The organism is Sphingomonas kyungheensis, from assembly GCF_037120395.1.
Lineage (GTDB): Bacteria > Pseudomonadota > Alphaproteobacteria > Sphingomonadales > Sphingomonadaceae > Sphingomonas > Sphingomonas kyungheensis.
Genome location: NZ_JBBBDM010000014.1, coordinates 1 through 55,561, shown reverse-complemented (window position 1 = coordinate 55,561; position 55,561 = coordinate 1). Strand labels below are relative to the sequence as shown.

Here is a 55,561-nt window from a genome sequence, read left to right as displayed (position 1 = left end):
CTCGACACCACCACCATGCCCATCTCGGACAGGATGCCGTGCCAGGCGAGCCCGGCGCGCGCGCCGGCGAACCGCCCGGCCGAGTAACTGACGATCGCCGCCGGCCGCCAATACCATTCCTCCAGGAAGTGGTCGGTGAGGTTCTTGAGGCCGGGCTGGACGCTCCAATTATATTCGCCGGCGACGAAGACGAAGGCGTCGGCCGCGCTGATCTTCGCGGCGAGCGTCTCCAGCGCGGGCGGCGCCTCGCCCTCGGGATATTCCTTGTACATGCGGTCGAGCATCGGGAGATCGAGCGCCTTGGCGTCGACCAGCTCGGCCGCTGCACCCCGCGCCGCGAAGGCGCCGACCAGCCATTCGGCAAGCGCGATGCCCTGCCGGTCGGAACGGTAGGAGCCATAGAAGATCAGTATCCGGTCGCCCATCGCGACGTCTCCCTGTGATGCCGGCCTGTGATGCCTGCCTGTCGTGCGAACGCACGGGGCGCGCAACCGCCCCGTGCGCCCTCGTCGGTCACCCCTGGATGAAGGCGAGCAGGTCGGCGGTGATCCGCTCGGCATGGGTCACCGGCATGCCGTGCGGCAGGCCGGGATAGGAGATGAGTCTTGCCCCCTTGATGAGTCCGGCGGACATCTTGCCGGTGGTGGCAAAGGGCACGACCTGATCGTCCTCGCCGTGCAGCACCAGCGTCGGCACGTCGATCGCCTTGAGGTCGTCGGTGAAGTCGGTTTCGGAAAAGGCCTTGATGCCGAGCATATGCGCGAGCGCCGAACCCATCATCCCCTGCCGCCACCAGTTGAGCCGCACCGCCTCCTTCACCGCCGCACCCTCGCGATTGTAGCCGAAGAAGGGGAGGGTGAAGTCATGGTAGAATTGCGCGCGGTTGGTGGCGGTCTGCTCGCGCACCATGTCGAACACCTCCATCGGCACGCCGTCCGGATTGGCGTCGGTCCGGACCATGATCGGCGCGACCGCGCTCACCAGCACCGCCTTGCCGACCCGGCCGGGCTTGGCGCGGGCGACATAGCGGGCGACCTCGCCACCGCCGGTCGAATGGCCGACATGGACCGCATCCCTGAGGTCGAGCGCGTCGGTCAGCGCGACGACGTCGGCGACATAGCTGTCCATGTCGTGACCGCCGGCGCTCTGCGTCGAGCGGCCGTGGCCACGCCGGTCATGGGCGATCACCCGATAGCCCTTCTGGACGAAGGCGATCATCTGCGCATCCCAATCGTCCGAACTGAGCGGCCAGCCATGATGGAACATGACGACGGGCGCGTCCTTGGCGCCCCAGTCCTTGTAGAAGATGTCGGTGGCGTCGGCGGTGGTGATGAACGGCATGACGGGTCTCCCTTGCAGCTGTGAGGATACGCGGTACGGATGGGGGATCAGGCGGCGTCGACGAGGACGATCTCGGCATCCTCGATCGCGGTGACGCGGAGCACGGCCTCCGCGGCGATGGCGGCACCGTCGCGCGCCTCCAGACGGGTGCCGTTGACCTCGATCGTGCCGGTCGCGGGGACGAGATAGCCGTGGCGATCCGCGCCGAGCGGGTAGTCGGCGCTCTCGCCCGCCTTGAGCGTGGCGGCGACGATCCGCGCGTCGGTGCGGATCGGCAGCGCGTCGGCATCGTCGGCGAAACCGCTGGCCAGCGTCACGAACTGCCCCGAACGCGCGCCCCGCGGGAAGGGCTTGGCGCCCCACGACGGCGCCTGACCCCGCGTCTTGGGCTCGATCCAGATCTGGAAGATGCGGGTGGTGCCGGCCTCCCTGTTGTATTCGGAGTGGCGGACGCCCGATCCCGCGCTCATCACCTGCACGTCGCCGGCCTCGGTACGGCCGATGTTGCCGAGCGAATCCTGGTGGGTGATCGCCCCTTCGCGGACATAGGTGATGATCTCCATGTCGGCGTGCGGATGCGGCGGGAAGCCGGTGCCGGGCGCGATCGTATCGTCGTTCCAGACGCGGATGTCGCCCCAGCCCATCCGGGCGGGATCATGATAGCCCGCGAACGAGAAATGATGCTTGGCGTCGAGCCAGCCGTGATTGGCGCCACCGAGGCTGCGGAAGGGACGACGGTCAATCATGGTTCGGTCTCCTGGCGGGAGCGTTGCTGCTCCGATGACCGCAAGATGCGCCTCGATCGCACTTGACGAAACGGCAAGCTTGGCATCTCATCCTTGCCGGAAATGGTGAAGCGTCTTCCCGACCTCGAAGCCTGGGCGATCTTCGCCAGGGTCGCCGAACACGGCTCCTTCTCGGGTGCGGCGCGCGCGATGGGCATGTCCGATCCCACCGTGTCGAAGGCGATCGCCCGGCTGGAGGCGCGGCTGGGCCTCACGCTGATCGCGCGCACGTCGCGCCGCATCGCGCTCACCGATGCGGGCCGCGCCGCGCTCGACCGCGCGACGCGCATCCTCAGCGAGGGCGAGGCGGTCGAGGACGAAGCCGGCGAGCAATCCAACGTGCCGCGCGGGCGCGTGCGGATCAGCGCGCCGCTGTCGTTCGGCATCGCCTATCTCGGCGCGACGCTGCCAGCGTTCCTCGACGCCTATCCCGAGATCACCGTCGATTTTGCGCTGAGCGATCGCAAGGTCGACCTGGTGGCGGAAGGCTTCGATGTCGCGCTGCGGATCGCCAGCCTCGACGATTCGTCGCTGCTGTCGCGCCGGCTCTGCCCGGTCCGGCTGCTGCTGGTGGCCTCGCCCGCCTATCTCGATCGCCACGGCATGCCGACGCATCCGGCCGAGCTCGGCCAGCATCGCGCGCTCGCCTATACGGGCGGTGCCTCCCGGATGTGGCGCTTCACGCACCCGACCTTCGGGGAAGAGGCGGTCGAACCGCCGGTGCGGGTCTGGACCGACAATGCCGATCTGCTCAACCCGGCGCTCGTCGCCGGGCAGGGCCTTGCGATCCAGCCCGAATTCCTGATCTGGCGCGAATTGCGCGACGGCCAGCTGGCGGTCGCGATGCCGGACTGGACGGTGACGCCGCTGGGCCTCCATCTCGTCATGCCGCCCAGTCCGTTGCGGCCGCTGCGGGTGCAGGCGCTCATCGACCATCTGGCCCGCGAGCTGGCGAACGCGCCTTGGGGTTGCGATGCAGTATAGGCGAAACGAACCGCCGCGCCATCGATCGGTGGCGCCTGACGGATGAGCGGAGCGACATCACGCCGCTGCGAAGCGGACGTTCCGCTTTCGCCCAAGCCCGGACAGCCCTGTCTTATCAGCCTCTTCGGGAGAGGCGGCGGTATCGGGCAAGGTCCGCCGCCGCTACCTGCCTTCCATTCCTGTTATCCATGAACCGATCATGCGCCGTGCGCTGTCAGCCTCGGGGTGAACGGATGGGTGAAGCTGGATAGTGCGCGGACTGCCGCGAACGACCCTTACCGCTCAACCAGAATCCGGGGGAGCCAGGCCGGCCACGACGAGCGACAGCGCGGCATGTTCGAGCCGAGCGTCTCCGGGCGGTAAGCCACCGTCGAGCGCGAGCGTCGCCATGCCGTGCACGGCTGACCAGCAGGCGAGCGTGGCGGCGTCCGGATCGGCCGGCGCGAGCTGTCGGACGCGCCGTACCATGACCCCATAGGCATTGTCCTCGACGGGGGGCGGGCCACAATCGTGCCCGGAGAACATCAGGCGGAACAGGGCCGGACGGGCGCGGGCGAAGGCGAGATAGGCTTCGCCTTGCGCGATCAGTGCGGCGCGCGCGTCGCGCTGCGCATCGGCCGCGAGCAGCGCGGTCTTGAGGTCGACAAAGCCCCGCATCGCCACCGCGGCCAACAGCGCCGCTTTGTCACGGAAATGTCGGTAGGGTGCCATCGCGGACACGCCGGCATCGCGCGCGACGGCGCGCAGGCCGATGTCTTCGCCCCGCTCAAGCGCGGACAATGCAGCCGCAACGAGACGCGCCGGTAGATCGACGGATTTCGGGTCGCCCATGTTTACATCGTACACCAACAGCCTATGTGTACGATGTACACGACAGGGAGCCCGACAATGCAAGCGTCGATCAACCGCCAATCGGTCGATCTTTCGGCCTATCCCGATCTCGTCATGATCCTGCTCGGCTTCCGGGTGAAGGGATGGCGCGGCCTGCGCGCGCTGCGCCGGATCGGACCGGGCCTGCATGCCATCGCCCGCAACCGGCCTGACGGTCTGCTGGCGCATGAAGGCATGATGTTCAGCCTGACCCACTTCGGCTTCCGCCAATATTGGCAGGATATGGATAGTCTGGAGCGCTTCACGCGCGGCGGGCCGCACGCCGACTGGTGGCGCGATGTCCGCGCACTGTCGGCAGGGGCAGGATTCTGGCACGAAACCTATCACGCCAGGGGCGGCGTGGAGGCGCTGTACGTCGCCATGCCGGAGCCCGTCGGTCTGCAGCACTTTGCGGCGGAGCGGCGCCCGGACGGCCCGTTCCTGTCGGCTCGATCCAGGATCCAGGGCGGCGCGGCTTCCGTCGGCTGAGGGTGGGATATGAGGGCCTGGCGGCGTTCGGCGCCTCTGTTCCCGTGACGCCAAGGCCGTGATGGTCATGCCATCCGTCCGCGGGCAGCGTCGGATGCGTCACTGTTCGCTAAGTTCGACGACCTCGAAATCGAAGCCTTTCCATCCGTGTCGTTTGGCCGCCTGCTGCGTCAGCGCTTCCTTGGCGGCGGCTTCCTTGATCGAGGTCGTGTGGCCCCAGAATACCTCCGTCTTGCCGTTATGCAGATGCGCGACGATCCGCCAGTAATGGGTGAATGGCGCGGCGGTGGGACCGATCGTCTTGACATAGCTGTCGGCCATCGTCGCGGTCAGGTAGCGCTTCTTTCTGGCCATCGCGCCATCCGTAGCGGATCGGCTACGGGCGCGGGAGGGGGGCGTGACCCCGATCGTTGCGCCCGGTGCTCTGCGGCGCCCGTCGGCGGAGTTCACGATAGCGCAGCAGCGCTTCGACGGCATCGGTCTGGATCAGGCGCACGCCCATAGCCGCGAGGCGCCCCCAGATTGCGGCGGGGTCCTGCCGGGCTTCGGGGTCGCCGCCCATGCCCGTCACGAAGCCCTTGAACAGCGTGTTGATCCAGACCGGCACGCCGAGTGCTTTCGCACGGCTCATGATCACGGGCAGCGTCGTCAGCGGCACGACCGGCAGTTCGGCCGCGATCGGCCTGATCCGCCCCTGCATCTGGCTGGCGATGATCTGCGGCACATCGCCCGCCGCCGGATCGGCGGTGATCGGGATGACGGCGAAGGGCACGCGGTCATAGGGCGGGATCGTCGCCAGCGGGACCGAGGCGACGCCGGCGAAGGTCTTGACGATCACCCGGTCCTGCGCGCCGGCGCGATGCACGGCATCGACGACCTCGCCGTAGATCATGTCCTTGACGTCGAGGTTGAGGACGATGCGGTCCTTCGCCAGCGCGAGCAGGTCGTCGAGGGTCGGGATCGTCTGGTCGGTGAGCGCCGCCGTCGCGCCGCCCTCGTCCTGACGCAGCCGTAGCGCCTGCAACTGCGCGAGGCTGAGGTCGGCGACCTTGCCGGTGCCGTTCGTGGTCCGGTCGACGCTGTCGTCGTGCAGGATGACGAGATGGCCGTCGCGGCTGCGACGCACGTCGGTTTCCATCACGTCGGCACCGAGCGCGACGCACTGGCGCAGCGCCGCGATCGAGTTTTCCGGCTTGCTCCCCAAAGCGTGGAGCGGCGCGGCTTCGTGGCAGCCGCGATGCGCGATGACGATCAGGCCGCCATCGGGGTCGGCGAGACGGCGCAGGGCATCGGCGGGGGCCGCTTGGACGGTGGAGGGCGCGAGCGCCGCAACGGCGAGAGCGAGAAGCGGACGATACATGGCAGGCTTTCACAGGAGACGGGGATGGGAGAAAGGGCCCGGTCGGCTACCCTCTCCGGCGCGATCACGGTCAGCGCGGGCTCACCAGGAGCGGCTGACGATCAGCCGCACGTTGCGGCCGAACAGGGGGCGACTGAAGATCGCGGTCGGCACGCCCTGGCCGAACCGGTCGCCCGCCGTATTGCCCTCGGTAAAGCCGTGCGCGTTGGTGATATTGTCGCCGACGACCTGCACCTGCCAGGCGCCATCCGAGACGATCCCGCCGAGGCCGAACGACCCATAGGCCGGCAGAGCGGTGGAATTGAAGAAGTCGGTGTAGCGGCGGCCGACATAATCGTAGCGACCGTAGAGGCTGACCTTGGTGGCGCCGAAAGCGACATCGGCGGTCGGGCGCACGTTGAGGAACAGCCTGGGCTCGCGGACGATCTGTTTGCCGTTGGCGCGGCTGCCGTCGAGGCCGGTGTTGCTGCTGAAGTTGAGGTAGCGCGGGTGCTGGACGGTCACCGACCCGGCGAGCGAGAAGGGGCCGGGCAGGCGCAGGCGACCATCGGCCTCCATCCCCTTGGTCTCGGCGGTGCCGATGAAGGTGGTGGTCACATCGGCGCGGCCGGTCGCCGGGTTGAAGCCGGCGAAGCTGGCGTTCAGCGGATCGAACTTGGTGTAGAAGCCGGTGACGTACAGATAGGATCCGCCCGCAGCGAGCTTGACGCCCGCCTCGTACAGCTTGGCCTTGGTCGGAACCACCGCGGGGGTGGGGTAGGTGAAGGCGATGGTGGTGTTCTGCGGCACGTCGAGCTGCGACGCGCGCAGATACATGCCGATATGGCGGCTGAGATCGTAATTGCCGCCGACCGTCCAGTTGGTCGCCTGCTGCTTGAGGCGCAGCGTGCCGATCGCGCCCGTGAAGCCGCGGGTATTGTTGTCGGCCAGCGTCGTCGGATCGCCGAGGTTATACGCCCCGGTCAGCCGGTCATAGCCGCTGTAGCTATACCATTCGTGGCGGAAGCCCGCGTCGAGGCGCAGCCGGTCGGTGATGTCCCAGCTGTCGGTGCCATAGAGCGCGATCAGCTGGCCATCGACGTTGCCGGCATTGAGCGACACCGCATCGTTGAGCGAGCCATGGTCGGTGACATAGCCCAGCACCGCGCCGCTCGCCGCATAGGCGGCGAGGTCGAGCACGCGGGGCTGCGACCTCACCTGGATCAGATAGTTCTGATAGGCGGTGAACATCGTCTGGCCCCACAGCGAACCATAGCTGCCGACCCGGATGTCGTGCGTGCCGAAGCCGGTATCGAGCTTGCGCGTCACCGACAGGTCGCCCTGCGTCGAATAGAAATCGGTCTGGATCGCGCGATATTGCGCCTGCATCACCAGCCCCGAATCGGCCGACGGATCATAGGCGCCAAGGCCGCCGCCGCCGCCGCCGCCGCCGCCGTGGCGACATGGTGGGGCGACCGATCAGGCAAGCGTCATCGCCACCACGCTGGCATGGCGTGACGGCAAGGTGGCGGGCAGGTCGACGACCAGACCCTCCGCGGTCTGACGATAGGAAAGCGCCCCCTTGTGGCCGAGCAGGCGCACGGCGCGGACGGTGTCGGACCGACCGTCCGCCCCGCTGCGCAGCGCCGTCACGACAAGGCGGGTCTTGGGCTCGGTCAGCGTGATGGCATAGAGGGTCTTGCCGCGCGTGGTGAAGCGGATGTCGCCATCCACATAATCGGCCTTTTCCGAAAAGGCGCCCTCGGTCCCCTGCGTCGGCCCTTCGCCGAACCGCGTCCAGGGCCGCGTGCCGTGGATCGCCTCGCCGTTGACCGTCATCCACGCGGCAAGATCATCCAGCAATTGCTCGGACTGCGGGGGAAGGCTGCCGTCGCCGAGCAACACGACGTTGAGCAGCAGATTGCCGTTCTTGCTGACGACATCGGCGAGCGTCGCGATCACCTGCGCCGCCGTCTTGTAGGTGTCGTCCTGCTTGTAGAACCAGTCGCCGTTCGAAGTGTCGGTCTGCCATGGCTTGGGGTTGATCCCGGTCAGCGCGCCGCGCTCGACGTCCTGCGTCGACCAGGCGTCGCTGAATTCTCCCGAGCCGAGATTCTTGCAGGTGTAGACGACGTCGACGGTGCCGCGCTTCGAGCCGCCGTTATAGTAATGCGCCAGCATCTGCCGCCCGATGTCGCCGAACGGCAACCCGCCGTCCGAATAGAGCAGATCGGGCTTGTAGCTGTCGATCAGATCGCGGATCCGCTTGAGCCAGTGCGCCTGATAGGCCGCGTTCCGGGTATACCAGGACGCCGGCGTGTTGATGAACGGTTCGTCGCGATTGTCGTGGTAGAGATCGGCGTAGCGGGGATCGGCGCCGTCGTAGCTGACCCCCAGTTTCGGCCAGAACTGATCGTACAGATGGTTGGGATACCACCAGGTGTAGCTCGCCCCCAGATGTTCCGACACGCCGAAGCGCAAGCCGTGACGCTTGGCCGCCGCCTGCAACTCGCCGACGATGTCGCGCTTCGGCCCCATCACCGTGGCATTCCAGCGATGATGCCGGGATCGCCACAGATCGAAATTGTCGTGATGCACGCCCATCGAGACGATGTAGCGCGCACCCGCGGCGCGATAGCGCGCAACCAGCGCCTCCGGGTCGAACTTGTCCGCCGTCCACAGCGGAATGATGTCCTTATAGCCCTTCTCCGAAGGGTGGCCGTAGGTCTTGACGTGATGGTCGTAATGCGGGTGGCCGGGCGTATACATGAAGCGGGCGTACCAGTCGCCCTGGCCGGGTACCGCCTGCGGCCCCCAATGCGCCCAGATGCCGAACTTGGCATCGCGGAACCAGGCGGGCGTATCATAGGCGCTGAGCGATGTCGTCGTCGGCTGGAACGGCCCCGGTGCGATGGCCGGCATCGCCTGGGCCACGGCACGGCCGGCGCCGGCAGCCGCCACCGTCGTCCCCACCACGCCCCCGAGCATTTCGCGCTTGCTGATCTTCACCTCGTCATCCTCCCTTGTCGGCTGCGAAGGCCGCTATCGATCCGCCGCGCACGCATGAGACGGTAGCCTATCCGGCCCGCCATTTCGCCTCGGCCATTCATGAGAATTGATTTTCATATGTGACCTCTGCTGTCATCGCAGGGCTTGGCCTTGGACGCAAGGGTCATCGGCGAGCCAGCGGCCATCTACAACCATATACGAATATCTATTTTCACATGTGAAGACTCGTGATACGCCGTCGGGCAACGATCCGCGTCATTCGGGCGACGGGAGAGGGCAACGAGGGGTAACGATCACATCATGGTGGCCAGTTCGGCGCTCGCGATCGCGGTGGCGCTGGCGGGGGCACCCGTCGCGGCGCAGGCGGCACAGGATAGGCCGGCCGGATCGACGACGCAGCCGGCCGATGCCGCCGTAGACCGAGGCGGTGCGCGACTTCGTCATCCTGCATTACAAGCAGACGCAGCGGGTCGACACGCCGACCTGGTGCCGCCGGGGGAGGCCCGCGCAGCGCTCCGCCGGATGCACGCGCTGATGCAGAGGGGAGCCGAGGCGATGCCGACCCATGCGGGCTTCCTGTCGGGGGAACGGACCGGCTGAGCGCACCGACGCCGTGACCGCACCGTCGCGGGCGATCGCAACCGGCGCGGTTTCAGACGGGGCGGTGACCGAGCGCGATCGACGTCGCTGCCGCCGCCTCCTTCAGCAGCGCGCGCGCCGCGATCAGCTCGGCCGCCTGCGATCCGCCGATCTGACCCAGGAACGGGATGGTGAGTGCCGCCGCCCCGAACCCGTCGCGGCCGCATATCGGAAAGCTGATATCGGTCACGCCGCCCGTGATCGCGCTCTTGCGCTGCTCGTACCCCCGCTTGCGCACCGCGGCCAGCCGGGCCACGTTCGACGCATAGGCCTCATAGCCGATCGCATGCAGCAGACTGGCGCGCTGGTCTTCCGTGGTGAAGGCCAGCAGCACCTGTCCCGAGCAACTCGTCATCAGATCGACCTCGGCGCCCAGCCGCAGCGAAAAGCCCCGCGTGCCCGGATTCTCCTCGCGGTGAATGACCAGACCCTTGGCGCCGTTCACGACGACGAGATGGCACGACTGGGCGGCCTCGCTCGCCAATTGCCGCATGAACGGACGCGCGGCCGCGACGACATCCTGCGCCGGCGTGGCGTGGAAGGCGAGGTCCAGCAATTTATACGAGACGGAATAGCGGTCGTCGGCACTGGATTTCTGCAGATAGCCCATCTTCTCCAGCACCACGACGATGCGGAACAACTCGCCGACCGAACGGCCGAGCAGCACCGCCATCTCGCTGACCAGCGCGCCGCCGGGTTGGCGGCGCAGCATCTCCAGTATCTCGAAGGCCTTTTCGACAGCCGGCGCGGCGTAGGACGCTTTCAGACCGTCGCGCATGCGCTCTCCCAATGCTGACCGGAGCGCGCCTTGCGATGCCCGTCCGGCAGTGTCAAATGCCGCCGGGCGCCAGGCTAGCGCATCAGCGCGACGCCATAGGGTTCGAGGTCGACCGTGCCGGTCGCGGTGCGACCGGTGAGGGCGTCGGTCCGGCGGCCATTGATGGTCACCTTTGCCAGCTTGGCCGTGGTGTTCACATAGAGCGTCCGGCCGTCCACGATCCGCGCGGAGACGCCGTCGGGCGTCACCGGCCCGGGCGTGATCCCGATCGAGGGGTAGAGCGAGCGGATCAACGGCTGGATGAATTCGGGCTGCGCCGCCGTGGCGAGATAGATCGCCCGCCCCTTGCCATAACGGTTGACGGTGATCGCCGGGGACGGATTGCCCGTGTTGGTGAAGCGGGCGAGCACCTGTGCGGTCGATGGTTCGAGCACCTCATAATAGGGGTCGCTGCCGGTCAGCGTCGCGGTGCCGAACTGCACCGTCAACGGCGTGTCGGCGCGGTAGAAGGCGTTGGTCCGCAGGCCGAAGACGTCGGTCAGCCCGCCGGGCAGGGGCGTGTCGAACCACTTGCCCGTCGCATCGACTTTCGCCGAATAGCCGGTCATCACGACGGTGCCGCCATTCTTGACATAGGCCCGGATCGCATCGGAGGTCGGCCGATCGACCAGATAGGCGGTCGGCATCACGATCAGCTTGTAGGTGTCGAGCCGATCATGGCCGACGTCGATCGTCGCCGCGTCGATATTGTCGCGGAAGAACGGGAAATAGGCGTTGCCGACCTGCTTGCGGTAATCGGCCTTGTAATATTCCTGCATGGTGTTGGGACCGGGCGGCGGATTGACCAGCCAATTGGTCTGATAGGAATAGGCGACCGCCACGTCCGGCCGGCCCGTGCGCGGGAACCCCAGCGTCTTCAGCGTCTTCATCTCGGCGGCGATGCGTGCGAACTCGCCCACCTTCCAGGACGGCCGATCGTCATGCTCGATCAGTCCGAACAGCGCCTGCTCCTCGCCGCCGAGATGCGAATTGAACGTCCAGGCGAGGAAGGCCTGGGAATAATAGAGCAGGCCGAAATAGGCCCACATGCGGGACCGGCCCGGCGTGCCGTAATAGCCGCCCCCGCCCGCGGTGAATTCGTTGAACCAGACCGGCGTCGTATGGCCGGCGCGGTTGAACATCACGTCGACCGCCGCATCGGCCGGATCGCCGGGATAGAAGCCGAGCGCGCCATAGGTCGAGATCTCGTCCCACGAACGCAGGAAGTCGAACCCCTTCTGGCCGGCATAAGGCCAGAGGTTGGACAGGACCGGGACATCAGGCGCGCGTTGCTTGCGCACCGCCTCCAGATCCTTGAGCGCACCCAAGGTGTCGTCCGACCAATAGCGGCGCAGGTCGAGATAGCGTTCGTTGGGCCCCGGCCCCCGCTCATAGGGGAGATCGACCTCCGACCAGTCGTTGATGCGCCGCGACCAGCGTTGCGTCGCCCACGCCTTGTTCAGCGCCGCGATCGTGCCGTAGCGCTGCTGCAGCCAGGCGACGAACCGATCGCGATCCGCGGCGGAATAGGACATGCGACCGTTGCCGATCTCATTGTCATAGCCGATCGCGATCACCGCCGGATGCTTGGCGTAGCGTTGCAGCATCCGGTCGGCGAGGCGTTTCGCCAGGCGGCGGTAATCCGGATCGCTGATATTGTCCCAGTACCGGGTGGCGGCGTCCAGCCGGGTGCCGTTCTGGTCGACGATGTCGACGCCGGGATAATGTTTGTGCAGCCAGGTCGGCGCCGGCTCGCCGGGAATGTCGAGCACGACGCGGATGCCCGCCGCCTGCATCTGATCGAGGATCGCGTCGAACCACTCGAAGGTGAACTGGCCTTCCTGCGGCTCGAACGCGTCCCACGACAGATCGCCCATCCGCACCACGTTGAAGCCCGCCTGCTTCATCACCGCAACGTCCTGCCGGATCTGTGCCGTCGAGCGGTCGACCGGCTGGTAGTTGGTGCCGACGAACAGGTCGCCCTTGCCGGGCCATTGCGGATGCCCCTGCGCGCTCTGCGCCAGGGAGGATGTCGCCATCGATCCTGCCGCCCCGAGGCACATGGCCACCGAAAGCGCCGCCTTGGTCAGGTTACGACCCTTCACCATCATGCAATCCCCTCATTGGCGTCGATACCGGCACGCATGGCCCGCGCTGCCCGACTGTTCCGAAGTATGTGCACCTATGCAAACAAGTTATCATCTGCGCAAGACGATCGTCGCGACGGGCAAGGCGCAGGCATCCGTCCTCGCCTGGCCGATGATCGGCGTGTCCGACCTGACCGGGGGATGTGCCAGCCGATATGTCCGCTCCTCCTATCCGGTCGACCATCCGCCCGCCGCGGCCACCGTCGACCGGCGGGGGCTTCTCCTGTCGTCCGGGGCGACGGCGTTCCAGCCGCCCCTGTCAGAGCGCAGCCTGGGCCATGAGGCGCGGGTCCGGCTGCTGTATCGTGGCGGCGACGGCTCGCCCCTTACCGGACGATGATCGCCATCGCGACGTTCGGCAGCGCGAGCGCCGTCAGGCCGGCATAGCGCACCGGCCGCCATCAGCGATCTGGCGCCACACGGCGCGCCTGAGACGATCGATGCAGGCATCCGTGCGCCCCCGCGACGCCGAGGCCTTGAATCTAAATTGCTGAAAAAGCCCGATACGGCCCTAGATGTTATGGTAAATACGCGGTACCGGCGGCAAACTGTTCACGAAAGCCATCGATGCCGCGCCGGATCCGTTCCCTGCTTCATTCGCTCAGCGGCGAAGTGCTGGCCCATGCCCAACAGGCCGAAGACATCGCCAGCCGCACCAACCTGCTCGCGCTCAACGCGACGATCGAGGCGGCGCGGGCGGGCGAGGCCGGCCGTGGCTTCTCGATCGTCGCGCAGGAGGTGAAATCGCTCGCCGGCTCGGCGCGCACCGCGGCGATGAGCTTCCGCGACGAGGTGCTCGGCTATCTCGCGACGGGGACCGCGCTGGCGGACGAACTGGCCAGCGACATGGAGGGCGGGCGGCTGGCGGACCTCGCCCAGTCGATCGCGGATACGTTGGGCCGCACGCTATACGATCGTTCGATCGACATCCGCATGCTCGCGACCGATTATTCGCTGGTCGAGGCGCTGCTGGTCGACCCGGCCGCGCCGCGCGTCGCGGCGCGCGCGCTCGACCGGCTGCGCACGTTGCTGGGGTGTTCGCCCTATTTTCTCAACGCTTTCGCCGTCAACAGCGACGGCCGCGTCGCGGTCTGTGCGCATGCCAATGCGGCGGTGCGCGACGTCGATTTCAGCGGCTATCCGCAATTCCAGCGCGCGATGGCCGCACCCGCCGCGGTCGAATGGATGACCGACGAGATCTGGCAAAACCCCTGGTCGAACGACCGCAAGGTGCTGATCTTCGTCGCGCCCGTCCGTTTCGAGGGGACGACGATCGGGGTCTGCTATCTCGAGTTTGATTTCGAGGGGCAGGCGGGCGCGATCATGAACGTCGTCAACCGCAAGGCGACCAATGCGGTCGGATCGATCGTCGACGCCGCGGGCAAGGTCGTCGCGACCACCGGCAGCTATGCCTGGCATGCGCCGCATCCGCACGCGACCCGGGACGAGATGGTCGCCAAGGCATCCGACGGGCTCAACACCGCGCAGGCGCGCGTGCTGTCCGATCGCGCGATCACCGACCTCCACCTGTGCTGCATCATCGAGGAGCATGTCGCCACCGAACAGGAGATCGCGCGGACGCTGGCGCAGCGCCGCCGATAGCGGGCGAACCCCGACGGGTCCGTCGCGATGGCGGTCGTCCCGCCGCCGTCAGGCCGCGACGAGGCTGATCGTCGCGCGGTTCCGGCCCTCGCGCTTGGACTGGTAGAGCGCGACATCGGCGGCCTGGATCAGCGTCGAGCCGTCCCGCGCCATCGGCTCCGACCAGGTCGCGATGCCGAACGACATGCTGGTCGAGCCGAGGCTGCGGCTGCCGTGCCGGACGCTCAGCTCGGCGATCGCACGCCGGACGATCTCGACGCGGCCGGCCAGCGCATCGGCGGTCGTGCCGGGGGCGATGATGGTGAATTCCTCGCCGCCGAAGCGGCAGACGACGTCGCCGTCGCGGAAGCGGCCGCGCATCTCCGCGGCGACATGCTGCAACACCGCATCGCCGGCATCATGGCCGAATTCGTCGTTGAACCGCTTGAAATGGTCGATGTCGCACATGACGAGGCTGAGCGGCGTACCGGCGCGGGCGGCGCGCGCGATCTCCAGCTTGAGCGTCTCTTCCATGTAGCGGCGGTTGAACAGGCCGGTGAGCGGATCGCGGATCGTCTGCTCGCGCAGCGAGCGCTGCAGGCGATGGTTGACCAGCGCCGAGGCGATATTCTCGGTCAGCACGGCCATGCGGAAGCGATTCTCGTCCTCGATCCGGCCCCGCAGGTAGAGCACGCCGATCACCTCACCGCCCGCGAGCAGCGGCTCGCAATGATAGAGTTCGTCCGCGCCGACATGGCCGCAGACGATGTCGCGCCCCGCTTCGGCGACCGAATGGCTCTGCCCGCGGCGCAACGCCCAGCAGCGTTCCGGCGCGAAGCCCTCGGCCGCGACGGCGGTGCCGCCCCAGCTGGCGATCGGCACCAGGCAGTTGCGCGAATTGTTGTGCGCGTAGAGGGCGCCGGGCAGGTTGGGCAGCACGCGCGGCACGAAGACCTTGATGATCTGCGCCAGTTCGTCGTCGGTGCGGGCGGCCTGCATGCGGTGCGACATGCCGCCGAGCAGCTCGATCACCGAGCCGCGTTCGCGCAGCGTCTCGCTGTTGCGGTGCAGTTCGGCATTGGCGGTCTGCAACTGCCGCTCGCTGTCCGCCCGGTCGGCGACGGCGGTCCTCAGCCGCTCCGCCATCGCGTTATAGCCGCGGGCCAGCCGGTCGAACTCCTCGGACCCCATCCGCCCCTCGATACGCGCGTCCTGCTCGCCGCCGCCCAGGGCGGTCATGGCACGCATCATCGTCGCCAGCGGCCGGCGGATGCCGCGGATCAGCAGCGCGAAGCTGCCGACGACGAGCAGCGCGACGACGACCGCGCCGATGATCGCGAGCCGCCGCCCGCCGGCGAGCCGCCGGTCCGCCGCATCCTGCCGGCTCGTCTGCAAGGCGCGCTCCTCGTCGAGGAAGCCGGTGGCGCGGACGCTGATCGCATCCATCAGCTCACGCCCGCGCCCGCTGGCGACGATGGCGACCGCGCCGGCGAAATCGCCGCGCCGCGCGAGGACCAGCGGCTGGCGCAGGAAGACGGCGCGCTGTGCCATCAGCGTCGCGATCTCGCGCGCCCTGGCGTGTTGCAGCGGGTTGTCGGCGGTCTGCCGGACCGCGACCGCGATATTGCGCGCCGAGCTTTCCACCCGTTCGGCGAACGACCGGGCATAAGCGGGATTGCGCGTGATGATGAAGCCGCGCTGGCCCGATTCCGCCTCGCGCAGATCGCCGAGCGCCGCCTCGGTCGTCTCGATCACCTCGGCCGAATGGCCGGCCCATTCGAAGCTCTGGCTGGTCTGCCGGGACGCATCGACGAGCAGGCCGGCCAGCGAGGCCAGGGCGATCAGGACGACGAGGCCGATCGCGGCGATCCGTGCTGAGAGAGACGACAACATGCCGGCGACGGTAGCGGCCAGAATTTAGCATCCTGTTACCCGGTCGCCGTCCGGCACGACGGCGTATCGAACGTGCCTGACGCGGGCGCGGGCCGTATGTCCGTGTCTTGGGACGGTCCGGGTCGCCATCGCGTAACTTCTGCCAAGTTCGGACGTTGACCGCCAAACGGGCGGAAGGACGCAAGGCATGGCTCGGCTGTACAGACTGGCGCTCGCTTGGTGCCTGGCCATTCTCGGCGGTTTCTTCGCCGTGGCCGGTGGCGTGCTCGCCTCGCTCGGCGGGTCGCTCTATTATTTGGTCGCCGGGCTGGCGATGATCGCCAGCGGCGCGTTGCTCGGCCGTGCGCCGCGGTCGGGCCGCTGGCTGTTCGGCGCGATCTGGCTCGGCACACTGATCTGGGCCGTGTGGGAAGTCGGGCTGGACGGTCTGCAGCTCGTGCCCAGGCTGGTCGCGCCGACCGTGCTGCTGGTGCTGGTGCTGCTCACCGGCTGGCGCCCGCGGGCGTGGCGGCCCGATCGGCGCGCGGTGGCCGCGACGACCGCGATGCTGCTCGCGCTCGGCATCGGCGGGGTCGTGCTGCATGGCGCGGGGGCAGGGGCGCAGGGCGCGGGCGGCGCCACCCTTCCCGCCGCCCCGACCGGCGAGGCGGACGGCGACTGGCGCGATTATGGCGGCACGCTGTCGGGCCGGCGCTATTCCGCGCTCGCCGATATCACGCCGCAGAACGTCGGCCGGCTCGAGCTCGCCTGGACGCAGCGCACCGGCGACCTGCCGGTGGCGGCCGAGACGCAGGAGCACAAGCGCGAATATCATTCCGAGGCGACGCCGATCCATATCGGCGACACGCTCTACACCTGCACGCCGCATTCCTTCGTCCAGGCGATCGACGCCACCACCGGCAAGACCAAGTGGAGCTGGCACGAGGATGCGCCGATCGCCGGCAACAATTATCTGGTCTGCCGCGGCGTCACCTATTTCGAGGCGCCGGCGGGGACGCCGTGCCCGCACCGCATCTTCGCGCCGACCTTCAACGCGCGGCTGGTGGCGCTCGACGCCGACAGCGGGCGGCCCTGCCCGAGCTTCGCGCAGGGCGGCGCGATCGACCTGCGCGCCAATATGGGGACGTCGAAGCCCTCGGATCAGATCGGCACCACGCCGCCGGTCGTCGTCAACAACCGGCTGATCATCGGCGAGCGGATCATCGACAACGTCAACCGCGACATTCCGTCGGGCGTGGTGCGCGCCTATGATCCGGTGTCGGGCGCGCCGGTCTGGGCGTGGGACGTCGGCCGCTCGCCGGACGCGATCGCGCCGCTGCCCGCGGGGCAGACCTATACGCGCGGCACGCCCAACGTCTGGGGCGCGATCACCGCCGATGCCGCCAACGGCCTCGTCTATCTCGGCACGGGCAATGCCTCGCCCGATTACTGGATCGGCTATCGCCGGCCGTTCGACGATCGCTTCGGCTCGTCGATCGTCGCGCTCGACGTCGCGACCGGCAAGCTGCGCTGGACGCGGCAGCTCGTCCACCGCGACATGTGGGACATGGACCTGCCGATCGGCCCGTCGCTGTTCGACTATCGCGCGCCCGATGGGCAGGTGATCCCGGCGCTGATCCAGACCAGCAAGATGGGGCAGGTGTTCTTCCTCAACCGCCTGACCGGCGCGCCGATCGCCGCGATCACCGAACGGCCGGTGCGCACCGACGGCGCGACGCCGGGCGTGCGCGTCTCGCCGACGCAGCCCTTCTCGACCGGCATGCCGAGCTTCACTCCGCCCGCGCCGACCGAGGTCGCCACCTGGGGCGCGACGCCGATCGACCAGCTCTTCTGCCGGATCGACATCCGGCGGGCGCAGGGCACGGGCATCTATCAGCCCATGGGGCTGAAGCCGATCATCGGCCATCCCGCCTTCGACGGCGTCACCGACTGGGGCGGCGCGGCGGTCGATCCGGTGCGCGGCATCATGACGGTCAACACGATGGAGATGCCGTTCAAGCTCTGGCTGATGCGCCGCGACGATCCGCGCGTCGCGTCGCTGATGAAGCAGAAGCAGGGCGGCGAGAATGCCATGCAGGCGCAGCTCCAGACGCAGTACAACACCCCCTATGTCGCGGTGGTGAAGGCCTGGGTCGGCATCTTCGGCGCGCCCTGCGTCGCGCCGCCCTGGGGGCATCTCACCGCGGTCGATCTCGGCACGCGCAAGGTGGTGTGGCGCAAGGTGCTGGGGACGGCGCGCGACACCGGCCTGTTCGGATCGCATCTCGGCGTGCCGATCAAGACCGGCGTGCCCAATCTCGGCGGCTCGATCATCACCGCGGGCGGCCTTGCCTTCATCGGCGCGACCACCGACCAATATCTGCGCGCCTTCGACCTCAATAGCGGCAAGGTGGTGTGGAAGGCGCGGCTGCCGGCGGGCGCGCAGGCGACGCCGATGACCTATCGCGGGCGCGACGGGCGGCAATATGTCGTGATCACCGCGGGGGGCCATGGCGCGCTGGGAACGCGCTACGGCGACTATACGCTGGCGTACGCCTTGCCGAAGCGCTGACGGCGCTTCGGCGTCGGCAACCGGATCGCGCGCCGCCATGGCGTCACGGCCGATCGCCCGTCGCCGGCGCGATGCCGCGGCCGGTCAATGCTCCGCCTCGTCCGACCCGGTCAACCGCCAGTGCCGCAGCAGCCGCGGCATCGTCAGCCCCTGCGCGAAGATCGAGAAGGCGACGACGCCGAAGGTGACGACGACGATCTGGCCGCGCTCGGCGACGCTCGCCGGCACCGCCAGCGCCAGCGCGAGGCCGACCGCGCCGCGCAATCCGCCCCACACCAGCACATGCTGATAGGTCGCGGGCAGCCGCAGCCCCGATCGGGCGAACGGCAGCGCCAGCGGGTAGACCGCGGCCGCGCGGCCGATCAGCGTCAGGACGATCGCGACGACCAGCGGCAGCGAGACCAGCGCGATCGGCTGATGCGCCTCGTGGCTGCCGATCAGCAGGAACAGGCAGGAATTGGCGAGGAAGGCGGCATAGGCCCAGAAATCCTGCACATGCTGACGACCCGCGACCGAGATCGAACCGCGCGGCCCGACGTTGCCGACGATCAGCCCCGCCGCCAGCGCCGCGAACACGCCCGAGGCGTGGACATGTTCGGCGAGCAGGAACGATCCCCAGGCGACGACGGTGGTCAGCGTCACCTCGACCAGATGGTCCGTCGTCCGGCCGGCGAGGGTCAGCACGCCGATGCCGATCGCCGCGCCGATCACCAGACCGCCGGCGACCGTCCACAGCAGCGCGAGCGCGGCGCCCGATGCGGTCAGCGCCTCGCCATTGGCGATGCCGATGAGGATCGCGAAACCGACCGCGGCGACGCCGTCGTTGAGCAGGCTTTCGGATTCGACCACCATGCTGAGCCGCGGCTCGGCCTTCATCTCCTTGAAGGCGGCGATCACCGAGACCGGATCGGTCGCCGCGATCAGCACGCCGAAGAAGGCCGCGCCGAGCAGACTCCAGCCGAGCAGCAGGTGCATGCCGCCCGCGACCACCGCCGCGCTGACCGCGACGCCGAAGAAGGCGAGCACCAGGGTCAGCGGCATCTCCCGGCGGAAGCGCGACCAGCGCAGCTGCATCGCCGCCTCGAAGATCAGCGGCGGCAGGAAGACGTTGAAGATCAGCTCGCGCGACAGCGGCAGCGCGGCGCCGACCGGCGAATAGGCAAGGCCGATCCCGGCGAGCACCAGACCGGCCGTATAGGGCAGCCCGATCCGCCGCGACACCATCGCGACGAGCGAGGCGACGACGAGCAGCGTGCCGAGGTCGGTGAGGCCGATATCGCCGCTCATCGGCCGCCCCCCGCCACCGGCGTCAACGCGAACTGCCGGCCCGCGGCGGGGGCGGGCTCGGTCGCGATGCCCTGCTGACGCAACAGCGCGGCGACGGCGAGGGCGCGCCGCTGGCTGAGCGTCGGCGCCTCGGGCGGCGCGCCGGCGGGCAGGCCCGGCACGGTCAGCGCCGAGACGTTCCAGCGGTGCGCCGCCCAGGCCGAGGTGGCGACGGCGTCGCTCGCCGCCGCGTCGAGCGTGTCGGCGCCGTCGGCGAAGGCGATCGGCGGCAGCGGCCCCTGCGGCGGGACGATCGCGACGTCCCAGTCGTCGCTTTGCTCGGCCGCGCGCCGTTCGAGCGTGCGATAGGTCGCGACGCTCGCGCCGGGCAGCGGGGCGGCGGCCGCGACCGCGCGATGATGGTCGCGGTCGATCGTCACCGCATCGGGGGTGATGCCGGTGATCAGCGCGATGCCGTTCGCCAGATCGGTCACCCGCTGCGCGGCGCTGTTGGTCGCCTCGCCCGCCTGGCGCAGCTCCTCGCGCTGCGCTGCCAGCGCGTCCGCCCCGGCGCCGAGCAGGATCTGGTCGAGGTTGAGGCGCACCGGCCGCGCGAGCGCCGTCGCCAGCGCCGCCTGGATCGCGCTGGTCTTCTGCATCGCGCGGCGCGGGGTGATGACGACCGCGCGCACGACGATCGGCTCGGCGGTGAAGTCGATGTCGAGCTGGGTCACGCGCGCCGCCTCGCCGAACCGCTCCGACAGCAGCGAGCGCGTCTGCGACGTCGCCAGCGCCTCGCGGCCGATCCGGTTGAGCGAGATGCCGAGCGGGATCGCCATGCCGATGAAGACCAGGGTCAGCACGATGGTCTGCATCCAGCCCTGGCGCCGCGACAGATGATGGCCGAAGCCGTAGAAGCGCGCCATCACCGTCGCCGACAGCGCGATGGTGATGAAGTTGGTCACGAACAGCGCGAAGGCGCCCATGCCGACCGGTGCGTTGCGCGTGGCGATGCCATAGCCGACCACCGCGAGCGGCGGCATCAGCGCGGTCGCGATCGCGACGCCGACGATCGTGTCGCCGCGCCCGCGGATGATCGCGAAGGTGCCGGCGAGCGCGGCGAACAGCGCGACGGCGAGGTCGAACAGATTGGGGCGCGTCCGCGCGACGATCTCGGCGGTCGGCGCCTGCAGCGGCGAGGCGAGGACGAGCAGCGCGGTGAACGCGATCGCCACCGCCGAGCCGATCGCCAGCGCCTTGAGCGATCGCCTGAGCTCGCGGAAATCGAACAGCGCGAGGCTGAAGCCGAAGCCAAGGATCGGGTTCATCAGCGGCGAGATCAGCATCGCGCCGATCACCACCGCCGGCGACGACAGCAGCAGCCCCAGTTCGGCGATGCCGGCCGACATCATCGTCATGAAGGCGAAGCGCGGGCTCCAGCCGCTCTCCTCGATGACGCGCGCCAGCACCGCCTCATGGTCGACGCGGCCGACCACCGACGTGCGCCACCAGCGATAGAGCGCGAGGCGGCCAAGCTGTCCGGCGGCCGCATGCCGGTCGGCGGGAAGGGTGGGGGAGGTCATCGGCGACTGTGAATCCTGCATGCGCGTCGGGAGGGGAGTCAGCTTTCGGCCGGCGCGCCGACCGCGACCGCGGTGAGGCAGATCAGGCCGATGGCGACGAAGCCGCAGCGGTGACGCCAGTCGCCGACGCCGTTGCGCCGCGCCACCGCGAACGCCAACGCGCATTGCAGCGCGTAGAACAGGGCGAACGCCCGCGACGACAGCGCCACCACCTGGAACGGATCGGTCAGCCAGACGACGCCGATCGCCAGCATACCGGCGAGCGCGAAGGCCAAGGGCACGGGCACGCGGCGTCGCGACACTTCGTTGATCAGCCCGCCCGCGCCGATCGAATCGGCGACCGCCGCGCTGAGCTGGCTCGATACCGCGCCGGCGAGCACGAAGGCGCCGAGCGCCGGAGCGATCAGCTGCATGATGTCGAGGATCCCCGCCACCCCCTCGGTCTGCGCCGCGCGCGACAGGAAGGGGGTGAGCAGCGCGATGAAGGCGAGATAGATGGCGGAGGCGATCCATTGCGCATGGCGCATCGTCCGGATCCGCAGCTCGGCGGGATAATCGTGGCCGAGGTAGCGCGACGTCTCGAACCCCTGCACCGTGATGATCAGGCCGAGCAGCATCGGCAGGCTGGCCCAGCCCACCCGCGCCGGCGGCAGCGGCTGGACCGCGCCGCCCGTCACCCAGGCGATGGCGAGCGCCACCAGCAGGCCGGCGATGATGCCGATCTTGATCGACACCGTGCCGTGCGCGACATGCTCGACCTTGCGCAGATCGCCGCCGAGCGCGAGCAGCGTCATCGCCGCGATCAGCACCGTGACGACGATATTGGCGATCACCGGTTGCCAGGCCGGATCGACCGCGATCGGCTTGAGCGAGAATTCCGCCAGCAGCTTCAGGTAATAAGCGACCGACACCGCATAGGCGAGGGCGAGCACGCCCTGGGTGATGCGCGCCGTCCAGGCGATCGGATCGGCGAAGGGGGCGGTCGCCAGATGATCCTCGACATGGCGGATGTTGAAGCGGATCACCCATCCGGCGGCATAAGCGATCGCCAGCAGCGCCGCCATCGCGAGGAGCGCCGCGCCGCCGAACTCGCGCGCCAGCAACGGTCCGCAGATCAGGAAGCCCGAACCGATGATCGACGCGAGCGGCGTCACCGTCGCGCGCCAGCCGTCCGATCGCGCGAACGGGCTGAAGGTCAGCCATGCCGCGACGAGGATCGAGACGCCGAGCGCGATGATGACGATCATGGAGGACTCCGGTGACGGGATCAAAGCGGCCGCTTTGCAGCCACGGCAGGGGTGCGGCTATCCTCGGGACCGCGTCGCCGTCTGTCAACCAAGGTTAACATTTCGCAACGTCAGCGGCGTGCCGGCAAATGCCGGCTCGGCGACGGAATAATCGACGCGCGCGCTACATCGCCTCCTTGACGCCGTTTCGCACCAGCAGCCAGTTCATCGGATAACTGGTACAGAAACCGGCGAGCATCGCGATTTGCATCGCCATCCAGAACTCCGGCTGGCCGGGTTCGGCGAGGCCGCCGAACTGCGGCGCGAACCACAGGAACTGGATCAGCGCCATGCCGCCGTACATGCCGATTTGCCACGCGCCGATCGACAGCACGTCCGCCTTGAGCGCGGCCCTGATGCCCTCGCCCGGCGACAGCTGCCGCATCGGCACGATGCTCCAATATTGAAAGCCGATGCCGAACAGGAAGGCGAACAGAAAGTCGGGGATCCAGAGCGCGACCATGCGCGTGCCGAACAGCGTGCCATAGCCGAACCAGACCGCCACCGCCGGCACCGCGAGCGCGAGTCCCTCGGCGACGATGTCACCGAGCGTGCAGCCGGCCCCGCAATGGCTCGCCCCCTTGAGCACCGAGACGGCGAAGGGCGTGTCCTCGTCCTGCCGCGTCGCGCGTCCCCAGCGATAATAGATCGCCAGCCACACCAGGCTGCCGAACAGCGCGGTCAGCGGCCAGACCAGCGCCATCACCGCCATCTTGGGCGGGTGCCGCCAGACATCGAGCGCGATGGTAATCGCGCAGGCCACCGCCAGCGACAGCGAGACGATCGCCGCGAGGTGCAGGGAGGCCGGAACGTTCGTCATGACCGTGTAACGCGACACGCCCGCGATGGCTGCCGTCCGTCGTCCGGCGACGCGCGCCGCGGCGGACGATCGTCGACCGGGCAAGTGGTTCAACGCACACGCTTTATCTTGACATTTGGCCCGTTCCGGCACAATTTCGCGGCGAGTCGAAGCGCGACCGCAGACCACGTTTCCCTCATCGACCAAAGCGACCATGCGGCAAACGCCCGCAGGTTTACGCACGTGTCTGATGGCCGATCACCTGGCAGTGGGAGATCGAAACATGAAACGACTGTTCCTCACAGCGATCGTCATAATGTCTGTCCTGTTCCCGGTCGCCGAAGCGAAGAAGCGACCCACCGATATCCATGTCACCGCGCCGGCCACCGTCCAGCTCTGGGCGGCGCAGCTTTCGCGCAGGATCAACGATGCGATGCGCTATCCGGTCGCGATGAGCCCGACCGAACGCCTGTATGGCTTCGCGCACGTCCGCTTCACTATGAACGCGGACGGAAGTTTGCGGAGCGTCTGGTTCTGCCGCAAGTCCGGCAATCGGCAGATCGACCAAGCCGCGCTGAACGCCGTATCGAAACTGAACGGGCTCGCCAGCCTGCCGGCGGGTATCGCGCCGGGACGGCAAATCGAGGCGCAGCTGTTCTTCGCGGAAGACGAAGAGGAGATGCGCGATATGGTGCGGGCCAACACCCGAGTCCGGGATCTGCCGGCCGATGCCCTTGCCGAACGCACCGATCCACCCCTGGTTCTTGCATCACTGGCTCGGATGCCGGGCAGCTAAGGCCGCCGGGCATTCCAGGGGGGCGCAGTCCGATGGCTCTGCGGGTATCGGGCTGCGCCTTGGCGGAGGGCGCGGCGACGGATCGATGGTGAGCGCGCCGACGGCGCGGGCAAGTCGGTCCGGTGCGGCGACTGCTGGCATTCGACGAGGTCGTCGGAGGGGGCAGATCGAGGTCGCGCTTTCGCGCGGATCGACCGGGGCGTTACTTCGGCGCCGGAAAGTCCGTCGGCGCGGCATTGCCGTCCAGCACCTTGTTGATGAACGATTCGGTGCCGCACGCCTCGAGCGATCGACCGAGCTTGATCGCCACCTCCGGCTTCATCCGGACCCTGCGGCCGTCGCTCGCCTCCAGAAAGACGTGGCCATCATCGACCCTCACCCGCGGCGACTCTCCATATTCGATGAACACGGACATAATCCATCCTTTCCATGGATCGATACGTGCCGGCAGGATGATCTTGGACGCGGATCGGAGAGTGGAATTATCGTTTAACTGGCCGAAGGTCGCGTGATCTGCTCTCCGGCGCAGACCAGACGTGCATGTTCTTCCTGTCGATGTATTGGGATCGTCTCCACGAATACAGTCCGGACAGGATAACGATCACAAGCTCAAGGAGCCAGATCACGCACAGGATATCGGCGATCATAGCAATGAATGACACGGCTATCCTCCCTGCTGCACAGCCGAGAGCCTGAACGGTATACGATATCAAATGATCTTACGACGAGCGATCTATGCAAGCTCTTCGACTGCAGAATGATGATACCGACTCGGCCATTTGTCAATCGCCGGAGAGCTTCGCAACGCGGATCAATTTTGGGTGATCGTAGACCTGCCGGCAATTGGAACCGGACGTTACTTGCGCAACCCGACGGAGGCCGATGGAGTCTCCCCCGCCAGCAGCGTCTCGGCCGATTCGAACTTGGCCCCGCCCGCCCCATGGAGGTTGGCGTTCCGATGGGGATAACCCCGGTCGAGCCGCCCGAGGCGCTGCTCGCCTGGCGCGCGTCAATACGCGAAGAGGACCGGCACCGGGCTTTCGTCGAGCATCGTCCGTGTCACGCCGCCGAGCAGCGCCTCCTCGAGACGGGAATGGCCGAAGCCGCCCATGACGACGCGGTCGGGCGCGCGCGCGGCGATCGCGGCGAGCAGCGTCTGCGCCGTGCACCCCTGTGAGGATTGCCATGGCTTGATCCGCGCAGCGATGCCGTGGCGGGAGCTATAGGTCGCGGCATCCTCGGCGGGCAGGCCGGCGCGACCGTCCGCCACCGTCAGGATCGTCGTCGCCGTCGCCTGCGCGAGGATCGGTGTCGCGGCCTGCATCGCGGTGACCGCACCGGGCGATCCGTCCCAGACGAGCAGCACCCGGTCGAGCGCGAGCCGCGGGCAGCCTTGCGGCACCGCGAGGATCGGCTTGCCCGATCGCACGATCAGCTCGCCGGCGATGCGGCGCATGTCGAGCAGCGACGGGCCGTCGAGCCGCCGGCTGACGACGACGAGGTCGCTGCAGCCGATATGGTGGCGCAGCGCCGCCGCGGCATCGCCGGTCGCGTCGATCCAGTCCCAGCGCACCTTCGCCCTCACCGTCCGCGCGCGCTTCTGAGTTCGCCGGGCCCGCGTTTGGTCACGCCGGATCCCGGCCATCGGGTCGGGATCCGGACATCGGTGCCCGCGCCATCCCGGCGCGCGACGCCCCTACCGGATCGCCACCACCTTCACCCCCGCCGCGTCGGCGATCGTCTTCCACTGGCGGTCGGCGGTCCAGGCCGGCAGGCCGTCGCGTTTGGCGAGCGCGAGGCAGAAGCGGTCGCCGAGCGACAGGCCGCCGGTGACGGTATGGATGCGCAGCCGCCCCGCCTCGCGCGCCAGATCGATGTCGGCGGGGACGAGGTCGATCGGCAGCGGCCGCAGCAGCCGGTCGACCGCGTCGTTGGGCATGCCGAGCTTGATGTAATGCGACGCGACCTCGGCCATGTTGACCACCGACATGCGGCTGCCGGCCAGCGCGCCCTCGACCTTCTTGGCCCCGGCCTCGCCGCGCAGCATCGCGAGCAGGGCCGAGGCGTCGAGCACCACCGTCACTCGCCCGACTCGCCGGCACGGCTGGCAAGGAAGTCCTCTACGCTGGCGCCGGGCGTATCGCGATACGGCCGGGCCAGCGCCTGCGCCTGCGCCACGATCTGCGACACGGTGCGCAGCACGACGCCGTCGGCAGTCTCGTCGAGATAGACCGCGCCGCCATCGACGAGTCCGAGCCGCTTGCGGATGTCCGCCGGCAGGCTCATGCGTCCGTTGGGCGTAATGTTGACCTGCACGGTCATCGGAAAACCTCGTCGCTGCTATGGCTATTGTCTGCCTATATAACTCGCGGCATGTCGTGAGACAAATACGAACGCACATGACGCAACGACGTGCGTGTGACACGCCCCCTGCCCTCTGCCATCTTCCGTATTGCCACTTACCATAATCGTGGCTTATGGTAACAACAGAACGCTTATCGCCAAATACAGGACCGCCATGACCCTGCTGACGATCCGACCCGCCGGTGCGCTGCCGCAGCGCCGTCGCGACGACAGCGCCGTCACGCCGGCGGCCCGGCTCATCGCCGCGCTCGGCCGCGCCGCCCCGGTCGACTGGCCGGCGGTCAGCGGCATCGGCGTCGAGGTGGCGCTCGAGGCGATGGCGGAGGCGTCGAAACTGGCGCTCGCCGCCGACCTCGACTGCTGGCTCGACTGGTGCGCGGGCGAGCGCCGCCCCGCCTGTCCGGCCGATCCCGAGGATCTCGTCCGCTATCTTCGCGCGCTCGAAGCGGACGGGCGCAAGCCGGCGACGCTCGCGCGGCGGATCGCCAGCCTCGCCACCGTCCACCGTCTGCTCGGGCTGCGCGCCGAGGCGCTGCCGACCGCCGCGCCGATGGTGCGCCATGCGCTGCGGGCGCACCGCCGGCGGCATGGCGCGGCGCAGCGGCAGGCGGCACCGCTGCGCTTCGGCGGGGCGCTCGGCGCGACGGGCGGGTTCACCATCGCCGCGCTGCTCGACGCCTGCGGCAGCGACGTGCAGGGCCGGCGCGACGCGGCGCTGCTCAGCCTCGGTTACGACGCCGGCCTGCGCGTCGGCGAGCTCACCGCGATCGACGTGCGCGACCTGCGCGCGCAGCCCGACGGCAGCGGCCTGCTCCACCTGCCGCGCTCGAAGACCGATCAGGACGGGCTCGGCGCCTGGGCGTGGCTGTCGGCGGATACGATGCGCCGCGTCGCCGCCTGGCGCAGCGACGCGGCGATCGCCGCGGGCGTGCTGTTCCGCCGCGTCGGCGTCGACCGCCGGCGGCAGCGGTCGAAGGAGCAGGCAGATGCGCGCTGGGGCGAGAGCAACACCGCCGATGCGGCGCGGCTGATCACCTATACGATCGGGTCGCAGCCGCTCACCCGCCAGGGCGTCACCGGCATCTACCGCCGGCTCGCGCGCGCGGCGGTGGCGGCGGGGCTGGTCGACCTGCCCGCCGGCGAGGTCGAGGCGCGCGTCGCCGCGCTGTCGACGCACTCGCTGCGCGTCGGGCTGACGCAGGACCTGTTCGCCGCGGGCGAGGACGGCACCGGCATCGCGCTCACCCTGCGCTGGTCGTCGCCGTCGACCGCGCTGCGCTACGGCCGCCAGTTGCAGGTGAAGAGCGGCGCCACCGCGCGCCTGCTCGCCGGGGTGCGGGGGTGAGCTAGGCCGGGGGCCCTTCCCGCACAAAGTCGAGAAAGGCGCGTAGGGGCGGCGGGACGAGGCGACGGCCCGAATAATAGAGGAACGGCCCCGAAAAGGACTGCCACCAGTCGGGCAGCACCGCCTCCAGCGCGCCGGTGGCGAGCGCCGGGCGCAGCCAGTCCTCGAACAGATGCAGGATGCCGCCGCCCGCGATCGCGACGTCGACGAGCAGATCGACCGCTCCGGCGACGCTGGCGATCAGCGGCCCCTGCGGCGTGACCCGCACGATCTCGCCGGCGCGCTCGAACTCCCACGGGCTGGTCAGCGCGCCGCTGGTGAAACGGGCGGTCAGGCAGCGATGGTCGAGCAGATCGCGCGGATGCGCCGGCCGGCCGCGCGCCGCGAGATAGGCGGGCGCCGCGGCGGTGGCGAAACGCTGGACGCGCGGCCCGATCGGCACCGCGATCATATCCTGTTCGAGCCGCTCGTCATAGCGGATGCCGGCGTCGCAGCCCGAGGCGATCATGTCGACGAAGCCGTCCTCGGCGACGATCTCCACCTCGATATCGGGATAGGCGGCGAGGAAGCCGGGCAGGATCGCCGGCAGCACCAGCCGCGCCGCGCTGACCGGCACGTTGAGCCGGAGCGTCCCCGCCGGCCGGTCGCGATAGCGGTCGACGACGTCGAGCGCCGCCGCGACCTCGCCGAGCGCCGGCGCCAGCCGCTCGATCAGCCGCATCCCCGCCTCGGTCGGGGTGACGCTGCGCGTGGTGCGGTGGAGCAGCCGCACGCCGAGCCGCGCCTCGAGCCGGCGCACCGCCTCGCTCAGCGTCGACGCGCCCGATCCGGTGCCGCGCGCCGCGTCGCGGAAACCGCGCGCCTTCGCGACCGCGAGGAAGGCGTTGAGATCGGCGAGGTCGGCCTTCATCGTTCGGTTTTCCGCACAGCCCGTCCCGATCTCTCCGGCTTATCCGCATGATCCGCAAGCGATATCTCGGCATCGGCGACCGCGGCTTACGTCTCCTGACCACCCCGGCCTTGGCCGGAGTGGTCCGTCGGGAGGGGAGGTTGCCGCTGCCGCACGCGGCTCGCCGCAGCATGACAGGAGACCCATGATGATCGACCAGGCAGGCACCTATTCCTTCGCCGGACGCCGCGTGACGCGGCTCGGCTATGGCGCGATGCAGCTCGCCGGCCCCGGCGTGTTCGGCCCGCCGCGCGACCGCGATGCGGCGCTCGCCGTGCTGCGCGCCGCGGTGGCGGCCGGCGTCACCCATATCGACACCAGCGATTTCTACGGGCCGCACGTCACCAACCGGCTGATCCGCGAGGCGCTGTCGCCCTATCCCGACGATCTGCTGATCGTCACCAAGATCGGCGCGCGGCGCGGCGACGACGCGGCGTGGCTGCCCGCCTTCGCGCCCGACGAACTGGCGCGCGCGGTCGAGGACAATCTGACGAATCTCGGCCTCGACACGCTCGACGTCGTCAATCTGCGGCTGATGTTCGACGTCCACGGCCCGGCGGAGGGATCGCTCGCCGCGCCGCTGCGCACCCTCGCCGATCTGCAACGGCAGGGGCTGGTGCGGCATATCGGCCTCAGCAACGTCACGCCGACGCAATATGAGGAGGCACGCGGCATCGCGCCGATCGTCTGCGTCCAGAACCAATATAATCTCGCCCATCGCGCCGACGATTCCTTCATCGACGCGCTCGCGGCGGAGGGTGTCGCCTATGTCCCCTTCTTCCCGCTCGGCGGCTTCAGCCCGCTGCAGTCGGACGACCTGTCCGACGTGGCGGCGGAGCTCGGCGGGACGCCGATGCAGGTCGCGCTCGCCTGGCTGTTGCGGCGGTCACCCAATATCCTGCTCATCCCCGGCACCGCGTCGCTGGCGCACCTGCACGAGAATCTGGCCGCGGCATCGCTGACCCTGACCGAGGCGGCGATGACGCGGCTCGACGCGATCGACGGTGCGCCACAGATTTAATAGTTCGGAATCATTGAACTAACGCGCGACCGCGCCATCTTGCCGCCAGCCGACAGCGCACGAGGCCGTGATCGCGGGCGATTTGGAGACCTTATATGTCACTCACAGGCAAGACGGCGCTGGTCACCGGCGGATCGCGCGGCATCGGCGCGGCGATCGCGAGGCGGCTCGCGGCCGAGGGCGCGACGGTCGCGATCACCTATGCCGGCAACACCGCCGCCGCCGACGCCACGGTCGCGGCGATCGAACAGGCAGGCGGCACCGCCTTCGCCTTCCAGGCCGATGCCGCCGACCCCGCGTCGCAGCGCGCCGGCGTCGATCAGGCGGCCGCGGCGCTGGGCGGGATCGACATCCTCGTCCACAATGCCGGCGTCGCCACCTTCGCGACGATCGCCGAGGACAGCGACGCGATCTTCGACCGCCAGTTCGACGTCAACGTCAAGGGGCTGCACGTCGGCACGCGCGCGGCGCTGCCCCACCTCACCGACGGCGGGCGGATCATCCTGATCGGCAGCATCTCGGGCGAGATGGCCTTCCCCGCGACCACCGTCTACAGCGCGACCAAGGCGGCGGTGGCGGCGCTGGCGCGCGGCTGGGCGAAGGATCTCGCGCCGCGCAACATCCTCGTCAACACGGTCCAGCCCGGCCCGATCGACACCGACCTCAACCCCGCCGACGGCGAGTTCGCCGCGCAGATGCTCTCGGCCATCCCGCTCGGCCGCTACGGCCGGGTCGAGGAGATCGCCGGCGCGGTCGCCTTCCTCGCCGGACCGGACGCGAGCTATATCACCGGCACGACGCTGACCATCGACGGCGGTGTGACCGCGTGACCGGCCCGGACCGGCGCCCGCCGGGGGCCGGTCCGTCCGACGTCGCGCGATCGCCGGCAACCCGATGCCGCGCCGATCATTGTGCCGGCATCACTCACATCGGAGACATGCCATGAAGACCCGCAAGCTCGGCCGGCAAGGCCTGGAGGTGTCGGCGCTCGGCCTCGGCTGCATGGGCATGTCCGACTTCTACGCCGGCCGCGACGAGGCGGAGGCGGTCGCGACGATCAACCTCGCGCTCGATCGCGGCGTCACCCTGCTCGACACCGCCGACATGTATGGTGTCGGCGCCAACGAGGAGCTGGTCGGGCGGGTGGTGCGCGAGCGGCGCGAATGGGTCGTCGTCGCGACCAAGTTCGGCATCGTCCGCGACGCCGACGGCAGCGCGCGCGGCATCAACGGCCGGCCCGACTATGTACGCCAGGCGTGCGACGCCAGCCTGCGGCGCACCGGCCTCGACATCATCGACCTCTATTACCAGCATCGCGTCGATCCCGACGTCCCGATCGAGGAGACGGTCGGCGCGATGGCCGAGCTGGTCGCCGCCGGCAAGGTGAAATATCTCGGCCTGTCGGAAGCCGCGCCGGAGACGATCCGCCGCGCGCATGCCGTCCATCCGATCACCGCGCTGCAGACCGAATATTCACTGTGGAGCCGCGATCCGGAGGAGGCGATCCTGCCGCTGGTGCGCGAGCTCGGCATCGGCTTCGTCCCCTACAGCCCGCTCGGCCGCGGCTTCCTGACCGGCGAGATCAGGACGCCCGACGATCTCGCCGCCGACGATACGCGGCGCAACCATCCCCGCTTCCAGGGCGAGGCATTCGCCCGCAACCTCGACCTCGTCGCCGCGATCGGCACGATGGCGGCGGACAAGGGCTGCACGCCGGCGCAGCTCGCGCTCGCCTGGGTGCTCGCGCAGGGCGAGGATATCGTGCCGATCCCCGGCACCAAGCGGCGCCGCTATCTCGAAGACAATCTCGGCGCGCTCGACGTGACGCTCACCGCCGACGAGCTGGCGCGGATCGACACGATCCTGCCGCCCGGCGCGGCGAGCGGCACACGCTATCCCGCCGCGACGATGGCGAGCGTCAACCGGTGAGCGTCGCCTCCTTCGCAGCCATCGCGCCGGATCGGCAGGCGGTCGTCACCGGCGCGGCGAGCGGCATCGGCCTCGCCGCGGCGCGCGCCTTTGCCGCACAGGGTATGCGGGTCGCGCTGCTCGACCGGCCGGGCGACGCGCTCGACGCGGCCGCCGCGGCGATCCCCGGAGCGAGCGCCTATGGCGTCGACGTCGCCGACGCCGCGGCGATGCACGCGCTCGCCGCGCGGATCGGGCCGGTCGCGGTGCTGATGGCCAATGCCGGCATCGGCGATGGCGGCGACGTCTTCGCCGACGGCGACGTCTGGCGCCGCGTCATCGACGTCAATCTGATGGGCGTGCTCAACGCCGTGCAGGCGTTCGCGCCGGCGATGGTCGCGGGCGACGCGCCCGGGCTGATCATCGCCACCGGATCGAAACAGGGGATCACCCAGCCGCCGGGCAATACCGCCTACAATGTCAGCAAGGCCGGGGTGAAGGCGCTGACCGAGGGGCTGGCGCACAGCCTGCGCACCCGCACCGGGGATCGGGTCAGCGCGCATCTGCTGATCCCCGGCTTCACCTATACCGGCATGACCTCGCCGCGGCCCGAGAAGCCCGCCGGCGCATGGACGGGCGAGCAGGTCGTCGCGCTGATGCTCGAGCGGCTCGCGGACGGCGATTTCTACATCCTCTGCCCGGACAATGAGACGACGCCGCAACAGGACGCCAGGCGCATCGCCTGGGCGGCGGGCGACCTCCTCGCCAATCGCCCCGCGCTGTCGCGCTGGCATCCCGATCATGCCGAGGCCTTCGCCCGCCATATGGCGGGCGACTAGGCGGCGCCGATGGCCGATCCGCAAACCGTGACGCTGGCGCTGCTCGCCCGGCGCGCGCCGGGCGCGACGGTCTGCCCGAGCGAGGTCGCCCGCGCGATCGCGCCCGACTGGCGCGCGGCGATGCCCGCGGTCCACGCCGCAATCGACGCGCTGGTCCGCGAGCGGCGGGTGCGGCTGAGCTGGCAGGGCACGCCGCTGACGACGCGGTCGGGGCCGTACCGGATCGGGCGGGTGGGCGAGGAATGACGCCTGCGATCGCCGCGGGCGGTGCGTGCGGGCGCGGAGGCGGTTCGGCAACGAAACCGACGATTGACGATGGTGAGATGGGATAGGTCCCACGGGCGCCTTAACGGGCTGGCGGCTGCATGAGCTCGATCGTGATATGATCGGGGCCTGAAACATAGGCCACCAAAGTCCCCTTTCGGGGACCACCCGCGATTGGCAGCGGACGACCCTTGGCCTTCCAGCCTGCGGCTTCGACGCGACCAATGGCAGCATGGATATCGTTCACGGTCAGAGCGAGGTGAGCCGCACCGATCGCCCCCGCGCTGTTCGGTACCTCCCCGTTCTGACGTCCTTTTGAATACTGCAACAATTCGACCACATACCCGTCAGCGGCCTTGACGATCGCCGTCTTCACACGCGGATCATCGACACCCGTCACCTGATGCAGGAAGTCGCCCCCCATTTCCGACTGCCGCTCCAGCGTGAAGCCAAGCGCTGCCGTCCAGAAGCGAATGGCTTCGTCCAAAGATGATACGGCAAAGCCGGTGTGATCCACGGCCATCACGTTTGCGGCGTCGTTCATTGGTGCAGTCTCACTGGCCCGTGCGCGCGCTGTCTGGACCTGTCGCGACCGAGGCCAACAGCATGGCGAACATGATTCTCATGGTGCTGGATTAGGGCAAGACTGCTTTCCCGAAAAGGATCGGCCGGCGAGGCGCAACCGGTCATCCGCCACCACCAGCGGCGCATGACGGCCCGATGAAATGATCGTCACGATCGCGCCAGGAAAGTTGCCGTTCAGCTTCGCGGCGGCAAGGAGTTAGCCGCCACGGATGGAGGACTCGACGATGCGCCATCACGGGATCGGAGCGACGCGGCTCGCCGCCGTCGCGCTGGCGCTGCTGCCGGCGCCGGCGCTCGCCGCGGGTGAGGCGCCCGGCGCGGGGATCGGCTGGGCGAACCGCCTCACCTGGGGGGTGACCGCCGCGGACGCGCGCGCCGCCAACCCCGATCGCTGGCTCGACGCGCAGCTCGCCAGCGACGACACCAGCCTGCCCGCGCCGCTCGCCGCGACGGTGGCGCAGATGCGGATCAGCCGCGAGCCGCTCGCGCAGATCGTCGTCGCGGTCGATGCGCAGAACCGCGCCGCCAAGGCGCTGACCGATCCGGCGCAGCGCGAGGCGGCGCGCAAGGCCTATCAGGCGACGCTCAACGCCGTCGCCGACGAGGCGCGGCAGCGTTCGGTGCTGCGCGACCTCTATGCCCCCGACCAGCTCCGCGAACAGATGACCTGGTTCTGGTTCAACCATTTCAACGTCCAGGCGAACAAGCGCGACATCCGGCTGATGGTCGGCGATTACGAACAGACGCTGCACGCGCAGGCCTTCGGCCGCTTCCGCGACATCCTGGAGGCGACGCTGCGCCATCCGGCGATGCTGCGCTATCTCGACAACGACCAGAATGCCGTCGGCCGGATCAACGAGAATTACGCGCGCGAGATCATGGAGCTGCACTCGCTCGGCGTCGGCTCGGGCTATAGCCAGCAGGACGTGCAGGAGCTGGCGCGCATCCTCACCGGCGTCGGCGTCAGCCTGAGGCCGGAGCCGCCGCGGTTGAGGCCGCAATGGCAGCCGCTCTACCTCCGCGCCGGCCTGTTCGAATTCAACCCGGCGCGCCACGACTTCGGCGACAAGCATTTCCTCGGCCATGTCATCAAGGGCTCGGGCTTCGGCGAGGTCGAACAGGCGCTCGACCTGATCGCGGCCGCGCCGGCGACCGCGCAGCACGTCGCGACCGAGCTCGCCACCTATTTCATGGGCGACGCCCCGCCGCCCGCGCTGGTCGCGCGGATGGCGGCGCGCTTCCAGCGCAGCCACGGCGATATGGCGGAGGTGATGCGGACGATGATCCGCTCGCGCGAATTCGCCGCCTCCACCGGCCGCGCGTTCAAGGACCCGGCGCATTATGCGATCTCGGCGGTGCGGCTCGCCTATGGCGACCGGGTGATCCTCAACCCGATGCCGATCGTCGGCTGGCTCAACCGGATGGGCGAAGGCCTGTATAATCACGAAACCCCCGACGGCTATCCGCTCGACCGCGCCGCCTGGTCGGGACCGGGGCAGATGGCGACGCGCTTCGACATCGCGCGCCAGATCGGGGGCGGATCGGCCGGGCTGTTCCGCCGCCCCGGCGTCGCCGACGAGGCGCCCGCCTTCCCGCAAGTGCAGAATGCGCTCTATTACGACGGCCTCGCCGCGACGCTCGGCCCGCCGACGCGCGACGCGCTCGCGCAGGCCCGCTCGCCGCAGGAATGGAATGCGCTGTTCCTCTCCTCGCCCGAATTCATGCGCCGCTAGTCAGGAGTCGCCGCCATGTATCCGCACGTCCACCGCCGCGATCTGCTGAAAGGCGCGGCCGCGCTCGCCCCCGTCGTCGTCGCGGGCCGCGCCTTCGCCGCGCCGCAGGCAGGCAGCCGGCTGCTCGTCGTCTTCCTGCGCGGCGCCTATGATGCGGCGAACGTCGTCGCGCCGACCGGCAGCGACTTCTACCATCAGGCGCGCCCGACGATCGCGCTCGCCCGCCCCGACGCGGCCGATCCCGCCGCGCCGGTCGCGCTCGACGCGACGTGGAGCCTGCATCCCGCGCTCCGCGACAGCCTGATGCCGCTGTGGCAGGCGCGGCAGATCGCCTTCGTCCCCTTCGCCGGCACCGACGACATGAGCCGCAGCCATTTCGAGACGCAGGACACGATCGAATTGGGCCAGCCGGTCGGCGGGCATCGCGATTACGGCTCGGGCTTCATGGCGCGGCTCGCCGCCGTGCTCGGGCGCGGCGCGGCGGACCGGCCGATCGCCTTCACCGACCAGCTGCCGCTCTGCTTCCGCGGCGGCTCCAGCCCGGTGCCCAATCTCGCGCTCGCCAGCGTCGGCAAGCCGATCGACGCGCGCCAGGCGCAGCTGATCGAGGCGATGTACCGCAACGACGCGCTGCTCGGCCGCTCGGTCCACGCAGGCTTCGACGTGCGCGACACCGTCTACAAGGCGCTCGCCGACGAGATGACCGCGGCGAGCCGCGGCGCGGTCAGCGCCAAGGGGTTCGAACTGTCGGCACGGCGGATCGGCACGCTGATGCGCGACCAGTTCAACCTCGCCTTCGTCGACGTCGGCGGCTGGGACACGCACGTCAACCAGGGCGGCGCGACCGGCTATCTCGCCGACCGGATCGGCGCGCTGGGGCGCGGCCTCGCCGGCTTCGTCGCGGCGATCGGGCCGGAGGCGTGGCGGACCACCAATGTCGTCGTCGTCTCCGAATTCGGCCGCACCTTCCGCGAGAATGGCGACAAGGGCACCGATCACGGCCATGGCAGCGTCTATTGGGTGATGGGCGGCGGCCTGTCGGGCGGGCGGCTCGCCGGCGCGCAGGTCGCCGTATCGGAGGCGACGCTCAACCAGAACCGCGATCTGCCGGTGCTGACCGATTACCGGTCGCTGATCGGCGGCCTCGTCCGGCGGCAATTCTCGCTGTCGGGCGCGCAGCTCGACACGCTGTTCCCGAATGCGCGGCCGGACGATCTCAAGCTGATCTGAGCCATCGGCCCGCCCGCTGATCGGTAAACTAAACCGAGATTTAGTCGCGTCGCGACGGACATCCGCCTAACCGCGGGCGAGGGTCCGGCACGAGTGGCGACGATGACGATGACGCGATGGGCAGGGACGCGATGGGCAGGGCTGGCGGTGGCAGCGGCGCCGATCCCGGCCGCAGCCGCGGCGCAGGAGGCGACGGCGATCTCGCTCGACCGGCTGGCGCAGGAGGTGATCGCCAACAATCCCGAGCGGCAATTCTACCAGCGCCAGATCGACACCGCGGGCGAGGCGCGCGACGCCGCCGGGCGCTGGGCCGATCCCGAGGCGGTGGTCGAATTCGGCGAACGGCGGGCGAGCGATCCCGTCACCGGCGCCCCGCTCGGCGACGGGCAGAGCTATGCGGTATCGGTCGTCCAGCCGATCGAGTTCGGCGGCCGCATCGCGCTGCGCCGGGCGATCGCCGAACGCCAGATCGCGCTGGCGCGGATCGGCCTGCAGCAGTTCGACGCGACATTGGCGGCACGGGCGCGGTCGCTCGGCTACGGCCTGTTCGCCGCGGACGAGAAGGCGGATGCCGCGCGCACCGTCGCGGCGCGGATGCGGACGCTGGCGCGGGTGATCGTGTCGCGCGATCCGGCCGGGCCGGCGCCGCAGCTCGAGGCGGCGGCCTTGCAGGCGGATGCGATCAGCGCCGAGCGCACCGCCGCCACCGCGGATGCCGAGGCCAATTCGATCCTCTACGAACTCAACCAGTTGCGCGGCACGCCCTTTGCCGCGCGGATCCGCATCGTGCGGCCGGACATGACCCTGCCCGACCTGCCGCCCGGCACCGCGCTCGCCGCCCAGGCCGCGACGAACAATTTCGAGCTGCGCGCGCTGCGCGCGCAATTCGAGCAACAGGGGCTGCGCGTCGATCTCGCCCGCAAGAGCCGCATCCCGGTGGTCAGCGTCGGCCCCTATTACGATCATGCCCGCTCCGACGTGCGCGAGACCAATTACGGCCTCCGCCTGTCGACCCCCCTGCCCTTGTGGAACCGCCAGGCCGGCGACGTCGCGGTCGAGGCGGGGCGGCAGGCGCAGGCCAATGCGACGCTGATCGCCGCCGAACGCCGCATCGCGCGCGACGTCTTCGATCAGGCGGCGCAATATGAGGCGAAGCGCCGCGCGCTCGGCCAGTGGGACGGTGAATCGGCGCGTCGCTTCGCCGCCGCGGCGGAGGAGGCCGACCGCAACTACCGGCTCGGCGCGATCCCGCTGACCACCTATACGCAGATGCAGCAGGCCTATGTCGATGCGACGGTGGCGATCCTCGATACGCGGCGCGAGGCGATCGAGGCGCTGCTGCAATTGCGCGCGCTCAACGGCGGGACCGCGCCCGGCCGATGATCGCGCGGCTGCTCGACGGCGTCACCCGGCATCGCCTCGCCGTCGCCCTCGTCACCGCGCTGGTCGCGGCGCTCGGCCTCTGGGCGTTCGCGACGCTGAAGATCGATGCGATCCCCGACATCACCGGGGTGCAGGTGCAGATCAACACGATGGTCCCCGCGCTCGCGCCCGAGGAGATCGAGCGGCTGGCGACGCTGCCGATCGAGCGCGCGATGGCGGGCCAGCCCGGGCTCGACGAGACGCGCTCGCTGACCAAGACCGGCCTCAGCCAGGTGACGCTGCTCTACAAGGACGGCACCAACCAGCTGCGCGCGCGCCAGCTCGTCACCGAACGGCTCGCCGCGGTGCGCGACCAACTGCCGCCCGGCGCCTCGCCGCAGCTCGCGCCGATCACCACCGGCCTCGGCGAGATCTATTATTACACGCTCGAATGGCGCACGCCGCCGCCGGGGCTCGATGCGCAGCGGCAGCTGATGGAGCTGTACGAGGCGCAGGAATATACCGTGCGGCAGATGCTGCGCGCGGTCACCGGCGTCGCCGACGTCAATTCCAACGGCGGCATCGAGCAGCAGTTCGTCGTCCAGCCCGATCCCGCCCGGCTGACGCTGCACGGCGTCACCGCCGCGGAGCTCGCCCGCGCGGTCGGCCAGAACGTCGAGAATGCCGGGGGCGGCATCATCGCGCAGGGGCCGCGGCGGCTGACGGTACGCACCGACGCGCGGGTGATGGACGCGACGCAGATCGGCGCGATCCCCGTCAAATTCGCCGCGGGCGTGCTGCCGTTGCAGGTCCGCGACCTTGCCGACGTGGTGATCGGGTCGGCGCCGCGGCAGGGCGCGGCGACGCAGAACGGACGCGAGACGGTGCTCGGCACGGTGATGATGCTGGTCGGCCAGAACAGCCGCGAGGTCGCCTTGCGCGCCGAACAGGCGCTGCCCGACATCCAGGCGGCGCTGCCCAGGGGGATGGCGATCCACCCGCAATACAGCCGCTCCGACCTCGTCGACCGGACGATCGCGACGGTCGAACACAATCTCGGCGTCGGCGCGCTGCTCGTCGCCCTCGTGCTGCTGCTGGTGATGGGCAATTGGCGCGCGGCGCTGATCGTCGCGATCGTCATCCCGCTCGCCTTCCTCGTCACCGTCACGGGGATGAATGCGCTGGGCGTGTCGGGCAATCTGATGAGCCTCGGCGCGCTCGATTTCGGGCTGATCGTCGACGGATCGATCGTCGTCGTCGAGAACAGCCTGCGCCTGCTCGCCCGGCGCCGGCACGAGACGGGTGCGGCGCTCGATGCCGAGGCGCGGCGCGAGACGGTCGCCCATGCCGCCGCGATGGTCGCGCGGCCGACGCTGTTCGGCATCGCGATCATCGCGCTCGTCTACGTGCCGGTGCTCAGCCTCGGCGGGGTCGAGGGCAAATTGTTCCAGCCGATGGCGCAGGCGGTGATGCTGGCGATCGGCGCCGGGCTGGTCTGGACCTTCACGATCGTGCCGGCGCTGTCGGCATGGCTGCTGCGCGCGCCGGCGCGCGACGCCACCGACGGGCGGCAGACCGGGCTGATCGGCTATGCCGAGCGCGGCTATGCGCCGGTGCTGGAGCGCGCCATCGCGCATCCCGCCTGGCTGACGATCGCCGCCGTCGGGCTGCTCGCCCTCACCTATCTGCTGTTCCGCAGCCTCGGCTCGCAATTCACGCCGCAGCTCGACGAGGGCGCGATCACCGCGATGGTCTATCGCCCGGTCGGCATGTCGCTCGAGCGCAGCCTCGCGATCGAGGAGGCGACCGAGCGCGCGATCCGCCGGCAGTATCCGCAGATCACCCACAGCTTCTCGCGGATCGGCACCAGCGAGGTGGCGACCGACCCTATGCCGCCCAATGAGAACGACCTCTACCTCTTCTACACGCCCGCGAAGGACTGGCCGCAGGGCGACGGCCGGCCGACGACCAAGCAGGCGCTGATCGCCGGCATCGAGCGCGTCGGGCGGCAGGTCTACCAAGGCCAGACGTTCGAATTCGCCCAGCCGATCGAGATGCGCTTCAACGAGATGCTCGAAGGCGTGCGTGCCGACGTCTCGGTCAAGATCTTCGGCGAGGATTATGTCGTGCTCGAACGCGCCGCGAAACAGGCGAAAGCGATCCTCCAGCGGCAGGCCGGGACCGAAAGCGTCGCGTTCGAGACCGCGGGCCGCCCGGAAAGCCTCGTCGTCGAGCTCGACCATGCGGCGATGCTGCGGCTCGGGCTCGGCACCGCCGAGGTCAACAGCGCGATCACCGACGGCGTCGCCGGCGCCGAGGTCGGCTTCATCCCCGAAGGCGAGGCGCGCCACATGATCGTCGTGCGCATGCCGGAGGCGCTGCGTGCCGATCCCGCCGCGATCCTCGCGCTGCCGCTGCGCGTCGGCGCATACGGGATGGTGCCGCTGTCGCGCGTCGCCAGCCTGCGCCGCATCCACGCGGTCGAGCCGATCCTGCACGACGGCGGCAAGCGGCGCGCGGCGCTGATGGTCAACCTCAACACCAGCGACCTTGCCGGCTATGTCGCGCGCGCGCGGGACGCGGTGACGCGGGGCGTCCGGCTGCCGCCCGGCTATCGCATCGAATTCGGCGGCCAATATCACCAGCTCGAGGCCGCGCAGAAGCGCCTGTCGATCGTCGTGCCGGCCGCGCTGCTGCTGATCTTCCTGCTCGTCTATGCCGCGCTCGGCAGTGTGCGCGAGGCGGCGATCGTCTATACCGGCATCCCGTTCGCGGTCACCGGCGGGGTGCTGGCGCTGTGGCTGCGCGGCATGCCCTTCTCGATCACCGCGGCGATCGGCTTCATCGCGCTGTCGGGCATCGCGATGCTCAACGGGCTGGTGCTGATCGACCATATCAACAGCCTGCGCGACGGCCGCGAAGGCGGCGAGCCATTGTCGACCGACGCGGCGGTGCGGCAGGGCGCGCGCGACCGGCTGCGCCCGGTGCTGTCGACCGCGCTCGTCGCCTCGATCGGTTTCGTGCCGATGGCGATCGCCACTGGCGCCGGCGCCGAGGTGCAACGGCCGCTCGCCACCGTGGTGATCGGCGGCATCGTCACCTCGACCATCCTGACGCTTTTGCTACTGCCCAGCCTCTACCGCTGGCTGGCGATCCCCCGCCGAACGGACGCCGAGGCCTGAGGGGGGCACGCCGGCCGATGCCTCAATAGCGGTAGCGCAGCACCGCGGTGCCGCCGGGCGGCAGCCGCGGCGACCAGGTGGCGAGGCCGTCGATGCGGGGCAGCGGCTTGCCCTCGGCGGTGATCGCCTGTCCCGCCGTGCCGATCGGCACGTCGAGCGTCACCGGCTGCGCGGTGGCGTTGCGCGCGGTGAGCATCGCCCCGCGCACGCCCTCGGCGTCGGGCCGGACGCCGATCGGCGGGTCGGAGGGCAGCGTCGTCTGGGTCAGCGTCACCCGCTCGCTCGTCCCGGCGGCCAGCCGCACCGTCTCGCCCACCGTCCGGTCGGTGATCGCGCCCTGGCCGAGCAGCAGCCGCTCGCCGCCGCGCTGTGCATAGAGCGCGGTGCTGCCGGCGGGGAGCGCGATGCCGAGCCCGCCCGCGCGGTCATTGCGCAGCACGAGGACGATCGCGGCCGGCGCGTTCTCGAACGTCGCACCGGGATAGATCACCGGCCGACGGTAGCGGCGCTCGACCGCCACCGCCTTCTGCTCGAGCAGCGCGACCTGTTTCTGCCCGCGCGCGGCGACGGTGGTGCGGACCGGCACGCGGTACAGCTTGAGGTCGCCGAGATCCTCGGGCGGTGCCCGCGGTGCCGGCGGGGGTGGTGGTGGTGGCGGCGGAGGTGGCGGCGCGAACGCCATGATCCGCGAGCCGGTCACGACGATCTCGTCGGCGGGCTCGAACGACGTCGCGCGCAGGTCGGACGTGGTGGTGCCGAGCGGGTAGCAGACGAGGCGCAGCTTGCCGACCGTCCGCGGGATCGCCGCGACGGGGACGCGGTTGAGCCGGCCGGCGACGGCGCGGACCTCCGCCTGCGCGAACGATTCCGCATTGCCGTTGGCGAGCGTCAGCCAGGCGAACAGGTCGATCGTCCGGCCGTCCGCGGCGAGCGTGCTGACATAGCTCGCGCGCCAGTCGAAGCCCGAGGCGAGATAGGACAGGCGCACCGTCACCGTGCGCGGCGTCGGGCTGGTCGTCGTCACGCTCAGCACCGGCTTGCTCGACAGGTCCGCCGGCACGCCCGCGAAGGCGAGCCGTTCGGGCAGGCCCGAGCAGCGCAGCGTCTCGATCCCCGTCGCCGTGCGCAGCACGATCCCCGGCGCGGGGCCGGCGACGATCGTCGCGGCCTGCTGCACCTGCCGGCCGGTCGCGCGGTCGGTGCGGGTCAGCGTGACCGCGCGGCCGAGCGTGCCGTCGACCAGCGACGCGGGCGACAGCAGGCGCGCGTCGCGGTTCTTCTCGATCGTGCCGCCGGGCAGGCCGTCGATGATCGCGCTGACCGGCACGATCCCTTCCGCCACCCCTTCGAAGCGCAGCGTCGCGCGGCCGCGCGGCAGGTGCACCCGGCGCGTCTCGGTGACCAAGGCGAAGCCGTCGAGATATTGCAGGTTCATCGCGCCCCGGCCGTAGGGCGCGCGATAGACGGTGAGCGCGACCGAGGCGGGCGCGGGCGAGGTGACGACGGTCTGCGCCGCTGCCCCGCCCGGCAGCAGGCTCGCCAGCATCAGGCCGGCGACCAGCCCGATCGCGCGCAGCCGGGGCATCAGTAGCGGGTGTCGAAGGTCGCGGTCACCGTCGCGTTGCCGTTCGCCGGCACCGCAACCTGCCACGCCAGCGTGCCGGCGTCGCGCCGCTCGCCGTGCGCGCTGTCCTCGACGACGCGCACGTCGGCCCAGTCGAGCCCGTTCTGCACCAGCTCCACCGTCACCGGCCTGGCGCGGGCGTTGGTCAGCGTGTAGCGCATCGCGGTGCGCCAGCGGTCGTTGCCCAGCCGGGTGCGCGAGACGGTGACGGGCTGTACCTTGACGTCGAAGGCGTCGCCGGTGGGCAGCGCGATCGTCGACCCCTGCGGCGTATGGTCGATGCGGTTCTCGCCGACGAACTGCGGCTGGCCGCGCGCGTCGCGGACATAGACGCGCACCACCCCCGCCGGCAGCGCGTCGCCGAGCCCGGCCGCGCCCGAATTGCTGAAGCGCAGCACCGATTGCGCGCTGCGCGGCTCGTTCGAGGTACCGAGCCAGCCATTGTCGAAGCGATAGCCGGACCGCGCCGCGACGCCCTTCGCATCGAGGAAGCTGACCTGCTTGGTCTGTTTGTCGGCGATCGTGGTGCGCGCGGCGAGTGGATAGAGATAGAAATCGCCGAGCTGCTCGCGCCCGGATGTTTCGGTGCCGGGCTGCGTCCGCGTCGGACGACGGCGCCGCGGCACGTAATTGCCGCTGTCCTCGTCGTCGCTGCTGCCGACCTCGCCGGCGACGAGCAACGTCTTGGCATGGGCGAAGGTGGTGCCGCTGGTGTTCTTCAACGTCACCCAGCCCTGGACGTCGACGGTGCCGCTGCGGTCGTCGAACAGCGCGACATAATCGGCGCTCCAGCCGAGCCCGCGGCTGAGATAGGAGAGCGTCGCCGGCCGCGATCCGGCGCGCGTGCTCGCCAGCGTCACCGACAGCGTCGGGCGCGCGCGCAGCGCATCGGGCACGCGGTCGAAGATCGCACGCACCGGCAGGCCGTCGTCGCGCAGCACCTCGACATGGCCGTTGACGTCGAGCACGACGCCGCCGTTGACCGCGAGCACCCTGGCGCGCTCGCGCGTCTCGACGCCGGTCGCCGGATTGGTGCGCAGCAACGTGATCGTCTCCCCGACCGCCTTTTCCATCAGGCTCGACGGGCTGAGCAGGTCATAGTCGAAATTCTGTTCGACGATCGTGGCATCGGGCACGGTCAGCGACACCGTCTCGGGCCGGATCGCGGCGCTGACGTCGGGAAAGCTCTGCTGCACCCGCCCGCTCGCCAGCGCCAGCGGCCGGATGTCCTGCACCAGCGCGACATTGTTGGTGTAGATGGTGACCGACACGTCGCCCTGCGCGCTGCCCGCGGCGGGCGAGTCGGCGGGCGGCGGGGCGGCCTGCTGCGCCGCGGCCGCGGCCGGGTCGAGCAACAGCGCCAGCCCGCAGGCTCGCCAGATCGTCGTACGCATGTCCATCTCCCCCGCTGTGCGGCGAACATGACGCGGTCCGCGGCAAAGGGCAACGCGGTGATCGACCGGCGGGCGAAACTCTGTGACGGCACCCGGCATGACGATCGCGGTAAGATCACGCTCGGCGTCCGCAACACGGCGTCACCCCGGACGTGTTCCGGGTCCACCGTGCCGCGAACATAACGGCTCATGCTCTTGCGGAACCGTGGATGCCGGACCGACTCTGCTCCGACATCCCGTGTGCGGCACGATCCGCCGCGGTCCGGGCGACGCCGGGCCGTCGCAAAAGTCTCGACATTGCGTTCGACCCTCCGGCCGAATCCCGCTAACGCCGGTCGCCATGCCCGCCCTGCCAGTCCTGCCCGCCGCTACGCCGCGTGTCGCGACGGTCTGATGGCGGGAAGGCTGCCGATACCCGCCGGCGCGTCCGGCAAGGGGCTGGCGGCGTGGCTGCGCCGGCGCACGCGGTCCAGCGAGGCGATGCTGATCCTGCTCGCGGTGATCGTCGGCGCCGCGGCGGGCACGCTCAGCATCCTGCAGGGCGCGATCGCGCGGACGTTGCAGCATTGGCTGTTCCGCCTGCCCGACGGCGCGCGGCTGAGCACCGCCGGCGCGGTGCCGCCGCTCGCGCTGCTGGCGCTGCCCGCCGGCGGACTGCTGCTGATGGCCTTCTCCTGGCTCACCCGCGCCCGCCAGCGCCGGCTGGTCGACGCGGTCGAGGCGAATGCGCTGCACGGCGGGCAGGTATCGTGGACGGACAGCCTCGTGATCTCGGGACAGACGATCCTGTCCAACGGCTTCGGCGCCTCGGTCGGGCTGGAGGCGGCCTATGCGCAGCTCGGTGCGGCGGTCGCCTCCGCCGCGGGCGGCTGGCTGCGGCTGCGGCGCGGCGATCTGCGCGTGCTGGTCGGTGCCGGCACCGGCGCGGCGATCGCCGCCGCCTTCGGCGCGCCGCTGACCGGCGCCTTCTACGCCTTCGAGATCGTCATCGGTGCCTATACCCCCGCCGCGATCGCGCCGGTCGCGGCGGCCGCCCTCTCCGCGGTGCTCGTCGCGCAGTCGCTCGGCGTCCACCCCTATCTGGTCGATGCCGCGGCGGGCGAGGCGGTGCAGACGCACCATTATCTCGTCTACGGCGGGCTCGGCGGCCTCGCCGCGCTGCTCGGCATCGTGCTGATGCGCGCGGTCGCCGAGGTCGAGCGGCTGACGCGGCAGCTGCCGGTGCCGCCCGGCGCGCGTCCGGTGCTCGGCGGCCTGTTGCTGATCCCGCTCGCGCTCGCGACGCCGCAGGTGCTCTCCGCCGGTCATGGCGCGCTCCACCTCGACCTGGAGGCGGCGCTGCCGCTCGGCATCGTCGCGGCGATCTTCGTGATGAAGAGCGCGGCGTCGATCGTCTCGCTCGGCTTCGGCTTCCGCGGCGGACTGTTCTTCGCCTCGCTGTTCCTCGGCAGCCTGTTCGGCCATCTCTATGCCGGGGTCGTCGCGCTGCTCGCCGGCTATCCGGTGGTCGATCCGCAGAATGCCGCGCTCGTCGGCATGGCGGCGTTCGCGGTGGCGGTGGTCGGCGGGCCGATGACGATGGCGATGCTGGTGCTCGAGGCGACGCACGATTTCTCGCTCGCCGGCGCGGCGGTCGCCGCATCGCTGGTCGCGACGACGATCGTGCGCGAGCTGTTCGGCTATTCCTTCTCGACCTGGCGGCTCCACCTGCGCGGCGAGACGATCAAGAGCGCACGCGACGTCGGCTGGATGCGCACGCTCACCGCCGGGCGGATGATGCGGCGGGTCGAGCGCGCGACGCCGGCGACGCTGACCGTCGCCGAATTCCGCCGCGCCGTGCCGCTCGGCGCGACCAGCCGGGTGGTGCTGACCGACGGCGACGAACGTTATGCCGGCATCGTCCGCACCGCGAGCGCCTATGCCGACGGCATCGCGCCCGACCAGCCGGTCGCGACGCTCGCCATCCAGCAGGACCGCACGCTCGATCCCGCCGCCGACATCCGCCGCATCATGGCGGCGTTCGACGCGGCGAGCGCCGACGAAATGGCGGTCGTCACCGCCGAGGGCCGCGTCCTCGGCCTGCTCTCCGAACCCTATGTGCGGCGCCGCTATGCCGAGGAGCTCGACAAGGCGCAGCGCGAATTGTTCGGCGAGGCCTGACGGCGGGGCGGTGCCGCGGTCGCAAGGGACTGGCGGCACGCGGCGCGACGCGGCAAGGCAGCCGGGATCGACAGGGAGCGAAAGCATGGCGCGCAAACATCGCAAACACGGCCCGTATGACGCGCCAGAGTCCGAGGCGGAGGCGCCCGCCGCCCCCGCCGCGCCCTGCTGGCTGTGCGGGCGCGGACTCGGCACGACCACCGTCTGGCATCATCCCGTGCCCAAGAGCCGCGGCGGGCGCGACGTCGTGCCGATGCATCCGATCTGCCAGCAGACGCTGATCGCCAATTTCACCAATTCGGAATTGCAGCGGCACGGCATGGACGTCGACGGCCTGCTCGCCGATCCCGCGATCCGCAAATTCGTCGACTGGGTGGCGAAGAAGGACCCCGACTTCACCGCCACCGCGACGAAGAAACAGCGCTGACGGGCGGCTGGTTCGCGCAGAGGCGCTGAGGCGCAGAGGGCGCTGAGGGCGGATATTGATTCACGCGAAGACGCGAAGACGCGAAGATGTTCCGCCCGCCGCGAGCGCGGCCCATGTCCTGCACGGGCAGGAAGAGCAGGCCACGCCCGGTCCAAGGCGCGCCCTCTTTGCGTCTTTGCGTCTTCGCGTGAAATCCTCCTCCCCACTTCGCCTTCGGGAGAAAACAAATCGGGTTCACGCGGAGGCGCGGAGGCGCGGAGGCGCTTCGCTGTGTTGCAGCGGCAGCGCGGGACAGCGGGGGCCGGAAATGGAAGGCTGCGCCAGCCCAAACCACTACCCCTCCGCGCCTCCGCGTGAACCAATGTCTTTCTGTGCCGCTGCCCGAGCATAGGCCGCGCGCCGCGAGCGCGGCCATGCCATCCACAGGAAGGTAGAGTAGGCCACGCCCGGTCGGAGGCGCGCCCTCTTCGCGTCTTCGCGTCTTCGCGTGCAATCCTCCTCCGCACTCCGCCCTCGGGCGAAGCCAAATCGGGTTCACGCGGAGGCGCGGAGGCACGGAGGCGCGGAGTTGATTCGCTGTGTTGCGGCGGCAGCGCTGGACAGCAGACGGCAGGAGATGGAGGGCCGCGCCAGTCCGAGCCGCTCCCGCTCCGCGCCTCCGCGCCTCCGCGTGATCCCTCTCCCAAGCCCGGGCAGAGGGCGACGTTCGCGATGATCGTGGCGAGGTTCGGCAAAGAACCGCTGCCGAGGAACTGAGCACTGCCTGCACTGTTCAGGAAATCGAAGCAGGACAAGGCAGTATATCATGAGCAAGCAGCCCGACGACGCCGTATCGCAGCAAGCAGGATTGAGCCGCCGCGCCGTGGTCGGCGGGGCGGCGATCGGGCTGGCGGCGTCCACCGCCGCCTCCGCCGCGGCCCAGCAGGCGGGCGGTGCGGCCGCCACGGCCGGGCCGGGGCTGATCGATCCGACCACCCAATATCCGCGCCCGCCGTTCGAGAAACAGTCGCAGCCCTTTCCCGGCCTCGCCAGCAAGATGAACCCGCGGCCGGATCACGGCGAGACGAGCTACAAGGGCTCGGGCCGCCTGCTCGGGCGCAAGGCGCTGATTACCGGGGGCGATTCCGGCATGGGCCGGGCCGCCGCGATCGCCTATGCGCGCGAGGGCGCCGACGTCGCGATCGCCTATCTGCCCGCCGAGGAGCCCGATGCGCGCGAGGTGATCGCGCTGATCCGCCAGGCCGGGCGCAAGGCCGTCGCGATTCCCGGCGACCTGCGCGACCGCGCCTATTGCGCCAAGCTGGTCGACACCGCCGTCCGCCAGCTCGGCGGGCTCGACATCCTCGTCAACAACGCCAGCCGGCAGCAGCAGCGGCAGTCGCTGCTCGACATCACCGACGAGGATTTCGACGCGACGCTCAAGACCAACCTCTACGGCATGTTCTACGTCACCAAGGCCGCGCTGCCCCATCTCAAGCCGGGATCGGCGATCATCCAGACGACCTCCGAACAGGCCTATGACCCGTCGGAAAATCTGGTCGATTACGCGATGACCAAGGCGGCGATGATGAACTTCACCAAATCGCTCGCCAAGCAGCTCGGGCCGAAGGGCATCCGCGTCAACGGCGTCGCGCCCGGCCCGATCTGGACGCCGCTGCAGGTGGCGGGCGGCGCGACGATGGAGAAGCTCCAGCAGTTCGGCGGCAACACCCCGCTCGGCCGCCCCGGCCAGCCCGCCGAGCTCGGCTCGATCTACGTCCAGCTCGCCGCCTCCGACGCCAGTTATGCCAATGGCCAGGTCTATGGCGCGGCCGGCGGCTCGGGCCAGCCGTAAGCCGGCGGCAGGCGCCGGCCTCCCGCCGTCAGGGGTCGAGGTCGGCGTCGCGCCGGATCCGGCGTCGCAGGCGCGCGGCGTGCAGCACCTCGGCGGTGTTGTAATGGCCGCGCCGCTCCGCCCGGATCGCCTGCCCGACCCGCTTGCCGTGGATCATCAGCGGCAGGCCGGCGAAGGCGAGCGGGAAGACGGCGATCATCAGCGGCGACCGGTCGAGCACCAGCAGCAGCGCGCAGCCTGCCGCGGTCAGCGCGACGCCGACCAGCTTCCACCGCAGGTCGCGGCGGGTCATGCCCGCCTCCCGCCGGCATCGGGTGCCGGATCGCCGATGATCCATCGGCCGGCAGCGGCGACCGCGGCGCGGACGCCGGCGCTTTCCCCCGCCGGGCCGGCGTCGTGCCACAGCACGATGTCGGCGGGAAAGTCGGCCTCCGCGGCGAGCGCCTGTTGCGCCTCCGCCCGCTCGAACACGACGCCGATCGCCGGATCGTGCAGCCGTGCCGCCGCGGCGCGCGCGCGACCGATCAGCGTCGGCGAACGATGGATGCCGCGCGCCTCGATGCCGGTGAAGCCCGCGGCATGGGCGTGACGCGCCGCGGCGATCAACAGCGTGCCGCAGGCGCAATCGGCATCGACGATCCGCACCGCGCGGCGGTGCCGCTCGCGCAGCGCGGCGAGTGCCGCGACGATCTGCGGCCAGCGCGGATCGGCGCAGGCGCCGCGCGCGCCGTGGCGCCCGTCACGCCGACAGCCGGCGCGCGGCCCGGCGATCGGGATGGTCGACCCGCGCTCGGGTCTGGAATCGGAATCGGACGTCATGGCGCTGCGCTGGCCTCACAGGATCGAGCGTCTCGCGCTCGCCCGGCCGAGCTACGCAGCGGCGCATAGCGATTCGAGAGCGATTCCGGTGAATCGCATAGCGTGCGCATAGCCTTGCCAACGGTTCGTCGCATCGGGCCGGGCGGCTGGTGCCTCAATCGCCGCGCCGCTGCGGCCCGCGGCGGTGGCGCCGGTCGGCGCAGGCCGTCGCCGCGGCGGCTCGATGCCGCGTCTTCATCAGCGCCGCACCCCGCCGCGTATCATAAGCGCGACCGGCCGGGGTGATCGGATCGAGCAGCCGCGCGCGAAGGTCCTGCTGCGGCGACGATCCGCGCCGGTCCTGCGCCGTCGCCGGCCGCGCCAGCAGCCTCCGGCCGTGGAGGAGCAGCAGCACGCCCGACGCGGCGAGCAGGAAGGTGGCGAGGCCGAGCGCGAACTCCGCGACCGTCGCCGGCCCGCCCCGGTGGACCGAATAGACCGCGCGGTGGATCAGCGTGGTGGCGCCGGCCGCCGCGAGCAGGATGCCTCCGCACAGCCGGGCGCCGCGATCACGCATGACCGCGCGCGCCGAGCAACTGGCGCCCGCCGCCCGCCCCGCTGCCGTCCGTCCCGCTGCCGTCCGCGTCCGGCGCGGCCGTGACGGGGACCAAGCCGGCGACCGGCGGCCGCACCGGCCGGCGGTGCCGCCAGCGCTGGCTCACCGCGACCTCGTCGAACAGATGCCGGCCGAGGAGCGCCATCGCGCTGCCCGCGCTCGCGCCGAGGAACGCGATCGTCGCGAGCAGATAGGCGGCCGCGCTCACCGCGCGCGGCCGCAGCGGCATCGCGCCGAGCCGGGCGATCGCCAGACCGGCAAGGCCGCACAGAAGCAGGCCCGCGGCGCGCATCGCGAAATCCAGACGCCACTGTTGATGGAAAGCCGTCATGCCACAATCCTCGTTGCGGCCATCCAGCTATCGGGCGACGCATAGCATTGCGAGAGCGATTCCGGCTTTCCGCATAGTGCCGGCATAGCCGCCGCCCGGCCGACCCCGCGGACACGCCGGCGCGCCGCGGCCGGGCGGCGGGCGCCGCACGTTTTCCCTTTTGTTCCGCGAGCGACTGACTCATAGAATCGGTATGCCGATCCGCCCCGAGAACCGCTGGCTCTATCCGATCGACTGGGACCAATTGTCGGCCGACATCCGCTTCCGCCGCGCCGGCGCGCGCTGCGAGCAATGCGGGCGGCCGCATCTGCGCCGCGTCGCGCATCTCGGCGACGGGCGCTGGTGGGACGTCGAGGCGCATGGCTGGCGCAACGGTCGCGGCCGGCCGGTGACGATCAGGGGCCAGGTCGCGCTCGGCTCGGTACGGATCACCAAGGTCGTGCTCGCCTGCGCGCATCTCGACCATGATCCCGGCAACAGCGCGCGCGGCAACCTCCGCGCGCTGTGCCAGCGCTGCCACATCCTCCACGATGCCGCGGAGCATCGCTGGCAGCGCTGGTGGAACCGCTTCCGGTTGCGCGCCTGCCGCGACCTCTACGAAGACCCGCGCCTCACCCGCCAGCGGCTCGCCCGGCGGTAGCCGCATCGCCTCCGCGGGGGGGAGCGCCGCGTCAGCCCTCGGCGTGCCGGACGATCGCCTCGCAGATCGCGTGCGTCGCGAGGATGGCGGCGGCATCGACCGGCCGCCGCTCGCGCGCCGCGCGCAGGAAATCGTCGCACATCGCCGCAAAGCCGCGCTGCTCGCCGACCGACGCCCAGTCGCCGCGGCGGTGCAGCTGCTGCGCACCGTCGCGCGCCGTGATCCGCTCGGCGAGGTTGCGCACGCTGTGACGGCTGCCGCGCCCGATGACGTCGAGCCGTTCCTCGTCGAGGCCGCTGTCGCGGTGCATCGTGCCGATCGCGGTGAAGCCGTCGCCGGCCAGCGTCAGCGTGACCGCGTGGAGCCGGCCGTCGACGACCTGCGTCTCGATCGTGCGGCGAACGACCGGTGCCGGCGCGAGCGACAGCACCGTGTCGACGACGTGGATGAAATCGTCGAACACCACCCGGCGCGGCGCGTCGGGCTGGCGTCGGCGATGCTTCTCCATGACGATGAGCGACGCGCCGCGCCCGCGCAGCGCGACATAATCGGGTGCGAACCGCCGGTTGAATCCGACCGCCAGCGGCACGCCGCGCGCCACGGCGAGCGCGACGAGCGCCTCGACCGCGCCGAGATGATCGGCGAGCGGCTTGTCGACGAAGGTCGGGACATCGCGTTCGATCAGCAGCCTGACGAGATCGGCATGCGCCGGCGTCGCGGCATGGACGAAGGCCGCGTCGAAGGCGGTCGCGGACAGCGCGTCCTGCACGCTGCCGTGGCGCGGCGCGATCCGGAACGCGGCACCGACCTCGGCGAGCGCGGCAGGATCGCGCGTCGCGAGGTGAAGGTCGAGATCGCCGCGCTGCGACAGCACCGGCAGATATGCCTTGCGGGCGATATCGCCCAGCCCGATCACCAGCACCCGCATCCGTGTCTCTCCCGCCGGGCCGGACCTGGCCCGCGTGCGGCGATAGCGGGTTGCTTTCGCGTCTCGCAATGGATCGTCGCGGTCGGTGCGCGCGCCCTATCGGCATGCGCGGCCGATCTGGCCCTCCCGACCGGTCGCGGTTGTCCGGGGAACCCCTGCCGTCGTGCCGCATGGCCCGGTTCGGCGCGCCGGGCCGGCGGTTCGGCGCGACACGGCGCACTGGCCAGTTGGCGGCGCGTCGCGTTAAGCTACGATTTACGCGATATCCCTTAGCGCAACACCGCCCCCGCGAAAGTCATCGATGCGTCTGCTCCCGCTGCCCCGCCTGCTCGCCTGCTGTCTCGCCGCCGGTCTGCTGCTGCCCGCCCCGGCGCAGGCGAGTTCGCCCGCGCTGATCGGGCTCGAACGGACGCTCAGCGCGCTGGTGGCGGCCTGGCCGGGGGATTACGGCATCGCCGCGCTCGACCTGCGCGACGGATCGACCGTGTCGATCAACGGCGACATCGCCTATCCGATGGCGAGCACGGTCAAGCTCGCGATCGCCGGCGCCTATCTGACCGACGTCGATCGCGGCCGGCGCCGCCTGACCGACGTCATCGCCGGCCGCTCCGCCGCGCAGCTGATGGAGCTGATGATCGTGCGCAGCGACAATCATGCCGCCGACCAGCTGCTCGCCGCGGTCGGCGGCCCGGTCGCGGTGCAGCAATGGCTCGCGACCAACGGCATCGCGGGCATCCGCGTCGACCGGACGATCGCGCAATTGCTCCGCGAACCCGGCCATGTCTTCGACAGCAAGGATGTGGCGACGCCCAATGCGATGGTCGCGCTGCTCGACAAGCTCAACGGCCCGCTGCTCTCCGCCGAAAGCCGCGGCCTGCTGTTCGGGCTGATGAGCCGCTGCGCGACCGGCACCCGCCGCATTCGCGCGCTGCTGCCGGCGGGCACGCGGGTGGAGGACAAGACGGGCACGCTCGACGGCGTCACCAACGACGTCGGCTTCATCACCATGCCCGACGGCCGCCGGCTCGCGGTCGCGGTCTTCGCGCGCGGCGGCCGCGATCGCCAGCCCGGCATCGCCGCGGTCGCCCGCGCCATCTACGACCGCTTCGCCGACGCCGAACGCAACGCGCTGACCTTGTTCCTGCAGCTGAAATAGGGCTGCGCTCCGGGGGATGGCCGCGACCCGGCAACCCTAGACCGCCGTCGCCGTGACATAGACTCCGATCGCGATCACCACGGCGGCAAAGCCGCGTTCGAGCAGTCCCTTGCGGGCGCCGAGCTGGCGGCCGAGCGCGATGCCGGCGATCGTCCCGGCGCCGCCGCCCGCGACGAGCAGCGCCGTCACGCCCCAGTCGACCAGCCCCGACAGGGCGTAGGAGGCGGCGGTGGTCAGCCCGAGCGCGCTGACCACGACCAGCGACGTGCCGATCGCGACGGACAGCGGCATCGCGGTCGCGAGGATCAGCCCCGGCACGATCAGGAACCCGCCGCCGATCCCGAAGAAGCCGGCAGCCAGCCCGACGCCCAGCCCGATCGGCACGAGACGCGGCAGCAACGTCGCCGCGCTGCGGCGGGTCAGCCGCACGTCGGGCGCATCCGCGGTCCGGCGCGGGCGCAGCATCGACAGGCCGACGCCGATCATCAGCAGCCCGAACAGGACGAGCAGCCGCTGGCCGTCGAACGCCTTACCGAGCTCGGCGCCCAGCGCCGCGCCGATCATCCCCGACGCCGCGAACACGCCGGCACAGCGCCACTTGACGCGGCGAGCGCGGGCATGGCCGATCAGGCTGGCGAGCGCATTGACCGTGACGGCGACCGCCGCCGTCCCGATCGCCGCATGCGGCGAGCCGATCCCGACGCCATAGATGAGCAGCGGCACCGCGAGGATCGATCCGCCGCCACCGACCAGGCCGAGGATCAGCCCGATCACGCCTCCCGATGCGAGCGCGGCGAGGATGGCGGCGCTGGCCATGCCCGCCTCAGGCCGCCGCGCGCCGGTTCCACGGCATGACGCGCAGCACGCTGGCCATGCCGCACCATCCCGTGACGCCGGCGACCATCAGCCCCGCGCCGACGAACCCCGCCAGCGCGAAGAAGCCGGGGGCGACGAACGCGCCGAGCAGCACGCCGGCGAGCACCAGCGCACCGGCGGTGATCTGCACCTGCCGCATGATTTCCAGCGGCTGCGATCGATCGGCGACGATCGGCTGTCCGGCCTGCCGCCACGCCGCGATGCCGCCGCCGAGGATATAGGCCGGGGCGTCGCCCGCCGCCGCGCCGAGCGCCGCCGCATGCGCGGCGGTGCGCATCCCCGACCGGCAATGGAAGATCACCGGACGGCCGTCCCGCGGCAGATCGCCGATCCGGTCGAGCGGCACGTTCACCGCACCGGGGATATGCTCGCGCGCATGTTCGTCGGCCCCGCGGATATCGATCAGCCGCGCGCCGGCGTCGATCGCGGCGCGGGTGTCGGCGGGGGAAAGCGTCGCAGGCGTCATCGCGTCACTCCTTGCAATAGAGCTGGTAGAGGGTCGCGAGCAGCGTTTCGATGCGGGCGTCGGCGATCGCATACCACAGCGTCTGGCTCTCGCGCCGGAAGGTGACGAGACCTTCGTCGCGCATCCTCGCCAGATGCTGCGAACAGGCCGATTGCGACAGGCCGACCTCCTGCGCCAGATCGCCGACCGTCATCTCGCCATGTTCGACGAGCTTGCACAGCAGCATCAGCCGGCGCGCATTGCCGATCGCCTTCAGCGTGTCCGCGACCTGTCCGGCCTTTGCCTCGAAGGTCGCCAGATCCATCGGCTTGAGCATCGTCGCCACTCCATTAGGTGTTGCTTATGTAGCATATTCTAATATATGAGCAAGGGGGTAAGGAGCCCATCATGACCCAGCCCTTCATCGAGGCATTCTTCGACGCGCCGACCAACACGATCAGCTATCTCGTCGGCGATCCGGCGACGCGCATCGCAGCGGTGATCGATCCGGTGCTCGACTTCGATCCGGCGAGCGGCATCGCCGACACGCGCTCGGCCGGGCGGATCGTCGCCTTCGCCCGCGCGCACGACTGGCGGATCGCGATGGTGCTGGAGACGCATGCGCATGCCGATCACCTGTCGGCCGCGCCCTTCGTCACGGCGCAGACCGGCGCATGGATCGGGATCGGCGCGCATATCCGCGCCGTGCAGACGATCTTCCGCCCGATGTTCGCGATGGACGATCTGACCCCCGACGGTTCGGACTTCGACCGGTTGTTCGAGGACGGCGAGCGGTTCGCGATCGGCACGCTGGCGGTCGAGGTGCTGCACGTCCCCGGCCATACCCCGGCCGACGTGGCCTATCGGATCGGCGATGCGGCGTTCGTCGGCGACACGCTGTTCATGCCCGACTATGGCACCGCCCGCGCCGACTTCCCCGGCGGGGATGCGCGCACGCTCTACCGCTCGATCCGCCGGCTGCTGGCGCTGCCCGACGCGACGCGGCTGTTCCTGTGCCACGATTACAAGGCGCCGGGCCGCGACGACTATCGCTGGGAGACGACGGTGGCCGAGCAGCGCCGCTCGAGCGTCCACGTCCATGACGGCGTGAGCGAGGACGCGTTCGTCGCGATGCGCGAGCGGCGCGACGCCGGGCTCGCCGTGCCCAAGCTGCTGCTGCCCTCGATCCAGGTCAACATCCGCGCGGGCCATGTCCATCAAGCGGAGGCGAACGGCGTCACCTTCCTGCGCATCCCGGTGACGTGGCGCGCGGGGTGACGGGGGTCGCCCCCCCTATCGCGGCGCCGGCCCGGTCGATCCGCGGACGATCAGCTCGTGGCGGTGGCGGCGGCAGGGCACGGACGGTTCGCCCTTG

The 55,561-nt window shown here is 70.2% G+C and carries 54 protein-coding genes (1 of these 54 cut by a window edge); 23 read left to right on the top strand and 31 right to left on the bottom strand.

Going from position 1 to position 55,561, the window contains the following annotated elements; all coding sequences use genetic code 11:
- The 3 genes from V8201_RS17300 to V8201_RS17290 all read right to left on the bottom strand — a co-directional run.
- Positions 1–425: the 5' portion of an NADPH-dependent FMN reductase gene (locus V8201_RS17300; protein WP_037535070.1), read on the bottom strand. It extends 166 nt beyond the left edge of the window; only the first 425 of its 591 coding nucleotides appear in the window; its start codon is at positions 423–425; its stop codon lies off the left edge, out of view.
- An 88-nt stretch (positions 426–513) separates the two neighbouring features.
- Positions 514–1,341: an alpha/beta fold hydrolase gene (locus V8201_RS17295; protein ID WP_336546063.1), complete on the bottom strand. Its 828-nt coding sequence runs from the start codon at positions 1,339–1,341 to the stop codon at positions 514–516.
- Between the two features lie 47 nt (positions 1,342–1,388).
- Entirely contained in the window at positions 1,389–2,087 is a 699-nt protein-coding gene (locus V8201_RS17290; protein WP_037535072.1) for a pirin family protein, read from the bottom strand.
- 105 nt (positions 2,088–2,192) lie between these two features.
- Here V8201_RS17290 and V8201_RS17285 point away from each other — a divergent pair, with 105 nt between their 5' ends.
- Positions 2,193–3,110, top strand: a complete 918-nt coding sequence (locus V8201_RS17285) for a LysR family transcriptional regulator (protein WP_336546062.1) — start codon at positions 2,193–2,195, stop codon at positions 3,108–3,110.
- Between the two features lie 282 nt (positions 3,111–3,392).
- On the opposite strand, the gene V8201_RS17280 is transcribed toward V8201_RS17285, so the two are convergent.
- Complete coding sequence (locus V8201_RS17280) at positions 3,393–3,941, bottom strand: TetR/AcrR family transcriptional regulator (protein ID WP_336546061.1); 549 nt, start codon at positions 3,939–3,941, stop codon at positions 3,393–3,395.
- 57 nt (positions 3,942–3,998) lie between these two features.
- Here V8201_RS17280 and V8201_RS17275 point away from each other — a divergent pair, with 57 nt between their 5' ends.
- Positions 3,999–4,469, top strand: coding sequence for a monooxygenase family protein (locus V8201_RS17275; protein WP_271301074.1), 471 nt, complete (start codon positions 3,999–4,001; stop codon positions 4,467–4,469).
- 99 nt (positions 4,470–4,568) lie between these two features.
- Here V8201_RS17275 and V8201_RS17270 read toward each other — a convergent pair whose 3' ends face one another.
- From V8201_RS17270 to V8201_RS17255, 4 genes are all read right to left on the bottom strand, one after another.
- Complete coding sequence (locus V8201_RS17270) at positions 4,569–4,823, bottom strand: hypothetical protein (RefSeq protein ID WP_336546060.1); 255 nt, start codon at positions 4,821–4,823, stop codon at positions 4,569–4,571.
- Positions 4,824–4,845: 22 nt separating this feature from the next.
- Positions 4,846–5,829: a glycerophosphodiester phosphodiesterase family protein gene (locus tag V8201_RS17265; protein ID WP_336546059.1), complete on the bottom strand. Its 984-nt coding sequence runs from the start codon at positions 5,827–5,829 to the stop codon at positions 4,846–4,848.
- 81 nt (positions 5,830–5,910) lie between these two features.
- A complete protein-coding gene (locus tag V8201_RS17260) occupies positions 5,911–7,197 on the bottom strand; it encodes a TonB-dependent receptor domain-containing protein (RefSeq protein ID WP_336546058.1) in 1,287 nt (428 codons plus the stop codon).
- Positions 7,198–7,287: 90 nt separating this feature from the next.
- Entirely contained in the window at positions 7,288–8,817 is a 1,530-nt protein-coding gene (locus V8201_RS17255; RefSeq protein WP_235199771.1) for an alpha-L-fucosidase, read from the bottom strand.
- A 427-nt stretch (positions 8,818–9,244) separates the two neighbouring features.
- Here V8201_RS17255 and V8201_RS19070 point away from each other — a divergent pair, with 427 nt between their 5' ends.
- Entirely contained in the window at positions 9,245–9,352 is a 108-nt protein-coding gene (locus V8201_RS19070) for a hypothetical protein (RefSeq protein ID WP_373276498.1), read from the top strand.
- Between the two features lie 117 nt (positions 9,353–9,469).
- On the opposite strand, the gene V8201_RS17250 is transcribed toward V8201_RS19070, so the two are convergent.
- Positions 9,470–10,234 carry an IclR family transcriptional regulator gene (locus V8201_RS17250; protein WP_037535078.1) on the bottom strand — a complete coding sequence of 255 codons (765 nt, stop codon included), beginning with the start codon at positions 10,232–10,234 and terminating at the stop codon, positions 9,470–9,472.
- Positions 10,235–10,308: 74 nt separating this feature from the next.
- Positions 10,309–12,381 carry a beta-galactosidase gene (locus V8201_RS17245; protein ID WP_336546057.1) on the bottom strand — a complete coding sequence of 691 codons (2,073 nt, stop codon included), beginning with the start codon at positions 12,379–12,381 and terminating at the stop codon, positions 10,309–10,311.
- A 76-nt stretch (positions 12,382–12,457) separates the two neighbouring features.
- Here V8201_RS17245 and V8201_RS17240 point away from each other — a divergent pair, with 76 nt between their 5' ends.
- Both V8201_RS17240 and V8201_RS19065 read left to right on the top strand, forming a co-directional pair.
- Entirely contained in the window at positions 12,458–12,760 is a 303-nt protein-coding gene (locus V8201_RS17240) for a hypothetical protein (protein WP_336546056.1), read from the top strand.
- Positions 12,761–12,987: 227 nt separating this feature from the next.
- Positions 12,988–14,022, top strand: coding sequence for a cache domain-containing protein (locus tag V8201_RS19065; protein WP_037535080.1), 1,035 nt, complete (start codon positions 12,988–12,990; stop codon positions 14,020–14,022).
- 48 nt (positions 14,023–14,070) lie between these two features.
- Here the strand turns inward: V8201_RS19065 and V8201_RS17230 are convergent, their stop codons facing one another.
- Positions 14,071–15,894 (bottom strand): diguanylate cyclase, encoded by a 1,824-nt coding sequence (locus tag V8201_RS17230; RefSeq protein ID WP_336546055.1) that lies wholly within the window; start codon positions 15,892–15,894, stop codon positions 14,071–14,073.
- Between the two features lie 187 nt (positions 15,895–16,081).
- Between V8201_RS17230 and V8201_RS17225 the strand changes: the two genes are divergently transcribed.
- On the top strand, positions 16,082–18,445 hold the full coding sequence (locus V8201_RS17225; protein WP_271301066.1) for a membrane-bound PQQ-dependent dehydrogenase, glucose/quinate/shikimate family: 2,364 nt from the start codon (positions 16,082–16,084) through the stop codon (positions 18,443–18,445).
- An 84-nt stretch (positions 18,446–18,529) separates the two neighbouring features.
- On the opposite strand, the gene V8201_RS17220 is transcribed toward V8201_RS17225, so the two are convergent.
- From V8201_RS17220 to V8201_RS17205, 4 genes are all read right to left on the bottom strand, one after another.
- Entirely contained in the window at positions 18,530–19,732 is a 1,203-nt protein-coding gene (locus V8201_RS17220; protein ID WP_336546054.1) for a cation:proton antiporter, read from the bottom strand.
- A complete protein-coding gene (locus V8201_RS17215; protein WP_336546053.1) occupies positions 19,729–21,294 on the bottom strand; it encodes a DUF389 domain-containing protein in 1,566 nt (521 codons plus the stop codon). Before V8201_RS17215 ends, V8201_RS17220 begins: the two co-directional genes overlap by 4 nt.
- Before the next feature lie 38 nt (positions 21,295–21,332).
- Positions 21,333–22,541 (bottom strand): Aq_097 family APC-type transporter, encoded by a 1,209-nt coding sequence (locus V8201_RS17210; protein ID WP_336546052.1) that lies wholly within the window; start codon positions 22,539–22,541, stop codon positions 21,333–21,335.
- A 163-nt stretch (positions 22,542–22,704) separates the two neighbouring features.
- The gene (locus V8201_RS17205; protein WP_336546051.1) at positions 22,705–23,400 is read right to left on the bottom strand and encodes a DUF4396 domain-containing protein; all 696 of its coding nucleotides are present in this window, start codon (positions 23,398–23,400) and stop codon (positions 22,705–22,707) included.
- A 262-nt stretch (positions 23,401–23,662) separates the two neighbouring features.
- Here V8201_RS17205 and V8201_RS17200 point away from each other — a divergent pair, with 262 nt between their 5' ends.
- On the top strand, positions 23,663–24,175 hold the full coding sequence (locus V8201_RS17200; protein ID WP_336546050.1) for an energy transducer TonB family protein: 513 nt from the start codon (positions 23,663–23,665) through the stop codon (positions 24,173–24,175).
- A 202-nt stretch (positions 24,176–24,377) separates the two neighbouring features.
- Here the strand turns inward: V8201_RS17200 and V8201_RS17195 are convergent, their stop codons facing one another.
- The 4 genes from V8201_RS17195 to V8201_RS17180 all read right to left on the bottom strand — a co-directional run bounded on the left by V8201_RS17195 (position 24,378) and on the right by V8201_RS17180 (position 26,497).
- Entirely contained in the window at positions 24,378–24,590 is a 213-nt protein-coding gene (locus V8201_RS17195) for a hypothetical protein (protein ID WP_336546049.1), read from the bottom strand.
- A 594-nt stretch (positions 24,591–25,184) separates the two neighbouring features.
- Positions 25,185–25,760: a universal stress protein gene (locus tag V8201_RS17190; RefSeq protein ID WP_336546048.1), complete on the bottom strand. Its 576-nt coding sequence runs from the start codon at positions 25,758–25,760 to the stop codon at positions 25,185–25,187.
- A gap of 111 nt (positions 25,761–25,871) precedes the next feature.
- Positions 25,872–26,258: a type II toxin-antitoxin system VapC family toxin gene (locus tag V8201_RS17185; RefSeq protein WP_336546047.1), complete on the bottom strand. Its 387-nt coding sequence runs from the start codon at positions 26,256–26,258 to the stop codon at positions 25,872–25,874.
- Positions 26,255–26,497 (bottom strand): AbrB/MazE/SpoVT family DNA-binding domain-containing protein, encoded by a 243-nt coding sequence (locus V8201_RS17180; protein WP_037535391.1) that lies wholly within the window; start codon positions 26,495–26,497, stop codon positions 26,255–26,257. Before V8201_RS17180 ends, V8201_RS17185 begins: the two co-directional genes overlap by 4 nt.
- A 196-nt stretch (positions 26,498–26,693) precedes the next feature.
- Between V8201_RS17180 and V8201_RS17175 the strand changes: the two genes are divergently transcribed.
- The gene (locus V8201_RS17175) at positions 26,694–27,884 is read left to right on the top strand and encodes a tyrosine-type recombinase/integrase (protein WP_336546046.1); all 1,191 of its coding nucleotides are present in this window, start codon (positions 26,694–26,696) and stop codon (positions 27,882–27,884) included.
- 1 nt (position 27,885) lies between these two features.
- On the opposite strand, the gene V8201_RS17170 is transcribed toward V8201_RS17175, so the two are convergent.
- Entirely contained in the window at positions 27,886–28,794 is a 909-nt protein-coding gene (locus V8201_RS17170; RefSeq protein ID WP_271301058.1) for a LysR substrate-binding domain-containing protein, read from the bottom strand.
- Between the two features lie 187 nt (positions 28,795–28,981).
- On the opposite strand from V8201_RS17170, the gene V8201_RS17165 reads away from it, so the two are divergent.
- The 5 genes from V8201_RS17165 to V8201_RS17145 all read left to right on the top strand — a co-directional run bounded on the left by V8201_RS17165 (position 28,982) and on the right by V8201_RS17145 (position 32,847).
- Positions 28,982–29,854 (top strand): aldo/keto reductase family oxidoreductase, encoded by an 873-nt coding sequence (locus V8201_RS17165; RefSeq protein WP_271301057.1) that lies wholly within the window; start codon positions 28,982–28,984, stop codon positions 29,852–29,854.
- 95 nt (positions 29,855–29,949) lie between these two features.
- The gene (locus V8201_RS17160; RefSeq protein WP_037535393.1) at positions 29,950–30,684 is read left to right on the top strand and encodes an SDR family oxidoreductase; all 735 of its coding nucleotides are present in this window, start codon (positions 29,950–29,952) and stop codon (positions 30,682–30,684) included.
- Between the two features lie 112 nt (positions 30,685–30,796).
- A complete protein-coding gene (locus V8201_RS17155) occupies positions 30,797–31,783 on the top strand; it encodes an aldo/keto reductase (RefSeq protein WP_336546044.1) in 987 nt (328 codons plus the stop codon).
- Positions 31,780–32,601, top strand: a complete 822-nt coding sequence (locus V8201_RS17150; protein ID WP_271301055.1) for an SDR family NAD(P)-dependent oxidoreductase — start codon at positions 31,780–31,782, stop codon at positions 32,599–32,601. Before V8201_RS17155 ends, V8201_RS17150 begins: the two co-directional genes overlap by 4 nt.
- A gap of 9 nt (positions 32,602–32,610) precedes the next feature.
- Positions 32,611–32,847 (top strand): DUF3253 domain-containing protein, encoded by a 237-nt coding sequence (locus tag V8201_RS17145; protein ID WP_037535371.1) that lies wholly within the window; start codon positions 32,611–32,613, stop codon positions 32,845–32,847.
- 100 nt (positions 32,848–32,947) lie between these two features.
- Here V8201_RS17145 and V8201_RS17140 read toward each other — a convergent pair whose 3' ends face one another.
- The gene (locus tag V8201_RS17140; protein WP_271301054.1) at positions 32,948–33,409 is read right to left on the bottom strand and encodes a VOC family protein; all 462 of its coding nucleotides are present in this window, start codon (positions 33,407–33,409) and stop codon (positions 32,948–32,950) included.
- A 250-nt stretch (positions 33,410–33,659) separates the two neighbouring features.
- Between V8201_RS17140 and V8201_RS17135 the strand changes: the two genes are divergently transcribed.
- From V8201_RS17135 to V8201_RS17120, 4 genes are all read left to right on the top strand, one after another.
- A complete protein-coding gene (locus V8201_RS17135; RefSeq protein WP_336546043.1) occupies positions 33,660–35,183 on the top strand; it encodes a DUF1800 domain-containing protein in 1,524 nt (507 codons plus the stop codon).
- 15 nt (positions 35,184–35,198) lie between these two features.
- Positions 35,199–36,413: a DUF1501 domain-containing protein gene (locus V8201_RS17130; protein WP_336546042.1), complete on the top strand. Its 1,215-nt coding sequence runs from the start codon at positions 35,199–35,201 to the stop codon at positions 36,411–36,413.
- A 102-nt stretch (positions 36,414–36,515) separates the two neighbouring features.
- On the top strand, positions 36,516–37,796 hold the full coding sequence (locus tag V8201_RS17125) for a TolC family protein (RefSeq protein ID WP_336546041.1): 1,281 nt from the start codon (positions 36,516–36,518) through the stop codon (positions 37,794–37,796).
- Positions 37,793–40,957 carry an efflux RND transporter permease subunit gene (locus tag V8201_RS17120; RefSeq protein ID WP_336546040.1) on the top strand — a complete coding sequence of 1,055 codons (3,165 nt, stop codon included), beginning with the start codon at positions 37,793–37,795 and terminating at the stop codon, positions 40,955–40,957. The genes V8201_RS17125 and V8201_RS17120 overlap by 4 nt, the downstream gene beginning before the upstream one ends.
- 22 nt (positions 40,958–40,979) lie before the next feature.
- Here V8201_RS17120 and V8201_RS17115 read toward each other — a convergent pair whose 3' ends face one another.
- Complete coding sequence (locus V8201_RS17115) at positions 40,980–42,542, bottom strand: DUF4139 domain-containing protein (RefSeq protein ID WP_271301050.1); 1,563 nt, start codon at positions 42,540–42,542, stop codon at positions 40,980–40,982.
- Complete coding sequence (locus V8201_RS17110; RefSeq protein ID WP_271301049.1) at positions 42,542–43,975, bottom strand: DUF4139 domain-containing protein; 1,434 nt, start codon at positions 43,973–43,975, stop codon at positions 42,542–42,544. The genes V8201_RS17115 and V8201_RS17110 overlap by 1 nt, the downstream gene beginning before the upstream one ends.
- A 393-nt stretch (positions 43,976–44,368) precedes the next feature.
- Between V8201_RS17110 and V8201_RS17105 the strand changes: the two genes are divergently transcribed.
- From V8201_RS17105 to V8201_RS17095, 3 genes are all read left to right on the top strand, one after another.
- Positions 44,369–46,135: a chloride channel protein gene (locus V8201_RS17105; RefSeq protein WP_051583530.1), complete on the top strand. Its 1,767-nt coding sequence runs from the start codon at positions 44,369–44,371 to the stop codon at positions 46,133–46,135.
- A gap of 85 nt (positions 46,136–46,220) precedes the next feature.
- On the top strand, positions 46,221–46,562 hold the full coding sequence (locus tag V8201_RS17100; protein WP_336546039.1) for a hypothetical protein: 342 nt from the start codon (positions 46,221–46,223) through the stop codon (positions 46,560–46,562).
- An 805-nt stretch (positions 46,563–47,367) separates the two neighbouring features.
- The gene (locus tag V8201_RS17095) at positions 47,368–48,396 is read left to right on the top strand and encodes an SDR family oxidoreductase (protein ID WP_336546038.1); all 1,029 of its coding nucleotides are present in this window, start codon (positions 47,368–47,370) and stop codon (positions 48,394–48,396) included.
- Positions 48,397–48,424: 28 nt separating this feature from the next.
- On the opposite strand, the gene V8201_RS17090 is transcribed toward V8201_RS17095, so the two are convergent.
- The 4 genes from V8201_RS17090 to V8201_RS17075 form a co-directional block, all read right to left on the bottom strand.
- Positions 48,425–48,688: a hypothetical protein gene (locus V8201_RS17090; RefSeq protein ID WP_037535367.1), complete on the bottom strand. Its 264-nt coding sequence runs from the start codon at positions 48,686–48,688 to the stop codon at positions 48,425–48,427.
- The gene (locus V8201_RS17085) at positions 48,685–49,215 is read right to left on the bottom strand and encodes an SAM-dependent methyltransferase (protein WP_336546037.1); all 531 of its coding nucleotides are present in this window, start codon (positions 49,213–49,215) and stop codon (positions 48,685–48,687) included. The genes V8201_RS17090 and V8201_RS17085 overlap by 4 nt, the downstream gene beginning before the upstream one ends.
- Before the next feature lie 154 nt (positions 49,216–49,369).
- Positions 49,370–49,771: a hypothetical protein gene (locus V8201_RS17080; RefSeq protein ID WP_336546036.1), complete on the bottom strand. Its 402-nt coding sequence runs from the start codon at positions 49,769–49,771 to the stop codon at positions 49,370–49,372.
- Positions 49,764–50,141, bottom strand: a complete 378-nt coding sequence (locus tag V8201_RS17075) for a hypothetical protein (RefSeq protein ID WP_336546035.1) — start codon at positions 50,139–50,141, stop codon at positions 49,764–49,766. Before V8201_RS17075 ends, V8201_RS17080 begins: the two co-directional genes overlap by 8 nt.
- A gap of 193 nt (positions 50,142–50,334) precedes the next feature.
- Between V8201_RS17075 and V8201_RS17070 the strand changes: the two genes are divergently transcribed.
- Entirely contained in the window at positions 50,335–50,781 is a 447-nt protein-coding gene (locus V8201_RS17070; protein WP_336546034.1) for a hypothetical protein, read from the top strand.
- A 31-nt stretch (positions 50,782–50,812) separates the two neighbouring features.
- Here the strand turns inward: V8201_RS17070 and V8201_RS17065 are convergent, their stop codons facing one another.
- Positions 50,813–51,709 carry a Gfo/Idh/MocA family protein gene (locus tag V8201_RS17065; RefSeq protein WP_336546033.1) on the bottom strand — a complete coding sequence of 299 codons (897 nt, stop codon included), beginning with the start codon at positions 51,707–51,709 and terminating at the stop codon, positions 50,813–50,815.
- Positions 51,710–52,010: 301 nt separating this feature from the next.
- Between V8201_RS17065 and V8201_RS17060 the strand changes: the two genes are divergently transcribed.
- Positions 52,011–52,865, top strand: coding sequence for a serine hydrolase (locus V8201_RS17060; protein WP_336546032.1), 855 nt, complete (start codon positions 52,011–52,013; stop codon positions 52,863–52,865).
- Positions 52,866–52,901: 36 nt separating this feature from the next.
- Here the strand turns inward: V8201_RS17060 and V8201_RS17055 are convergent, their stop codons facing one another.
- Genes V8201_RS17055 through V8201_RS17045 form a run of 3 tightly spaced genes read right to left on the bottom strand, consistent with a single transcriptional unit; the run spans position 52,902 to position 54,523 of the window.
- Positions 52,902–53,681: a sulfite exporter TauE/SafE family protein gene (locus V8201_RS17055; protein WP_336546031.1), complete on the bottom strand. Its 780-nt coding sequence runs from the start codon at positions 53,679–53,681 to the stop codon at positions 52,902–52,904.
- Between the two features lie 7 nt (positions 53,682–53,688).
- Positions 53,689–54,207, bottom strand: a complete 519-nt coding sequence (locus V8201_RS17050) for a rhodanese family protein (protein WP_271301042.1) — start codon at positions 54,205–54,207, stop codon at positions 53,689–53,691.
- Between the two features lie 4 nt (positions 54,208–54,211).
- A complete protein-coding gene (locus V8201_RS17045) occupies positions 54,212–54,523 on the bottom strand; it encodes an ArsR/SmtB family transcription factor (RefSeq protein WP_336546030.1) in 312 nt (103 codons plus the stop codon).
- A gap of 71 nt (positions 54,524–54,594) precedes the next feature.
- On the opposite strand from V8201_RS17045, the gene V8201_RS17040 reads away from it, so the two are divergent.
- Entirely contained in the window at positions 54,595–55,464 is an 870-nt protein-coding gene (locus V8201_RS17040) for an MBL fold metallo-hydrolase (protein ID WP_336546029.1), read from the top strand.
- The last annotated feature ends 97 nt before the right edge of the window (positions 55,465–55,561 follow it).

What these genes read in the sequence shown, in the direction of transcription:
- V8201_RS17210 (WP_336546052.1), bottom strand. Translation starts at nt 22,541, where the DNA reads ATGATCGTCATCATCGCGCTCGGCGTCTCGATCCTCGTCGCGGCATGG.
- V8201_RS17105 (WP_051583530.1), top strand. Translation starts at nt 44,369, where the DNA reads ATGGCGGGAAGGCTGCCGATACCCGCCGGCGCGTCCGGCAAGGGGCTG.
- V8201_RS17230 (WP_336546055.1), bottom strand. Translation starts at nt 15,894, where the DNA reads ATGTTGTCGTCTCTCTCAGCACGGATCGCCGCGATCGGCCTCGTCGTC.
- V8201_RS17260 (WP_336546058.1), bottom strand. Translation starts at nt 7,197, where the DNA reads ATGCAGGCGCAATATCGCGCGATCCAGACCGATTTCTATTCGACGCAG.
- V8201_RS17085 (WP_336546037.1), bottom strand. Translation starts at nt 49,215, where the DNA reads ATGACGTCCGATTCCGATTCCAGACCCGAGCGCGGGTCGACCATCCCG.
- V8201_RS17140 (WP_271301054.1), bottom strand. Translation starts at nt 33,409, where the DNA reads ATGAACGACGCCGCAAACGTGATGGCCGTGGATCACACCGGCTTTGCC.
- V8201_RS17050 (WP_271301042.1), bottom strand. Translation starts at nt 54,207, where the DNA reads ATGACGCCTGCGACGCTTTCCCCCGCCGACACCCGCGCCGCGATCGAC.
- V8201_RS17295 (WP_336546063.1), bottom strand. Translation starts at nt 1,341, where the DNA reads ATGCCGTTCATCACCACCGCCGACGCCACCGACATCTTCTACAAGGAC.
- V8201_RS17120 (WP_336546040.1), top strand. Translation starts at nt 37,793, where the DNA reads ATGATCGCGCGGCTGCTCGACGGCGTCACCCGGCATCGCCTCGCCGTC.
- V8201_RS17270 (WP_336546060.1), bottom strand. Translation starts at nt 4,823, where the DNA reads ATGGCCAGAAAGAAGCGCTACCTGACCGCGACGATGGCCGACAGCTAT.
- V8201_RS17220 (WP_336546054.1), bottom strand. Translation starts at nt 19,732, where the DNA reads ATGAGCGGCGATATCGGCCTCACCGACCTCGGCACGCTGCTCGTCGTC.
- V8201_RS17250 (WP_037535078.1), bottom strand. Translation starts at nt 10,234, where the DNA reads ATGCGCGACGGTCTGAAAGCGTCCTACGCCGCGCCGGCTGTCGAAAAG.
- V8201_RS17265 (WP_336546059.1), bottom strand. Translation starts at nt 5,829, where the DNA reads ATGTATCGTCCGCTTCTCGCTCTCGCCGTTGCGGCGCTCGCGCCCTCC.
- V8201_RS17055 (WP_336546031.1), bottom strand. Translation starts at nt 53,681, where the DNA reads ATGGCCAGCGCCGCCATCCTCGCCGCGCTCGCATCGGGAGGCGTGATC.
- V8201_RS17195 (WP_336546049.1), bottom strand. Translation starts at nt 24,590, where the DNA reads ATGTCCGTGTTCATCGAATATGGAGAGTCGCCGCGGGTGAGGGTCGAT.
- V8201_RS17110 (WP_271301049.1), bottom strand. Translation starts at nt 43,975, where the DNA reads ATGCGTACGACGATCTGGCGAGCCTGCGGGCTGGCGCTGTTGCTCGAC.
- V8201_RS19065 (WP_037535080.1), top strand. Translation starts at nt 12,988, where the DNA reads ATGCCGCGCCGGATCCGTTCCCTGCTTCATTCGCTCAGCGGCGAAGTG.
- V8201_RS17090 (WP_037535367.1), bottom strand. Translation starts at nt 48,688, where the DNA reads ATGACCCGCCGCGACCTGCGGTGGAAGCTGGTCGGCGTCGCGCTGACC.
- V8201_RS17290 (WP_037535072.1), bottom strand. Translation starts at nt 2,087, where the DNA reads ATGATTGACCGTCGTCCCTTCCGCAGCCTCGGTGGCGCCAATCACGGC.
- V8201_RS17175 (WP_336546046.1), top strand. Translation starts at nt 26,694, where the DNA reads ATGACCCTGCTGACGATCCGACCCGCCGGTGCGCTGCCGCAGCGCCGT.
- V8201_RS17125 (WP_336546041.1), top strand. Translation starts at nt 36,516, where the DNA reads ATGACGATGACGCGATGGGCAGGGACGCGATGGGCAGGGCTGGCGGTG.
- V8201_RS17275 (WP_271301074.1), top strand. Translation starts at nt 3,999, where the DNA reads ATGCAAGCGTCGATCAACCGCCAATCGGTCGATCTTTCGGCCTATCCC.
- V8201_RS17215 (WP_336546053.1), bottom strand. Translation starts at nt 21,294, where the DNA reads ATGACCTCCCCCACCCTTCCCGCCGACCGGCATGCGGCCGCCGGACAG.
- V8201_RS17280 (WP_336546061.1), bottom strand. Translation starts at nt 3,941, where the DNA reads ATGGGCGACCCGAAATCCGTCGATCTACCGGCGCGTCTCGTTGCGGCT.
- V8201_RS17100 (WP_336546039.1), top strand. Translation starts at nt 46,221, where the DNA reads ATGGCGCGCAAACATCGCAAACACGGCCCGTATGACGCGCCAGAGTCC.
- V8201_RS17115 (WP_271301050.1), bottom strand. Translation starts at nt 42,542, where the DNA reads ATGCCCCGGCTGCGCGCGATCGGGCTGGTCGCCGGCCTGATGCTGGCG.
- V8201_RS17065 (WP_336546033.1), bottom strand. Translation starts at nt 51,709, where the DNA reads ATGCGGGTGCTGGTGATCGGGCTGGGCGATATCGCCCGCAAGGCATAT.
- V8201_RS17040 (WP_336546029.1), top strand. Translation starts at nt 54,595, where the DNA reads ATGACCCAGCCCTTCATCGAGGCATTCTTCGACGCGCCGACCAACACG.
- V8201_RS17070 (WP_336546034.1), top strand. Translation starts at nt 50,335, where the DNA reads ATGCCGATCCGCCCCGAGAACCGCTGGCTCTATCCGATCGACTGGGAC.
- V8201_RS17155 (WP_336546044.1), top strand. Translation starts at nt 30,797, where the DNA reads ATGAAGACCCGCAAGCTCGGCCGGCAAGGCCTGGAGGTGTCGGCGCTC.
- V8201_RS17060 (WP_336546032.1), top strand. Translation starts at nt 52,011, where the DNA reads ATGCGTCTGCTCCCGCTGCCCCGCCTGCTCGCCTGCTGTCTCGCCGCC.
- V8201_RS17160 (WP_037535393.1), top strand. Translation starts at nt 29,950, where the DNA reads ATGTCACTCACAGGCAAGACGGCGCTGGTCACCGGCGGATCGCGCGGC.
- V8201_RS17180 (WP_037535391.1), bottom strand. Translation starts at nt 26,497, where the DNA reads ATGACCGTGCAGGTCAACATTACGCCCAACGGACGCATGAGCCTGCCG.
- V8201_RS17225 (WP_271301066.1), top strand. Translation starts at nt 16,082, where the DNA reads ATGGCTCGGCTGTACAGACTGGCGCTCGCTTGGTGCCTGGCCATTCTC.
- V8201_RS17165 (WP_271301057.1), top strand. Translation starts at nt 28,982, where the DNA reads ATGATCGACCAGGCAGGCACCTATTCCTTCGCCGGACGCCGCGTGACG.
- V8201_RS17095 (WP_336546038.1), top strand. Translation starts at nt 47,368, where the DNA reads ATGAGCAAGCAGCCCGACGACGCCGTATCGCAGCAAGCAGGATTGAGC.
- V8201_RS17045 (WP_336546030.1), bottom strand. Translation starts at nt 54,523, where the DNA reads ATGCTCAAGCCGATGGATCTGGCGACCTTCGAGGCAAAGGCCGGACAG.
- V8201_RS17130 (WP_336546042.1), top strand. Translation starts at nt 35,199, where the DNA reads ATGTATCCGCACGTCCACCGCCGCGATCTGCTGAAAGGCGCGGCCGCG.
- V8201_RS17205 (WP_336546051.1), bottom strand. Translation starts at nt 23,400, where the DNA reads ATGACGAACGTTCCGGCCTCCCTGCACCTCGCGGCGATCGTCTCGCTG.
- V8201_RS17245 (WP_336546057.1), bottom strand. Translation starts at nt 12,381, where the DNA reads ATGGTGAAGGGTCGTAACCTGACCAAGGCGGCGCTTTCGGTGGCCATG.
- V8201_RS17200 (WP_336546050.1), top strand. Translation starts at nt 23,663, where the DNA reads ATGAAACGACTGTTCCTCACAGCGATCGTCATAATGTCTGTCCTGTTC.
- V8201_RS17240 (WP_336546056.1), top strand. Translation starts at nt 12,458, where the DNA reads ATGCAAACAAGTTATCATCTGCGCAAGACGATCGTCGCGACGGGCAAG.
- V8201_RS17080 (WP_336546036.1), bottom strand. Translation starts at nt 49,771, where the DNA reads ATGCGTGATCGCGGCGCCCGGCTGTGCGGAGGCATCCTGCTCGCGGCG.
- V8201_RS17170 (WP_271301058.1), bottom strand. Translation starts at nt 28,794, where the DNA reads ATGAAGGCCGACCTCGCCGATCTCAACGCCTTCCTCGCGGTCGCGAAG.
- V8201_RS17075 (WP_336546035.1), bottom strand. Translation starts at nt 50,141, where the DNA reads ATGACGGCTTTCCATCAACAGTGGCGTCTGGATTTCGCGATGCGCGCC.
- V8201_RS17135 (WP_336546043.1), top strand. Translation starts at nt 33,660, where the DNA reads ATGGAGGACTCGACGATGCGCCATCACGGGATCGGAGCGACGCGGCTC.
- V8201_RS17145 (WP_037535371.1), top strand. Translation starts at nt 32,611, where the DNA reads ATGGCCGATCCGCAAACCGTGACGCTGGCGCTGCTCGCCCGGCGCGCG.